The following is a 56,469-nucleotide window of genomic DNA, read 5'->3' on the forward strand; positions in this document are numbered from 1 at the left end:
GCCCCGCCCTGAACGCTGCCGACGCCTATGGCGTACCAGTAGTCGTCAGTTGTCGTCCTCGTCGATGAGGAACCCGCGCATCGGCGAGGGAGCCTGTCCCATCGGAGAGGGACCCTGCGGCCGGACCGGAGCCATCGGCTGGGTCATGGCGGGCGACATCTGCTGCTGACCGCCGTAGGAGGGGGCGGCCGGAGCGGGAGCGCCGCCCATGCCTCCACCCATGCCTCCGCCCATACCGCCCGGGTTTCCGCCGTACGACGGGGCGCTCGCGCCTGCCGGAGCCATGGAGGGCGCCGGGGACGGCGGCAGCGACGCGGCCGCCGGGGTGCGCGGCGGGGCCAGCGAGTCGTCCGCCTGGGTCTCCAGCTGACGCAGCTGCGACTCCAGGTACGACTTCAGACGCGTGCGGTACTCGCGCTCGAAGCCGCGCAGGTCCTCGACCTTGCGCTCCAGCGTGGCGCGGGCGGACTCCAGGGAGCCCATCGCGACGCGGTGCTTCTCCTGCGCGTCCCGCTCCAGCGCGTCGGCCTTGGCACGAGCGTCCCGCTCCAGACCCTCGGCGCGGCTACGGGCCTCGCCGACGATCTTGTTGGCCTCGGAACGGGCCTCGGCGATCGCCTGGTCGGCGGTCTGCTGGGCCAGCGAGAGCACGCGCGCGGCGCTGTCGCCGCCGGGACCCTGACCGGGGCCGCCCATCGGGCCACCCATGGGACCGCCCATCGGGCCGCCCATCTGCTGCATGGGAGGCTGGCCGCCCATGGGACCCTGACCCATCTGGCCCTGGCCCATCTGCGGCTGCATCTGGCCCTGACCCATCGGGCCCTGGCCCATCGGTCCCTGACCCATCTGGCCGGGACCCTGCTGCCCACCCTGGCCACCGGGGCCGGCGGGCAGCTGCGGAGCACCGCTCGGCAGCTGGGGCGGGCCACCCATGGGGCCCCCCATCTGCTGCGGCGGGCCCGATATGCCAGCGGGTACGGGTCCACCGGGACCGCGCATACCCTGCTGCTGCATACCGCCTTGTTGCATACCGCCCTGCTGCATGCCACCTTGCTGCATACCGCCCTGCTGCATGCCACCCTGCTGCATGCCGCCCTGCTGCTGGTCCTGAGGCTCCGGGGGCTTGCGCATGTTCTGCTGGTTCTGGGCAGCAGCACGCGTGGCCGCGGCCAGTTTGGCGCGCAGGTCCTCGTTCTCGCGCAGCAGGCGCGTCAGTTCGGCTTCGACCTCATCGAGGAAGGCATCGACCTCGTCCTCGTCATAGCCTTCTCGGAGGCGGACGGTCGTGAACTGCTTGTTCCGCACGTCCTCGGGGGTCAACGGCATCTCTTCACCTCAACGTAGTCATCGGCAGTCGGCAAGACCGGATCGTCCACAGTCACCTCGCGAGTCCACCCACGATGTTGATCAGGATGTAGACGATGATCATCAGTACGAAGAAGGACAGGTCGAGCGCCACGCCCCCGAGACGCAGCGGCGGGATGAACCGCCGCAGAAGCTTGAGCGGTGGATCAGTGACAGTGTAGGTGGCCTCCAGAACGACCACCATCGCCTTGCCGGGTTGCCACGAGCGGGCGAACTGGAACACGTAGTCCATGACCAACCGGAAGATCAGCACGATGAGGAAACACATCAGAGCGACCCAGAGCACTTGCCAAACCACGCTCATGATCCGTGCTTCCCTCTCCCCTGTTCCATGCCTTGTTCCGGTCGTGCGTCTCAGCTCTGGTTGAAGAACCCGCCCTCTGCGATGCGGGCCTTGTCCTCCGCCGTGACATCGACGTTAGCAGGCGACAACAGGAACACCTTCTGCGTCACCCGCTCGATGCTGCCGTGAAGACCAAACACCAAACCGGCCGCAAAGTCGACAAGTCGCTTCGCGTCTGTGTCATCCATCTCAGTCAGATTCATGATCACCGGGGTGCCCTCACGGAAGTGTTCCCCGATGGTACGGGCCTCGTTGTAGGTCCGGGGGTGCAACGTGGTGATCCGGTAAGGCTCTCGCTCGGACACGACCTTGGGCATGATCACCGGTGCGTTCTTCTCCAGACTCGAACGTTCTTGTGTGATGGACGCCACGGGCGCGATCCGGGCGGGTCGCGCCGATTCCGCGGGAAGCGAAGTGGCGTGCGCCACCGGCTCGCGCTGGACGGGCGGCTGCACCACTCGCACCGATTCATCCCTTTGGGACTGGTGTGACTGGTGTGCCTGATGCACCGGCTCGTGCCGGCGGTGATCCCGCTCGGGCTCCGGGTCGAGCTCGGGCTCGAAGTCGTCATCGGGGTCGAATCCCCTGCCGTCGTACCCATCGTCCTCCACGAGGCCGAGGTAGACCGCCATCTTGCGCATCGCGCCGGCCATGCTCTGAGTCCTCCGCTCTGTGGTGGATCCACCGACGACTTCCAAGTGCCCGCGATCCACGAGGTCGTTGCGCCCGCCTCTCGGCGGAATGACCATATTTTCTGCTGTGGTCCGACTTCTTGGCGACGTTACCCGAGCCCGGGACGGACTCCGAGTACCGCGGTGCCGACGCGCACATGTGTCGCTCCGGCCGCCACGGCCTCCTCGAGGTCCGCACTCATCCCGGCGGAGACCATGTTCGCAGCCGGATGGGCTCGGCGCAGGTCGGTCGACAAATCCATCAACCGCTCAAAAGCGGCCCGTTGCCGTCCGGCGTACTCCCCGGTGAGCGGCGCGACGGTCATCAGACCATCGACCCGCAGCCCCGGCGCCCCCGCGAGGAGGTCGGCCAACTCTTCGATCCCGTCCGGCCCGACACCTCCTCGCTCCCCCCGGCCGCTCGCGTCGGCGTCGAGCGCGACCTGGATGAGACAGCCCACCTCGCGTCCGGCCCGGACGGCCTCCTTCGACAGAGCCGTGACGAGCCGGGAACGATCGACCGACTGCACGAGATCCGCATAACGCACCACAGAGCGGACTTTGTTGGTCTGCAGCTGCCCCACGAAATGCCACACAAGGGGCAGATCCGAACATTCAGCAGCCTTGGGAGCCGCGTCCTGGTCCTTGTTCTCGGCGACGTGACGCACACCGAGTTCCGACAGGATCCGCACATCGTCCGCCGGGTAGGTCTTGGTCACCACGACCAGCGTGACCTCGTCCCGGCCACGCCCCGCGGCCGCGCACGCGGCCGCGATACGACTCTCCACCTTCGCCAGGTTTCCGGCGAGTTGCGCCTTACGGTCCGTCATGCCCATCAGTCCAGCCAGACATATCCCGCGAGTCGCCCTGTGGCGCCGTCGCGACGGTACGAGAAGTGGTCGCGCGACTCCAGCGTGCACACCGGCGACTGCTCCCGGTCGTGCACCCCGAGGCGCTCCAGCTGTGCGTGCACTCCGGCGCACACGTCGACCGAGGGCGTGCCCCAACTGGTGTCGGCGTACGCGGCCGGCTCGACGGAGGCCACCTCGGCGCGCATCGCCTCGGGCACTTCGTAACACCGGCCGCAGACGGCGGGTCCGGTGCGGGCGACGATCCGGGCGGGATCGGCGCCGCGTTCGGTCATGGCCCGTACGGCGGCGGGGACGACCCCGGCGACCATGCCGGGCCGGCCCGCGTGGGCGGCGGCCACGACCCCGGCGACGGGATCGGCCAGCAGGACGGGTACGCAGTCGGCGGTGAGGACGGCGAGCGCGAGACCGCGCCGGGTGGTGACGACCGCGTCGACGGAGGGCAGGTCGCCGATGCCCCACGGCCCGTCGACGACGGCCACGTCCGCGCCGTGCACCTGGTTCATCCAGACGACCCGGTCCGGCTCCAGGCCCAGCGACTTGGCCGCCAGCTCCCGGTTCGTCGTCACGGCGCCCGCGTCGTCCCCGACCGCCCCGCCGAGATTGAGCTGGTCATACGGAGCGGCGCTCACCCCGCCCCACCTGTCGGTGAAGGCGAAGTGCGCGCCGCTCACGGCTCCGCGCCGTCCTATCACTTGAGGAAGTCCGGCACGTCCAGCTCCTCCGCCGCACTGTCCGAGTAGGACCGGGACGGCGGGACGGGCGGGGCGACAGCCACGTCGTTCACCGGCTCCGGAGCGGGCGCCGGCTCCTCCTTCGGCTTGACGCTGCCGAGCGAGCCGAAGGACGGCCGGTTCTCCGCGGGCCGGACCGGGGCCGGCTCCTCGCGCTTGGCCGCGGCCGAGCCGAGGATGTTGTCCCGCTTGGCCGGGGGCTGGCCGCCGTCGAAGCCGGCCGCGATGACCGTGACCCGGACCTCGTCGCCGAGGGCGTCGTCGATGACCGCGCCGAAGATGATGTTGGCCTCGGGGTGGGCGGCCTCGCTGACCAGCTGCGCGGCCTCGTTGATCTCGAAGAGGCCGAGGTCGGAGCCACCGGAGATGGAGAGGAGCACGCCCCGTGCGCCGTCGATGGACGCCTCCAGGAGCGGCGAGGAGATCGCCATCTCGGCGGCGGCCACCGCGCGGTCGTCGCCGCGGGCCGAGCCGATGCCCATGAGGGCCGAACCGGCCTCGGACATCACGGACTTGACGTCGGCGAAGTCGAGGTTGATCAGACCGGGGGTGGTGATGAGGTCGGTGATGCCCTGGACACCGGAGAGCAGGACCTGGTCGGCCGACTTGAACGCGTCCAGCACCGAGACCTGGCGGTCCGAGATGGACAGCAGCCGGTCGTTCGGGATGACGATGAGGGTGTCGACCTCTTCGCGGAGCTCCGCGATGCCGTCCTCGGCCTGGTTGGCGCGGCGGCGGCCCTCGAAGGTGAAGGGGCGGGTGACCACGCCGATGGTGAGGGCGCCCAGGGAGCGGGCGATGTTGGCCACGACGGGTGCGCCGCCGGTGCCGGTGCCGCCGCCCTCGCCGGCCGTCACGAAGACCATGTCGGCCCCCTTGAGGACCTCCTCGATCTCCTCGCGGTGGTCCTCGGCCGCCTTGCGGCCGACGGCCGGGTTGGCGCCGGCGCCGAGTCCGCGGGTGAGTTCGCGGCCGACGTCGAGCTTGACGTCGGCGTCGCTCATCAACAGAGCTTGCGCGTCGGTGTTGATGGCGATGAACTCGACGCCCTTGAGACCGACCTCGATCATCCGGTTGATGGCATTGACACCACCGCCGCCGACACCGATGACTTTGATGACTGCGAGGTAGTTCTGCGGTGCTGCCACGTCGAAGGCCTCTCGCCTCGAGTTACGTGTCGCCGCTTCCCGGGGTACCCGTGATGCGACGACTGATGCCGAAGTGGGACGGTCCGAACGCCGACCCGAACCCTAACGCTGAAGTTTAGGGTTACCAGTGTGACTGTTCCTTGGACTCTTCCGAACAGGACACTAAGTCGACAAGTGGCGCACGTTCAACGAACACGCCGAACCTCCCGTTTTTCTTTTCACCCTATGTGATCAGGCATAGCGATGCCCAACCAGGGTGCTGGCCTGCGCGGATGCGCGTCAACTCCCCGATGACGCGGGCGCGGTGGGAACGCTCACGTCGAAGTGCCCCGCGTCCGGGGCGGCTTTGATCAGGGCGGTGAGCGCGCGGCCCTTCGCGCGCCCCTTCTCGGCGCTTCCCCACGCGACCGTCCGGTCCCCGGTCAACACCAGCGAGATGGCGTCGTAGGAACGGACCTTGACGACGCGGGTGTCGTGCGCGATCACGGCAGGAATGGCACCGGCGACCCGCACGGCCTCCCGTACGAGCCGGTCCTCCCCGAATCGCGGCGGACCGGCGGCCGACGAACCGGACCGGGATACCGCCATTTCCAGTACGGGCACCCCTTCCGGAGCACGCGAAACCGTGGCAAAACGCACCCCTTTCGCATCCACTTCGACGTACTTGCCCGCATTTCCGGGCGCTTCGACAATGAGGACCGGAGTACGTTCGCGCACTTTCAGCCCGATTCCGTGCGGCCAGGAACGGGTGACCTCGACCGAGTCGATTCGGCGCAATCTCGCGAGCAGACGTGACTCGATCCCGTCGAGGTCGACGGAGATCAGCGGGTCGCCGAGGGGGACGTCGGCGGCCTCGCGCACCTCCGCCTCGGTGAGCACGCGGGTGCCCGACACGGACACCCGCTCGGCCCGCAGCCACGAGGACCCGTACAGGACCCAGAGCGAGGCGCCGCCGAGAAGCACCAGCGCGACCGCTGCGGCGATCAGCGCCCGGGGGCCGGGGAGCCTCCGCCGGGGCGGCGGGCCGGAGTCCAGATCCTCGTCTGCGCCACGTTCGGCGGTGGTCGGTCCGGCCACGCTCCCCTGCCTCCTGCCGCGCCCTTAACGGCGCGACGCGATCGCCTCGTACACCATCCCGACGAGCAGGTCGTCGGCGTCCCTGCGGCCGAACTCGCTGGCCGCGCGGGACATCTCGTAGAGCCGGTGCGGGTCGGCGAGGACGGGCAGCACGTTCTGCTGCACCCACTGGGGTGTCAGCTCCGCGTCGTCGACCAGCAGCCCGCCGCCGGCCTTGACCACCGGCTGGGCGTTCAGCCGCTGTTCGCCGTTGCCGATGGGCAGCGGGACGTAGGCGGCCGGGAGTCCGACGGCGGAGAGTTCGGCGACGGTCATCGCGCCCGCGCGGCAGAGCATCATGTCGGCCGCGGCGTACGCGAGGTCCATCCGGTCCACGTACGGTACCGGGATGTACGGGGGCATCCCCGGCATCTGGTGCACCTGTGGCAGTTCGTTCTTCGGGCCGACCGCGTGCAGGATCTGGATCCCTGCCTGCTGGAGGTAGGGCGCGACCTGCTGGACGACCTCGTTGAGGCGGCGGGCGCCCTGGGAGCCGCCGGAGACCAGCAGGGTCGGCAGGTTCGGGTCGAGGCCGAACATCGCGCGGGCCTCGGGACGGGCGGCGGCCCGGTCGAGGGTGGCGATGGCGCGGCGCAGCGGGATGCCGATGTAGCGGGCGTCACGGAGCTTGCTGTCCGGGGTGGAGACGGCGACCTGGGCGGCGTACCGGGAGCCGATCTTGTTGGCGAGGCCGGGGCGGGCGTTGGCCTCGTGGACCACGATCGGCACGCCGAGGCGCTTGGCGGCGAGATAGCCGGGCAGGGCCACGTAGCCGCCGAAGCCGACCACGGCGTCCGCCTTGGTGCGCTCCAGGATCTGCTCGGTCGCCTTGATCGTGCCGCGCAGCCGGCCGGGCACGGTGATCAGCTCGGGGGTGGGCTTGCGCGGCAGGGGCACGGCGGGGATCAGCGCGAGTTCGTAGCCGCGCTCGGGGACGAGGCGGGTCTCGAGGCCGCGCTCCGTGCCCAGGGCCGTGATGCCCATGGTCGGGTCCTGCCTGCGCAGGGCGTCCGCGAGGGCGAGCGCGGGCTCGATGTGACCGGCGGTTCCGCCACCGGCGAGTACGACATGCACCGAAATTCACCGCTCTCCGGACGAACGTGCCGAGACACGCCGTCGCATCGTGTTCCATCTCCCTGGCCCCGAGGGGCCGCCGCCACGCTTTCTACCAAAGCGGGGTTGCCGCATGGCCAGCGCCGCCCGCGCAGCGGGCTCGTCGCGCGCGAAGGCGATCAGCAACCCGATGGCGAACATGGTCGGCAGCAGGGCGGATCCCCCGTAGGAGAACAGCGGGAGCGGGACTCCGGCGATCGGCAGCAGACCGAGCACCGCACCGATGTTGATCACTGCCTGAGCGGTGATCCAGGTGGTCACGCCTCCCGCGGCATACCTGACGAAGGGGTCCTCCGTGCGTCCGGCCACGCGGATACCCGCATAGCCTAGAGCCGCGAAGAGGGCGAGCACCGACAGCGTCCCCGCGAGGCCCAGTTCCTCGCCGGTGACGGCGAAGATGAAGTCGGTGTGCGCTTCCGGGAGTTGGCCCCATTTTTCCACACTGGCGCCCAGTCCCGAGCCGAAGATCCCGCCCGAGGCGAGCGCATAGATGCCGTGCACGGCCTGCCAGCAGTCGGCGCCGTCCGTACGGGGTTCGGTGGCTCCGATGCAGGCCAGGCGGGCCATACGGTTCTCGCTGGTCCTGATCAGGACGAACCCGATGAGCCCGGCCACGGACAGCACGCCCACGAACAGCCGCGTCGGCGCCCCGGCCAGCCACAGCAGGCCGAACAGGATCGCCGTGAGAATGATCGCGGTTCCCATGTCGCCGCCGAGCATGATCAGCCCGAGGAGCATGAACGCCACCGGAACGAGCGGCACCAGCATGTGCTTCCACTGTGTCAGCAGCCGCTTGTCCTCCTTGCGGGCCATCAGGTCGGCCCCCCAGAGCACGAGCGCCAGCTTGCCGAACTCGCTGGGCTGGATCTGGAACGAGCCGCCGACGGCGATCCAGTTCTGGTTGCCGTTGATCGACTGCCCTATTCCGGGCACCTGAACCAGGGCCATGAGGAAGACGCAGCCGGCCAGCAGCGGGTAGGCCAGCGCCCGGTGCAGTTTGACCGGCATCCGGGAGGCCGCGAGCAGCAGCGCGGTGCCGATCGCGGCCGCGAGGAACTGCTTGCGGAAGAAGAAGGTGCCCGGCAGCGACTTCTGCAGCGCCGTGATCTGCGAGGCGGAGTAGACCATCACCAGCCCCAGCACGGTGATCAGCAGGCTGCCGCCGAGGATCAGGTAGTACGCCGTCAGCGGGCGGTCCCAGGCCTTGCGCGCCCGGGTGAGGAAGCGCCGCACGGGGTTCTCGCGCGGCGGCCGGGAGACGGGCGGCCGCCGGGTGACCCGCTGGAGGGGCGCACGGCTCGTACGGCTACCGGGCATCGGGGGCGCCCTCGCCGCCGACCGAACGGATCCGTCTCACGCGTCCCTCCCAGGGTCACCCGGCGCCGCCAGGCAGGGCCGGGCCGGGTCAGCCGTCCGCGGAGGAGAGTTCGCGCACAGCCTGCGCGAACGCGTCCCCACGCTTGTTGTAGTTGACGAACATGTCCATCGACGCACAGGCCGGCGCCAGGAGCACGGTGTCGCCCGCCCGCGCCAGCGTCCGCGCCTCGCGGACCGCGGCGAGCATCGCCCCAGTGTCGGTCCGGTCGAGGTCGACGACCGGCACTTCGGGCGCGTGTCGCGCGAGCGCTTCCCGGATCAGCGCGCGGTCCGCGCCGATCAGTACGGCGCCCCGCAGCCGCCCGGCGGCACCGGCGACGAGCTCGTCGAAGGTCGCGCCCTTGGCGAGGCCGCCCGCGATCCACACGATCGACGCGTAGGCCGCCAACGAGGCCTGCGCCGCGTGCGTGTTGGTGGCCTTGGAGTCGTCGATGTAGGCGACGCCGTCCACGTCGGCCACGTGGGCGATGCGGTGGGCGTCCGGGGTGAAGGCCCGCAGCCCGTCCCGTACGGCCTTGGCGGGCACCCCGTAGGCCCGCGCGAGTGCGGCCGCGGCGAGGGCGTTGGCGATGTTGTGGGGGGCCGGCGGGTTCACGTCCGCGACCTCGGCGAGCTCCTGGGCGTTCTTCTGCCGGTTCTCGACGAAGGCGCGGTCGACCAGGATGCCGTCCACGACGCCGAGTTGGGACGGGCCCGGGGTGCCGAGGGTGAACCCGACGGCCCGGCAGCCCTCTTCGACGTCCGCCTCGCGCACCAGGTCCTCGGTGGACGGTTTGTCGGTGGCATCCACGTTGTAGACGCAGGCGACCCGGTTGCCCTCGTACACACGGCCCTTGTCGGCGGCGTAGGCCTCCATGGAGCCGTGCCAGTCGAGGTGGTCGGGGGCGAGGTTCAGGACGGCGGCGGAGTGGGCGCGCAGGGAGGGCGCCCAGTGCAGCTGGTAGCTGGACAGCTCCACGGCCAGCACGTCGTAGGGCTCGTCACCGAGGACGACGTCCAGCAGCGAGACGCCGATGTTGCCGACGGCGGCCGTGCGCAGGCCCGCCGCCGTCAGGATCGAGGCGAGCATCTGGACGGTCGTGGTCTTGCCGTTGGTGCCCGTGACGGCCAGCCAGGGGGCGGCATCGGGTCCCCGCAGCCGCCAGGCCAGCTCGATGTCGCCCCAGATCTCCAGGCCGGCCGCACGTGCCGCGTCGAACAGCGGCTTGTCGGGCTTCCAGCCGGGGGCCGTGACGACGAGTTCGGTGCCCTCGGGCAGGGTGGCGCCGTCGCCGAGGCGCACGGTGATGCCGAGCGCCTCCAGGTCGGCGGCCTGCGCGCGGGCGCGTTCGTCGTCGCCGTCGTTGACGACCGTGACGACGGCGCCGAGGCCGTGCAGGACCTTGGCCGCCGGGATGCCCGAGACGCCGAGCCCGGCGACGGTGACGCGCTTGCCCTGCCAGTCGGTCACTTGTCGGCCGCCCATCCCGCGTAGAAGAGGCCCAGTCCGACGATCACACAGATGCCCTGGATGATCCAGAAGCGGACCACGACGAGAACCTCGGACCAGCCCTTGAGTTCGAAGTGGTGCTGGAGCGGGGCCATCCGGAAGACCCGCTTGCCGGTCAGCTTGAACGAGCCGACCTGGATGACGACCGACATGGTGATGAGGACGAACAGACCGCCGAGGAGCGCGAGCAGCAGCTCGGTGCGGGAGCAGATCGCGAGACCCGCGAGCGCGCCGCCGAGGGCCAGGGAGCCGGTGTCGCCCATGAAGATCTTGGCCGGCGAGGTGTTCCACCACAGGAAGCCCAGGCAGGCGCCCATCAGCGCGGAGGCCACGATCGCGAGGTCCAGTGGATCGCGTACCTCGTAACAGGCGGACGGGTTGGTCAGCGTCTGCGTGTTGGCGCAGGACTCCTGGAACTGCCAGACGCCGATGAAGGTGTACGCGCCGAAGACGAGGACGGAGGCGCCGGTGGCGAGGCCGTCGAGGCCGTCGGTGAGGTTCACGCCGTTCGACATGGCGAGGATCATGAACAGCGCCCAGATGACGAACAGCACCGGGCCGATGGTCCAGCCGAAGTCCTGGACGAAGGAGATCTTGGTGGAGGCGGGCGTCTGGTCGCGGGCGTCCGGGAACTGCAGCGCGAGGACGGCGAAGCCGATGCCGACGATCAGCTGGCCGGCCATCTTCGCCTTGGCCCGCAGACCGAGCGAACGGCGCTTGACGATCTTGATGTAGTCGTCGAGGAAGCCGACGAGGCCCATGCCGGCCATCAGGCCGAGCACCAGCAGACCCGAGAAGGTGGGCGGCTGGCCCGAGATCACCTTGGCGAGGAAGTACGCGACGATCGTCGCCAGGATGAAGGCGATACCACCCATCGTCGGCGTACCGCGCTTGCTGGCGTGCTCGCGCGGGCCGTCGTCGCGGATGTACTGACCGTAGCCCTTGCGGGCCAGCAGCTTGATCAGCAGCGGGGTGCCGACCAGGGTCAGGAAGAGACCGATGACCCCTGCGAACAGGATCTGATTCATCATCGCGCGGCAACCTCACCCTCGTTGCCGCTGTCGAGCAGCGCCTGCGCCACGCTCTCGAGCCCGACCGACCGGGACGCCTTCACGAGCACGACGTCCCCCGGGCGCAGCTGACTGCGCAACAGGTCGATCGCCGCCTGTGCGTCGGACACGTGCACCGACTCCTCACCCCACGAACCCTCGTTATATGCGCCCAGTTGCAGCCAGGACGCTTCCCTGCCCCCGACCGCGACGAGCTTGCCGACATTGAGCCGGACGGCGAGCCGTCCGACCGCGTCGTGCTCGGCGAGCGATTCGTCCCCGAGCTCGGCCATCTTGCCGAGCACCGCCCAGGTCCGCCGCCCCTTGCCCATGGCCGCGAGCGCGCGCAGAGCGGCTCGCATGGACTCGGGGTTCGCGTTGTAGGCGTCGTTGACGACCGTCACGCCGTCCGGGCGCTCGGTGACCTCCATGCGCCAGCGGGAGAGGGAGCCCGCCTCGGAGAGCGCGGTGGCGATCTCGTCTGCGGACATGCCCAGCTCATGGGCGACGGCGGCCGCGGCGAGCGCGTTCGACACGTGGTGCTCACCGTACAGGCGCATGGTCACATCACTTGCACCGGAGGGTGTGTGAAGCCTGAAGGCGGGCTGTCCGGCGTCCGTGAGCGTCACGTTCTCGGCCCGTACGTCCGCTTCGCCGGACTCTCCGAAGAGGATCACCCGGGCCTTCGTACGGGACGCCATGGCCCGTACGAGGGGGTCGTCGGCGTTGAGGATCGCGGCGCCGCCCTCCTCCGCGGACGGCAGGGCCTCCACCAGTTCGCCCTTGGCCTGCGCGATCTGCTCGCGGCCGCCGAACTCGCCGATGTGGGCGGTGCCGACGTTGAGCACGAGGCCGATCCTCGGCGGCGTCAGCTCCGTGAGGTACCGGATGTGACCGATGCCCCGGGCGCCCATCTCCAGCACCAGGAAGCGGGTGTCCTCGGTGGCGCTGAGCGCGGTGAGCGGCAGCCCGATCTCGTTGTTGAGGGAGCCGGGCGTGAACACGGTCGGCGCCTTGCGCCGGAGCACCTGGGCGACGAGGTCCTTGGTGCTGGTCTTGCCCGCGGAGCCGGTGAGGGCCACGAGGGTGGTTCCGAGCTTGCGCACGACGTGCCGGGCGAGGGCGCCGAGCGCCGCCTGGACGTCGGGCACGACGATCGCGGGCACGCCGACGGGGCGGGACGCCAGCACGGCCGCCGCACCCGCCTCGACGACCGCGGCCGCGAAGTCGTGTCCGTCCACACGCTCGCCCGCGAAGGCGACGAAGAGGCTGCCGGGCTCCACCTCACGGGAGTCCCGGACGACCGGTCCGGTGACCTGCGCCGACGGATCCGGTATGTCGTGCGTCTGCCCGCCGACGACTTCTGCGATCTCGGCGAGGGAGAGGGCGATCACAAGTTCATCCCTGGGTCTGCTGGATAGCTTCGCGAAGCACCTGGCGGTCGTCGAAGGGACGGACCACGCCGGCGATGTCCTGGCCCTGCTCGTGGCCCTTGCCCGCGACCAGCACGGTGTCGCCGGGCTGCGCGCGCGCCACCGCCGCGGCGATCGCGGCGGCCCGGTCCTCGAAGAGGAGGACCTCGCCGCGCTCGTGCACCGGCACGGACGCCGCGCCTTCGAGCATCGTCGCGAGGATCGCGAGGGGGTCCTCGGAGCGGGGGTTGTCGGAGGTCAGTACGGCCGTGTCGGAGAGGCGGGCCATGGCGGCGCCCATCGGCGCGCGCTTGGTGGTGTCCCGGTCGCCGCCGCAGCCGAGCACGATGTGCAGACGGCCCTCGGTGACCTTGCGCAGCGCCTTGAGGACCGACTCGACGGCGTCCGTCTTGTGGGCGTAGTCGACGACCGCGAGGTAGGGCTGCCCGGCGTCCACGCGCTCCAGCCGGCCCGGCACGCCCGGTACGGCGGCGATGCCGTCCGCGGCGGTCTGCGGGTCGATCCCGGCGACGGCCAGCGCGGCGACGGCCGCCAGGGTGTTGGCGACGTTGAAGGAGCCCGGCAGCGGCGACCTGGCGGTGATCCGCTCACCCTTGGGCCCGACCACCGTGAACGTCGAGTCCATCGGGCCGACCCGGACGTCCTCGGCGCGCCAGTCGGCGTCCGGGTGCCCCTCGGCGGAGAAGGTCACGACCGGGACGGTGGCCTCGTCGAGAAGCCGACGGCCGTACGCGTCGTCGAGGTTCACGACACCGAGCCTGCTGCGTTCCGGGGTGAACAGCTGCGCCTTGGCCTGGAAGTAGTCCTCCATGCCGGAGTGGAACTCCATGTGTTCCGGGCTGAGGTTGTTGAAGACGGCCACGTCGAAGACGCAGCCGTCGACCCGGCCGAGGACCAGCGCGTGGCTGGACACCTCCATGACGACCGAGTCGACACCGCGTTCACGCATGACCGCGAACAGGGCCTGCAGGTCGGTGGCCTCGGGGGTGGTCCGCTCGGACTTGATGCGCTCGTCGCCGACGCGCATCTCGACCGTGCCGATGAGCCCCGTGGAGCGCACGGTCCGCAGGCCCCCCTCGACGAGGTAGGCGGTGGTGGTCTTGCCGGAGGTGCCGGTGATGCCGATCTGGAGCAGGTCGCGGCCCGGGTGGCCGTAGATCGTGGCCGCCAGCTCGCCCATCCGCGCGCGCGGGTTCTCCACCACGAGCGCGGGGAGTCCGGCCGCGGCGGCGCGCTCGGCGCCGCTCGGGTCGGTGAGCACGGCGACGGCGCCGAGGCCGGCCGCCTGGTCCGCGAAGTCGGCGCCGTGCAGACGGGCACCGGGCAGGGCGGCGTACAGGTCGCCGGGGCGGACGGCGCGCGAGTCATGGGTGATGCCCGTGACCTCCGCGGCGCTCCCCGACTGCTCGGCACCCACCTGGCCGGCGAGGTCCGCGAGGGGTGTGGCGGAGACCTGGAGCGGCCTGGGCGGTCCCGGGTAGGTCACGGGAACGTCCTTCTGGGTGGTTTGGGACTGATCAGCGTGTGGCACGGCGGTGAGCGTACCGGGCGCACCCCCGGCGGGGCGAAGCGAGGGTTTGTGCGAGCGGGGCCGCGGTGGGTGGTCCCCCGGGCCGGGAGTGATCATGGTCACGATGCGGTTCCTGGCTGGTGCGCTGATCGGCGGGCGGGTCAGGTGGGGGCGGGAGGCGGGTCAGGGGGTGAAGGCGACCGGCAGGTTCGCCGGCCTCGCCCCGGTGGGCGGGACCTGGAGGGTCTTCAGGGCGAACTCCATGACCTCCTTGTAGATGGGTCCGCAGATCTGGCCGCCGAAGTAGTTGCCCTTGGTGGCGTTCTGGATGGCGCAGTAGACGGTGATCCTCGGCTTGTCGGCGGGCGCGAACCCGGCGAAGGACGAGGTGTAGCCGCGGTAGCGGCCGGTGGCCGGATCCACACGGTTGGCCGTACCCGTCTTGCCCGCGACCCGGTAGCCGGGGATGCGTGCCTTGGTGCCGGTGCCCTCCTCGTCGTCCACGACGGACTCCAGCATCCGGGCGAGGGTCTTCGCCGTCTTCTCGCTCACGACCCGGCTCCTGTCGGGTTTCGGAGTGGGGGTGAAGCGGCCGTCCGGCCCCTTGATGCCCCGGACGAGGGTCGGTTCGACGCGTACGCCACCGTTGGCGATCGTGGAGTAGACGGAGGCCGCCTGCATGGCGTTCATCGACACGCCCTGGCCGAAAGGGATCGTGTACTGCTGCGAGGTCGACCAGTCGCCGGGCGCGGCCAGGATGCCCTTGGTCTCGCCGGGGAAGCCGAGGCCGGTGTAGCTGCCGATGCCGAACTTGCGCAGGTACGAGTAGAGGATCCTGTTGGACTCGCGCTGGTTCCTGCCGAGTTCGCCGGTGGCGAGGATGGTGCCGATGTTGCTGGACTTGGCGAGGACGCCGTTGAGGGTCAGGTACCAGGTCGGGTGGTCGATGTCGTCCTTGAACAGCCGGTCGCCGCGGTGCAGCCGGTTGGGCACGGTGACGTGGGTGCCCGGGGTCGCGACGTTCTCCTCCAGCACGGCGGCCATCGACATGACCTTGGCGGTGGAGCCGGGCTCGTAGGCGTCCTGGAGGGCCGCGTTGCCGAGTGCGTCCGGGTTCGCCTTCGTGAGGTCGTTGGGGTCGAAGCCGGGCGAGTTGGCCATGGCGAGGACCTCGCCGGTGCGGGTGTCCTGCACGATCACGTACCCGCGGTCGGCCTTGGACTTCTTCACCTGCTCGGTGATGGCGTTCTGCGCGGCCCACTGGATGTCGCGGTCGATGGTCAGCTCCACGTCGGAGCCGGCCACGGCCGGGGTCTCGGCGGAGCCCGCGGTGGGCACGAGACGGCCGCCGGACTGGGCGTAGCGGATCTTGCCGTCCTTGCCCGACAGGCGGCTGTTCATCTGCTGCTCGATGCCGCCGCCGCCCTTGCCCTCGGCATTGACCCAGCCCAGTATCCCGGAGGCGAGGCCCCCGTTGGGGTACACGCGCTGGCTGCTGGGCTCCTGGAAGACGCCGGCCAGGACGTTGACCGTGCCCTTCTCCTTGCCGGACCGCTGCACGAGTGCGGACCGCAGGTCTCTGATCTGGTTCCAGACCTGGGGGGTCTGGCGGCGGGCGAGGACGACGTAGCGCGTGTTCCGGGTGCTCAGTTTCTCGGTGAGCTCCTCCTGGTCCGCGCCGAGGATCGGCGCGAGGAGAGCGGCCGCCTGCTCGGGCCCGTCGTCGATCTTCAGCTGTTCGCGCGTGAACATCGTCGGGTCGGCCGTGATGTCGTTGGCGTCGGTGCTGATCGCCAGGTCGACGCCGTTGCGGTCGGTGATCCCGCCCCGCTCGGCGGCCAGCACCCGGCCGACGTACCGGTTCCGGTCGGCCTTCGAGGCGTACTCGCTCGCGTCGACGGCCTGCACCTGCAGGAGCCGTACGACGAAGGCGAACATCACCAGGGTCAGCGCGAGGCTCACCATGCGCAGCCGGGGGCGTGGGCTGCCCAGCCGGATGGTGCGCGCGGCCGGCGGCCGGGCCGGGGCCGGGCGGCGCTGCGCGGCGGGACGGGCACCGGGGCCCGGCCGGCGCTGCCGGTCCCCCGGGCGCGCGGGCCGGGCGGGTCCGGGGACGCGGCGGCGGGGGGGCTGCCTGCCTGAATCGGCCACTTCCGTCACCTGCCGGGGGTCGTCGGGAACTGGGTGGACTGTACGGACGGACTGGTGGGCGTGGAGGGCGGGGCGGGGGCGTCCCCGGCGGCCGGGGTCCGCGCGGGCGGCTGCGACGGCGTCGCGGAGGCCGGGGGCGGGGGCTGGGACGGGGGGCTCGCGGTGAGGGCCGGACTCGGGGGCCGGCTCGGGGGCCGGCTCGGGCTCGGGGGCGGGCCGGGGTCCAGGACCTCGGGCGCGAGGACGAGCGGCATACGGGCCACGGTCGGCCGGGCGGCGCTCGGGACGCCTTCGACCGTGCCGTCGGGGTTCAGGAAGGCCGGGTCCCCGCCGGGGACCATGCCGAGTTCGCGGGCGCGGCGCTGCAGGGCGTCGGGCGCGGAGTAGGCGTCCACGTCGCGCTGGAGCGCCTGTTCCTCGTCGGTGTAGCTCTTGACGTCCTCCTGGAGGTCGTCGAGCTTGAACGACCCTTCACTGAGCGCGGAGTTCAGTACGAGGAGACCGATGAGGCCGCCGCCCAGCAGCAGGACGACGAGGAGGACGAACGGGGTGCGCGCGGCCCCTTTGGGCCGCACGGGCAGGAGCCGCGCGAGACGGGCGGCCCTGCCTCGTAGTTCGGGTTTCCTGCTCACGCGTCCTCCCAGTGAGTTCGGTTCCCGGACTCACTCACCGTCCCCGCGAGTTCGCTTGTCGGACTCACTCACCGTCACCCTTCACGCACCGTGTACGGCCGCCTCGTGGGCCTCGTGCGGCTCATCAGCCCCACGCGCACCTCATTCAAGGTTCTCCCGCACGCGTTCCGCACCCCGCAGACGCGCGGGGGCGGCGCGCCGGTTCTCGGCGACCTCTTCCTCGGTGGGAAGTTCGGCACCACGGGTGAGGAGCTTGAGTCTCGGCTGGTAGCGCTCGGGGACCACGGGCAGTCCGGGGGGCGCGGTGACGGCGGCGCCGGCGGCGAACACCTGCTTGACGAGGCGGTCCTCCAGCGAGTGGTAGGACAGCACGGCGATCCGGCCGCCGACCGCGAGGGCCTTCACGGCGGCGGGGATCGCCCGCTCCAGGACGGTGAGTTCGCCGTTGACCTCGATGCGCAGTGCCTGGAACGTGCGCTTGGCGGGGTTGCCGCCGGTGCGCTTGGCGGCCTGCGGCAGAGAGTCGCGGATCAGTTCGACGAGGCGGGCGCTGTGGGTGAAGGGCTCCTTGTCACGCTCGCGCACGATCGCGGAGACGATCCGCTTGGCCTGCTTCTCCTCGCCGTACGCCCGCAGGATCCGCACGAGTTCGCCCGCCGGGTAGGTGTTCAGGACCTCGGCCGCGCCGATGCCGGTCGTCTGGTCCATCCGCATGTCGAGGGGGGCGTCCTGGGCGTACGCGAAGCCCCGGTCGGCCTCGTCGAGCTGCATGGAGGAGACGCCGAGGTCGAACAGCACGCCCTGGACGCGCGGGAGGCCCAGGCGGTCCAGCACGTCGGGGAGTTCGTCGTAGACCGCGTGCACGAGGGTGGCGCGCTCGCCGAAGGGGGCGAGCCGTTCGCCGGAGAGGCGCAGGGCCTCCTTGTCGCGGTCGAGGGCGACGAGCCGTGCCTCGGGGAACCGGGTGAGGAGCGCCTCGCTGTGGCCGCCGAGGCCGAGCGTGCAGTCGACCACCACCGCGCCGGGCTCCGTGAGGGCCGGGGCCAGCATGTCCAGACAGCGCCGGAGCATGACGGGGACGTGGCGGCTGTTGCTCAAGGGGCCCTCTCAGGTCCGGCGCGAGCCGCACGTACGCGCCGCGCACGCGGGGAGACGCCGGGGTGTCGCCGGTTCTCCTGGGGATGCAGGTCGGGGATGCGAGTCCAGCGAGGGGCCTCGCCCCCGCTCCGCGTCACTCTAGTCCACGGCCTGTCGCGGTCAATCAACCGGCCTGCGCGTCGCGGCGCCTCCTCCGGGTGAACCCGCAATGCCGGAGATATCACCCGTACGGCGGTGATCCGGCCACTCCTGTGGGTTACCTCACAACAAGCCCCGATGACGTTCTTTGTCCTGCCTCACAGAGCGCCCCCGGCGGGCGTGACCAGTACCGTCATGGTTATGACGACCTCCGCAGCAATTCCCACCGGCCCCGAAGGCGCCATATCCGACGGCACCGTCACCGACCGTCTCGTCGAGGCGAACCAGCGGTACGCGGCCGCGTTCACCGACCCCGGCATGGACGCCCGTCCCGTCCTGCGCGTCGCGGTGGTGGCCTGCATGGACGCCCGCCTCGACCTCCACGACGCGCTCGGCCTGGAGCTGGGCGACTGTCACACCATCCGCAACGCGGGCGGCGTGGTCACCGACGACGTGATCCGCTCCCTCACCATCAGCCAGCGCAAGCTCGGCACCCGCAGCGTGGTCCTCATCCACCACACCGGCTGCGGTCTGGAGGCCCTCACCGAGGACTTCCGCACCGAGCTGGAGACGGAGGTCGGCCAGCGCCCGGCCTGGGCGGTGGAGTCCTTCCGGGACGTGGACCAGGACGTACGGCAGTCCATGCAGCGGGTGCGCACCAACCCGTTCCTGCTCCACTCCGACGACGTGCGCGGCTTCGTCTTCGACGTGAAGACGGGCCTGCTGCGGGAGATCGACCCGGCCTGAGCGCCGTCGGACCGGACCGTGCGGGACCCCTCTCCTACCGCCGCGGAGCGGTCCCGCGCAGCCCCGGTTTCCTGTCAATCTGCTGGCATCTCGAAGGACAAAAGGCCACAGATCCGACATATCGCGGACCGTTGTCCACAGGCGAGTGACACGGATTGGTAACGGCAGCAAGAATGCGGATGTGACGTCACGCTGAGCAGTTCGCGCGTGGTGTCCGTGTTTCGGGGTGGGCCGGTCCGCATCGCAGAGCGACGGCCCAGAGAAAGAACGGGCCGAGGAGGGCCGGGTGACGACCTATGACGATCGAGCGAGCCTCACTGATCTGACCAGCACTGTGGAGCGAGTCCGCAGTTCGGTCGAAGGAGTGATCGAGGGCAAGCCTGAGGTCGTACGGCTTTCGCTGACAGTGCTGCTCGCCGAGGGACATCTTCTGATCGAGGATGTGCCCGGCGTCGGCAAGACCATGCTGGCCAAGGCACTGGCGCGGTCCATCGACTGCTCGGTGCGGCGTATCCAGTTCACGCCGGACCTGCTGCCGTCGGACATCACGGGCGTGTCCATCTGGGATCAGCAGCGCAAGGAGTTCGAGTTCAAGCCGGGCGCGATCTTCTCTCAGATCGTGATCGGCGACGAGATCAACCGCGCCTCGCCGAAGACGCAGTCCGCGCTGCTGGAGTCCCTGGAGGAACGCCAGGTCACCATCGACGGCACGACCTACGAGCTGCCCAGCCCCTTCATGGTGGTGGCCACGCAGAACCCCGTGGAGATGGAGGGCACCTACCCGCTGCCGGAGGCCCAGCGCGACCGCTTCATGGCCCGCGTCTCCGTCGGCTACCCCAGCCCGGAGGCCGAGCTGCAGATGCTCGACGTCCACGGCGGGGTCTCGCCGCTGGAGGACATGCAGCCGGTGGCGCACGCGCACGAGATCGTGAAGCTGATCGAGGCCGTCCGGGGCGTGCACGTCGCCGAAACGGTCCGGCGGTACGCGGTGGACCTGGTCGGCGCCACCCGCAGCCACCCGGACCTCAGACTCGGCGCCTCGCCGCGCGCCACGCTGCATCTGCTGCGTGCGGCGAGGGCGACCGCCGCCCTGAACGGCCGGGAGTACGCCCTGCCGGACGACATCCAGTCGCTGGCCGTGGCCATCCTCGCCCACCGGCTGCTGCCCACCGCCCAGGCCCAGCTCAACCGCCGTACGCCGGAGCAGGTCGTGCAGGAGATCCTGCAGCGCACGCCCGTACCGCAGGCGCCCCAGGCGCAGAGCGGCTTCGGCTCGGTGCACAGCACGCCCGCGTATCCGCAGCAGCCGCCGCGGAGGCTTGGATGACCACCCCCGGGCCGGCGCCCACCCCGGAGCAGGACAAGGGCGGGCTGCGTACGGCCCTCGCCGGCCTCACCACCCGCGGGCGCTCCTTCCTGGCCGCCGGCGTGGCGGCGGCCATCTGCGCGTACGTCCTCGGGCAGAGCGACCTGCTGAGGGTGGGCCTGTTGCTGGCCGTGCTGCCGCTGGTCTGCACGACCGTGCTGTACCGCACCCGCTACCGGGTCGCGGGCAGCCGCCGCCTGTCCCCCGCGCGGGTGCCGGCGGGCAGCGAGGCCCGCGTGCACCTGCGGATGGACAACGTCTCGCGGCTGCCCACCGGGCTGCTGATGCTCCAGGACCGGGTGCCCTACGTGCTCGGTCCGCGTCCGCGGTTCGTGCTGGACCGGGTGGAGGCGGGCGGCCGCCGGGAGGTGTCCTACCGCGTCCGTTCCGATCTGCGCGGCCGGTATCCGCTCGGCCCCCTCCAGTTGCGCCTGACCGACCCGTTCGGCATGTGCGAGCTGACCCGCTCCTTCTCCACGTACGACACGCTGACCGTCATCCCGCGGGTGGAGGCGCTGCCACCGGTGCGCCTCGGTGGGGAGGCGAAGGGGTACGGCGACGGCCGGCAGCGCTCGCTGGCGCTGGCCGGCGAGGACGACGTGATCCCCCGCGGCTACCGGCACGGCGACGACCTGCGCCGGGTGCACTGGCGTTCGACCGCGCGCTACGGCGAGCTGATGGTGCGCCGCGAGGAGCAGCCGCAGCGCGCCCGCTGCACGGTGCTGCTGGACACCCGGGCCGAGGCGTTCCTCGGCGCGGGCCCGGACTCGGCCTTCGAGTGGGCCGTCTCGGGCGCCGCCTCCACACTGGTCCACATGCTCGAACGGGGCTTCTCCGTACGGCTGCTGACGGACACCGGCAGTTCGGTGCCCGGCGAGGGCGCGGACGGGTTCGCGGGCGCCGGCCAGGAAACCGCCGACGCGGCGGGGCTGCTGATGGACACCCTCGCGGTGATCGACCACTCCGACGGCTCGGGCCTCTCACCCGCCTACGACGCGCTGCGCGGCGGCAACGAGGGGCTGCTGATCGCCTTCCTCGGCGACCTCGACGAGGAGCAGGCGACGATGATCGGCAAGATGCGGCGGCGCGGCGGCGGGGCGGTCGCGTTCCTGCTGGACAGCGAGACGTGGACGACCGAGACGGGCGAGGTGCCCGGTGCCGGGAGCGCGAGCGAGGAGTCGCTGCGGCTGCTGCACGAGGCGGGCTGGACGGCGCTGACCGTCCCGCGCGGCGCCTCGCCGGCGGACCTGTGGCGGCAGGCGGACCGACAGCGTCTCGGTGTGCTGTCCACAAGCGGCACGGAGGGACGGTCATGAGCGGGCGGGCGAGACTGGCGCTGTGCGCCTGGGCCGCGACGGTCATGGCGGCGTGCGCGATGCTGCCGCTGGTCGACCCGGCGACCTGGATCTTCCAGGCCGCCCTGATGCTGGGTGTGCTGACCGTCGTGGGAGCGCTCACCCGCCGGGTCCCGCTGGCGCGGCCGCTGACCGTGGCCGCCCAGGCGCTGGCCGCGCTGATGATGCTGACGCTGATCTTCGCCCGGGAGCAGGCGGTGGCCGGGATCGTCCCCGGCCCGAAGGCGTTCCAGCACTTCGCGGAGCTGTTGCGGTCGGGCGCCGACGACATCGGGCGGTACGCCATCCCGGCGCCGCTGAGCGACGGCATCCAGCTGATGATCATCGGCGGCGTGTTGGTGATAGGTCTCATGGTCGACGCGCTCGCGGTGACGTTCCGCAGCGCGGCCCCGGCCGGCCTGCCGCTGCTCGCGCTGTACTCGGTCGCGGCGGGCCTGTCCGACGGCGCCGCGTGGCTGTGGTTCCTGATGGCCTCCGCCGGCTATCTGCTGCTGCTCCTGACCGAGAGCCGCGACCGGCTCTCGCAGTGGGGCCGGGTCTTCGGCGGCTCGCCGCAGGGCTCGCGCGCGGAGTCCGCGGGCGGCCCGGTGGCCCCGGTCCGCACCGGGCGGCGCATCGGCGCGGTCGCGCTGGGCATCGCCCTGGTGGTGCCGCTCGGGCTGCCCTCCCTCGACGGAGGACTGCTGAGCGGCGCGGGCACCGGCATCGGCGGGGGGTCCGGCGGCGGCACGATCTCCGCGGTGAACCCCGTGGTGGCGCTGAGCGGCAGCCTGAACGTGGACGAGGACCGCCAGGTGCTGTCCTACCGCACCAACACGGACAACGTGCAGGAGATGTATCTGCGGATCGTCTCCCTGGACAGGTTCGACGGCACCGCCTGGACGCCGACCGAGCGCTCCATCACCGAAGTGCCGGGGGAGTTCGGCGCGCCCATCGGGCTCGCCGCCGACGTGAAGCGGACCTCGATCGAGACCCGGATCGTCGCGGCGGAGGACTACGAGCAGAACTGGCTGCCGATGCCGTACCCGGTCTCCCGTGTCGACATCGACGGCGACTGGCGGTACGAGCCCGTGGGGCGCACCCTGGTCGGTGACCACGGCCAGGACACCAAGGGCGCCCAGTACAAGGTCGAGAGCCTGATCGTGCGGCCCACGGCGGAGCAGCTGGCCTCGGCGCCGGAGCCGCCGCCGGCCCTGCGGCGGGAGTTCACCAAGGTGCCGGCCTCGCTGCCGTCGGTGGTGGCGCAGACCGCGCTGAAGGTCACCGAGGGCGCGACGAACGACTACGAGCGGGCGGTGAAGCTGCAGGACTGGTTCGCGTTCAGCGGCGAGTTCACGTACGACACCGAGGTGCGTTCCGGGACGGGCGCGCGGGCGATAGCCCGGTTCCTCCAGGACAAGGAGGGCTTCTGCGTCCACTTCTCGTTCGCGATGGCGTCGATGGCCCGCACCCTGGGCATACCGGCCCGGGTGGCCGTGGGCTTCACGCCCGGCACCCCGCAGACGAACGGCACGATGTCGGTGGGCCTGCGCGACGCGCACGCCTGGCCGGAGCTGTACTTCGAGGGTGTGGGCTGGACCCGCTTCGAGCCCACCCCCAACCGGGGCTCGACTCCCTCGTACACGGTGGCGGAGGACACCGGCCCGGGTGGTGTGCCCGATGTGCCCCGGCCCTCTCAGTCGGCGTCCACGGCCCCCTCCACCGCGCCGTCGGCGAGCGAGAGCTGCACCCCGCAGGAGGTGAAGCTGGAGGCCTGCGCGAGCGAGTCCGCGGTGGCCGTGGCGGGCCCGGACGACGAGGAGCGTTCGTTCTGGGCGCTGCTGTTCTTCTCCCCCTGGGCCCTGTTGATCCTTCCGGGAGCACTCCTGCTGCTGGCGATCCCGCTGCTGCCCATGCTGTGGCGGCTCCGGGTCCGCTCCCTGCGGCTGGGCGCCCATGACGGTGCGGTGCCGAAGGGGGCCCGTGCGCCCGTCGGCGCGCGGGAGGTGACCGAGGAGGCGGGCGGACCGCCGGGCTCTCCCGCGCATCCGGGCAGAGCCGACGGGTTCGGCCGTACGGAGGCCGCGGCGGCGCACGCGCTGGCCGCCTGGCAGGAGGTGACCGACACGGCCTGGGACTTCGGGATCGCGCCGGACGAGTCGCAGACGCCCCGCAAGGCCGCCGCGCGGATCGTGCGGCTCGGGGAGCTCGAACCGTCGGCCGCGGACGCCGTGCACCGGGTGGCGGCGGCGGTGGAGCAGGTCCTCTTCGCTCCGCGTCCGCAGGTACCGGCCGGTCTGGCCCGGGACGCGCACCGGGTCGGAGTCGGTCTCCGGGCCCACGCCGACCGCCGGACGAAGCTGCGGGCGCTGCTGCTGCCGCGTTCGACCGTTCGGGTGGTTTGGGCTCTCTCGGCCCGCTGGGGGCAGGCCCTGGACGAGCTGCTGGCCCGCGCCCAGACGCTACGGCTGCCCCGGCGACGCCCCTCGCCGGGCCGGCCAGGCTAGCGGCGGCCGGCCAGCCGGCGCCCCGCACGTACGTATGCCCCCGCCGGGTTCGCCCGGTGGGGGCATACGTACGTGCGGGGGCAGGCGAGGGTGGAGGTGAGGAAGGTGTCGTACGGGCGGTGCCCGGCCGTCCGGCTCCGCCGCGGCCCGGCCCGGCGGGAGCAGCCGTCGCCCTGGAGTGGCGCCGGCTGTTCGAATGTCGGGCACGCGCTTCGGGCGTGTGTTTCGGGCATGCGCGAAGGGTGACCGCCCTCTGAGGTGGTCACCCTTCGCCCGTGTTCAGTTCAGCTGTGGCTGTCGGATCGGCGATCCGGCGGACTCAGTGGCCGCCCTGCTCGTCACGACGACGCTGCCAGCGCTGTTCGATTCGGTCCATCATGGAGCGGCGCTGTCGGGCCTGACGACGCCCACCGGCGGAGCCTGCGGTGCCCGTGGGCTGTTCACCCGGCTTGGGGGCCTTGCGCCAACCGGTGACGGCGAGCACGGCGCAGCCCAGCATGACGAGGAATCCCACCACGCTGACCCAGATCTGCTGTGCGACCATTCCGGCCATGAGGAGCGCGATACCCACCAGAAAGCCCGCGACCGCCTGGTAGACCCGCCGCCGGGTGTACGTACGCAGCCCGCTTCCCTCGAGCGCTGACGCGAACTTGGGATCTTCGGCGTACAGCGCTCGCTCCATCTGCTCGAGCATGCGCTGCTCGTGCTCTGAGAGCGGCACGGAGTCCTCCTCATCGTGCGGTCGCCGGGGCGACCCGGGGGGTCCTCTTCAGGATAGGCAGGGAATCGCCCCCTTGAAACCCGCCCCTCTACGCCAATTCGCCAACCGGAACCCGCCATGGCACCCCGACCCGCTGAGGTGTGAATTCCCCAGCGGACGGCCCGTCATGCCGGAACGGCCTCCCTCGATCATACGGCTCCCGGCGCCCGATCGGGGGGCCTGTGGCGTACTCCATCCGCCGCCGAGCCCCTGATCAGGGGGTCACCCCCTTCGTCCCGGGGGACGGATCAGGACCCGGCGGCCCCTCGCGTCTCGCCCAGCACATGGAGTTGCGTGGCCACGGAGTGGAAGGCGGGCAGCTCGGCGACCGCGGCCTCCAGCTTGAGCAGGGCCTCCATGGCGCCGGGCTCGGTGTCCACGAGGACGCCCGGAACCAGGTCGGCGAAGACCCGCACGCCGTGCACGGCGGCGACCTCCAGGCCCGCGCCCTCGACGAGCGCGGTGAGCTGCTCGGCGGTGAAGCGGTGGGGAACCGGATCGCCCTCGCCCCAGCGTCCGTGCGGGTCGTCGAGGGCCTGCCGGGCCTCCTTGAAGTGCCCGGCGAGGGCCCGCGCGAGCACCGCGCCGCCCAGGCCGGCGGCGAGCAGGCTGAGCACGCCCTCGGGCCGCAGCGCGGCGACCGCGTTGCCGATGCCCTCGGCGGGGTCGTCCACGTACTCCAGGACGCCGTGGCAGAGCACGGCGTCGTACCCGCCGCGCTCGGCGACGTCGAAGAGGCCGTGCGCGTCGCCCTGGACGCCCCGCACCCGGTCGGCGACACCGGCCTCGGCGGCCCGGCGCTCCAGCGCGAACAGCGCGTTCGGGCTGGGGTCGACGACGGTGACGCGGTGACCGAGGCGGGCCACGGGCACCGCGAAGTTGCCGCTGCCGCCCCCGGTGTCCAGGACGTCCAGCGACTCGCGTGCCGCGGCCTTGACCCGGCGGTCGAGAGCGTCCCGCAGGACCTCCCAGACCACGGCGGTACGGAGAGAGGCGCGGGGGCGCATCGGGTCCGACACGGCAGTTGACTCCTCGGCGCGGCACCGCCTGCTGTGCGGCGGAGCGATGGGCTTGCGTCTCCGCCGGGCCGGGGGCGCGGCGGAGGGGTAGGTCTGCCCCAACCCTAATGGGCGGCGCCGGAACGGTCGGTCAGCCCGCGTCCGGGACCCCCGCATCACCGTCCCGCCGGGGCTGGGGGAGCACCGGCTGGAGCACCAGCATGCGTTCGACCAGGCGCAGGAACATCGCCACGTCGCGTATGAGGTCGTCGGCGTCCCGTGCGCTCGCCGCGCCCTGGATGCCCGCTTCGGCCCGCGCCCTGCGGGCGGCGCCGGAGGCGAACAGCGCGCTCCACTCGGCGAGTTCCGGCGCTATCTCGGGGAGCACTTCCCAGGCGCTGCGGATCTTGGCGCGGCGCTTCGGGGTGAGTTCCGGGCGGCCGCGGGCGGCGAGCACGGCGGCTGCGGTGCGCAGCGCGGCCAGGTGGGCGGTGGCGTACCGCTCGTTGGGGGTCGGGTGGGCGGACGCCTCGTCGAGTCCGGAGCGGGCCTGGGCGAGCAGGTCGAGGGCGGCGGGCGGGGCCGTCGCCCGGCGCAGCACGGGGTGCACGTCGCTCGCCGGGCCGGTCAGTGAGGGGGCAGGGCCGGTGGCGCGGCGCCGGTTGGCGGCTGCCGCGTGGTGGCTGGCCATGACGAACCTCCTGTCGTCTTCGGACGGCACACTCCGACACGAGGTGCCGTATGTGCTCATCGTGCGGTATGCCACTGACAATCCGTTCTGACCTGCTCTTTTGCTTCGAGCGGAAGTTCGGAGTAATTTTTGCACTGACCAGTCAGTTCAAAGAAAAGCAGAGGGGCTTGAGGGCATGGGAGAGCCGCGGGAGGCGGACGCCCGGCAGGGGACGGCCGGGGGTGTCGCCGTCGGCGCCGAGGGATTCGGGCTGAGGGGGCCGCGCGGGTGGGCGTTCCGGGGTGTCGGGTTCGACGCCGCGGCCGGTTCGCTGATCGCGGTCGAAGGGCCCTCCGGGTCGGGCCGCACCTGTCTGCTGCTCGCGCTCACCGGCCGTATGAAGCCGAGCGAGGGCCACGCCACGGTCGGCTCCCTGATGCTGCCCAAGCGGATGGCGACCGTACGCCGGGTCAGCGCCCTCGCCCATGTCCCCGGCGTGACCGACCTGGACCCGGCCCTGACCGTGGGCGAGCACCTGCGTGAACGGGCCCTGCTGCAGCGGCGGTTCGACGGCTCCCTGCGCGGGCTGCTGCGGCCCCGCGCCGAGCGCGCCGCCGAGGCCGAGGGCCGGATCGAGGCCGCCCTGACCGCGGCCGGGCTCGACCGCGAGACCCTGCCCAAGGGCTCCCGGACCGCGGTGCGCGACCTGGACCGGATGGAGGCCCTGCGGCTGTCCGTCGCCCTCGCCCTCGTCGGCCGACCCCGGCTGCTCGGTGTCGACGACACCGACCTGAAGCTCTCCGACGCCGAACGGGCCGCGATGTGGGCCCTGTTGCGGTCCCTCACCGAGTCCGGCATCACGGTGGTGGCGGTGTGCAGCGAAGCACCCCAGGGGGCGGTCGTGGTGTCCACGGCGGCGGAGAGGCGGGCACGCACGCGTACGGACGCGGAAGCGGACACCGAGGCGGCCGCGGACGCGGAGGCCGAGGACGGCGGCGACAGCGCCGGCCGCAGCGCCACCGCCGACACCGAGGCCGACGACGCCCCGGACGACACCGACGCCCCCGAATCCCCCGAACGCGACTCCCATACCGACGACACCGACGACACCGACGACACCGACAAGGAGACGACCGATGCGCTCGCCGAAACTCGCCGCGCTTGAGCTGAGGCGCTTCGGCCGCGGGAAGCTGCCGCGCGCCGCGCTGGTCTCGCTCCTGCTGCTGCCGCTGCTGTACGGCGCCCTGTACCTGTGGTCCTTCTGGGACCCGTACGGACGGCTCGACCGCATCCCCGTGGCCCTGGTGAACGACGACAGGGGGGCGTCGGTCGGAAAGGAGAGGCTGACGGCGGGCGACGACATCGCCGAGGGGCTGCGCGAGAGCGACACCTTCGAGTGGCACCGGGTGAGCGCCGCCGAGGCCCGGACCGGTGTCGAGGACGGCACGTACTACCTGTCGCTCACCATGCCGAAGGACTTCAGCGAGCGGATCGCGTCGAGTTCCGGGGACGTGCCGGAGACGGGCGCACTCCAGGTACGGACGAACGACGCGAACAACTACATCGTCGGACAGATCTCGCGGACCGTGTTCTCGGAGGTGCGGACGGCGGCGTCGACGAAGGCGTCACGGTCGTTCCTGGACCGGATCTTCATCTCGTTCTCGGACCTCCACGGGAAGACCGAGGAGGCGGCCGACGGCGCCGACGACCTCAAGGGCGGTATCGACAAGGCGGAGAAGGGGTCCAAGGACCTCGCGGACGGCCTGCGGACGGCCAAGGAGGGCAGCGGCAAGCTGTCCGGCGGTCTGAGCGACCTGGACAAGGGCGCCGGGGACCTGGAGGACGGCGCCCAGCAGGTCGCGGACGGCACCGGGAAGCTCGCCGACAAGGTCGGCGCCGCGGCGGACCGGGTGCGGCCCTTCCTCGACGAGAACGGGGACACGATCGCCGACACCGCCACCCTGGTCGCCGACTCGACGGCCACGATCCGGGAGCACCTCGACGCGTTCGTGACGACGGCACCGGCCGCCGCGACCGGCACCCGTACCGCATCCGACACCCTCGACGACGTCTATCAGCGCCGGTGCGAGGAGCCCGTCCTGCCCGACGCTGCCTGCGCTGACCTGAAGAAGGCCAAGGACGCGGCGGCGAAGGCGGCCACGCTCGCCGAGGACGTCGACACCGTGGTGAAGAACTACGGCGGAGACATCAAGGCCTTCGACAAGGACCTGCAGACCCTGGAGAAGCAGGCCCGCGCCCTCGCGAAGGCCGCGCCCACCCTGTCCGCGGACCTCGACAATGCCGTCGCCAAGGTGAACGCCCTCGACACGGGCGCCACGAAGGTCGCCAAGGGGGCCAAGACCCTGCACACCGGCCTCGGTACCGCCAAGACGGGCGCTGAGGACCTGGACACGGGCGTCGGCGCGCTGAAGACGGGCGCCGCCGACCTCAAGGGCGGGATGTACAAGCTGGCCGACGGTTCGGGGAAGCTGGCGGGCGGTCTGCACGACGGGGCCGAGAAGATCCCCGACTACGACGAGCAGGACCGCGACAAGCGCACCGAAGTGATGGCCGACCCCGTGCAGTTGGCCACCAAGGACCTGCACAAGGCACCCAACTACGGCACCGGGTTCGCCCCGTACTTCATCCCGCTGTCCCTGTGGGTGGGCGCCATGGTGGCGTACATGCTGATCCAGCCGCTCAATCGGCGGGCCCTCGCGGCGGGCGCCTCGCCCTGGCGGATCGCGCTGGCGGGCTGGCTGCCGGTGGCCGCGCTGGGCGTGCTGCAGACGGTCGCTCTGATGGCGGTGCTGGACTGGGCGGTCGGCCTGCAGATGGCGCGGGCGGCCGGCACGGTGGGCTTCCTGTTCCTGGTGACGGCGTGCTTCGCGGCGATCGTGCAGTGGCTCAACGCCCGGTTCGGGGCGGCGGGCCGGATCCTCGTCCTCGCCTTCCTGATGCTCCAGTTGACGTCCGCGGGCGGTACGTACCCCGTGCAGACCAGCCCCGGATTCTTCAACGCGGTCCACCCCTTCCTGCCGATGAGCCATGTCGTCGACGCGCTCAGGAGGCTCATCACCGGCGGCGGCCTCGGCCCGGTCTGGCAGGCGTGCGCGGTGCTGGTGGCCTTCACCGTCGGCGCCCTCGCCCTGACCGCCGTGTCCGCCCGCCGCAAGCAGGTGTGGACCCTGGACCGGCTGCACCCGGAGTTGAGCCTGTGACCGCGCACGGCACGGTTCCTGTGACAATCAGGGCCATGGAAAGCAGCAACTCCCCCGGCGGCGCGGGCGGGGGCCGTCGCGAGGCGACCCGGCAGAAACTCTACGAAGCGGCCGTCACCCTCATCGCGGAGCAGGGGTTCTCCGCGACCACGGTGGACGAGATCGCCGAACGCGCCGGTGTCGCCAAGGGCACGGTCTACTACAACTTCGCGAGCAAGTCGGTCCTCTTCGAGGAGCTGCTGCGGCACGGCGTGGGACTCCTCACCGCCTCCCTCCGCGAGGCCGCCGAGCGCACCGCGCAGGAGGGCGGCAGCAGGGTCGACTCGCTGGACGCGATGATCCGGGCCGGACTCCTCTTCATCGACCGCTACCCCTCCTTCACCCAGCTCTACGTGGCGGAGCTGTGGCGGACCAACCGTGCCTGGCAGTCCACGCTGATGGTCGTCCGGCAGGAGGCCGTCGCGGTCGTCGAGGGGGTGCTGCGCGAGGGCGTCGAGGGCGGCGAGCTTAGCGACGAGATCGACATCGGCCTGACGGCGTCGGCCCTGGTCGGCATGGTCCTGGTGGCCGCGCTGGACTGGAAGGCGTTCCAGCCGGACCGTTCCCTGGACGACGTCCACGCGGCCCTGTCCCGGCTGCTCCAGGGCCGGGTGAGCGGAACCCGCTGACCGGGCCGGGACGGAGGAGCGGAACCCGCGGCCCGAACAGGACGGACAGCGGAAGCGTGGGCGCACGGACAGAAGCGCCGGCCCGAACTGGCAGCGTCCCCCGCGTGCCACCTCGGACCGGCGCCCTCCCCGTTCCCCCGTGCTCCCCCGTGCCTCGCTCCCGTCGACTGGCGTCGGCGGAAGGAGCGGTGGGGGCGCGAGTGCCGTTCCGCCGCCCCGTGTCGGCGGTACCGCGGCCGCGCCCCTTCCCGTGCCTCCACCTTCTCCTTCGCGCAGGTGGGAGCCCATCCGCGCGCGTACTCATCTCACCGGCTGAGTACGTGTACTCAGCCCTGTGTACTCAGCCCCGGCCCCGGCTGTTGCCGACCGGTGACGATCACGCCCGCGAGGCACCGGGGAAGCGGCGCCCGATAAGGTCGCCGGCATGGCAAGAATCGCGGTGATCGGCGCAGGTCTCGGCGCCATGGCGGCCGCCGCCCGGCTGGCCGTCGCCGGCCACGGTGTGGTGGTGCACGAGAGCACGCGGACCTACGGCGGAGCCGTGGGCCGCTTCGAGCGCGACGGCTTCGCGTTCGACACGGGCCCCGGACTGCTGCCCCTGCCCGCCGTGTACCGCGATCTGTTCCTCAAGACGGGCAAGGAGTCGCTGGAGAGCCGCGTCGAGCTGGTCCAGGTGGACCCGGCGGCGCGGCACGTCTTCGCGGACGGCACCGACCTGCTGCTCCCCAACGTCTCGCGCGCGGGCGTGGTCACCGCACTGAACGCCGCGCTCGGCCCGGGCGCCGGTGACCGCTGGGGCGACTTCCTGGTGCGGGCCCGCGAGGCCTGGGACCGCACCCGCAGGCCTCTCCTGGAGGAGCCGCTGTGGACCGACTGGAAGGTGCTCGCCGAGCGCGAGCCGTACCCGTCGGTGCCCCACAGGCGTCTCCTGCGCACCCGCCGCGCCACCACCCTCGCCGAGGTCGGCGCGTGGGAGCTGCGCGACCCCCGGCTGGCGGCCCTGCTGGAGAGCCACGCCCTCGCGTACGGCCTGGATCCCCGGACCGTCCCGGCGAGCGCGGCGGTCCTGCCGTACATGGAGCACGCCTTCGGGACCTGGTACGTCCGGGGCGGAATGCGGGAGTTGGCGCGGGCGCTGTACGAGCGGTGCGTGGCCCGGCGGGTCGAGTTCGTCTTCGGCTCCGAGGTCACCGGGATCGTCGAGAAGGACGGCCGGGCGGCCGGGGTGGAACTGGCCGACGGCACGGTCGCGGAGGCCGACTTCGTGGTCGCCGGCGTCGCGCCCGAGGTACTGGGCCGATGGCTGCGGCAGCCGGCCGTGCGGAGCGAGGGCGAGGTACCGGCGCAGCGGGGGACGACGAGCCGCCTGACCGTGCTGCTGGCGCTGCGCGGCCCCCGGCCGGACGGCACGCCGCACCGGACGGTGGTCCACGCGCAGGACCGCGACGCCGAGCTGGACCTGGTGTTCGGCCCTGCCCCCGGGACGGTCGCACGGCCCACGGTGACGGTGCTGCGCCCCGACGACCCGGCCCTGGTGCCGGACTCCGGCCACGAGGCGGTCACGGTCACCTGCACGGTCCCGGCCGGGCACGACGGGAGCGGGGCGGACAGGGCGGAGGAGTACGCGGACCGGCTGATCACCGCGGCCGAGCGGGCCGTCCCCGGTCTGCGGGAGCGCCTCGTCTGGCACGAGGTCCGCACACCGGCCGACATCGCGCGGACGACGGGTGCGCACGGGGGCGCGGTACCGGCGCCGACGCTCGCCGCGGGCGACGGACGGCTGCTGCATCCGTCCAACAGCACCGCCACACCGGGCCTGTTCACCGTCGGCGGCTGGTCCCACCCGGGCGGCGGACTGCCGCACGCCGGGATGTCGGGGGCGCTGGTGGCCGGGCTGATCGTGGAGGGTCCCGGTTTCCGCGGCTCACAGTGAGACGCCGGGCCTCAGCAGAGGCCCGGCCGCCCTACGACAACGCCTGCGGAAACGCCGTCAGAAACGGTACTGCTGCTCGTCGTAGCCGTTCTGGCCATTGCCGTGCCCGTTCCCGTTCCCGTTGCCCTGGTACGGGTACTGCTGGTCCGCCGGGAGGTCGGAGCCGAAGGGGTCGTCGGTGTTGCGCTGCTGCGGGACCCACACACCACCGGGCGGGGTCTCGCCGCCGTAGCCGCCGTTGCCGTACTGGTCCTGGCCGTAGCCCTGCTGCCCGTACCCCTGCTGACCGTAGGACTGGTCGTAGGAGGCGGTGGCGTCGTACGTCTGCGTGCCGATGTACGGGTCGGAGTAGGCGGCGTACTGCTGCTGGTTCGGGTCGTAGCCGTACCCCTGCTGGTCGTAGCCGTAGTAGGCGAAGGCCTCGTCCTGCGCGGACCGGTCGGCCGTCGCGTGGGACTGGTCGCTCGCGCCCGCGTAGGTGTTCTCGTCGCGGTAGACGCCGTACGTGCTGGTGTCGTCCGGCATGGGCTCCGGCGAGTACACGGTGGCCGCGGCGGGGGTGGACTGCGGGCGGACGAACACGTCGTCGTCACGGTCGTCGTCGAGCGCGTCGTCACCGCGGAGGTACGTTCCGGCAGCCGTGGATTCCAGGTCCGTGGCCTCCAGGGCCGGGTCCTGGCGGTCCGGCTCGCCGCGCCGCCGCTTCTTGCCGGCCTTGGGGAAGCCGGCCCGGGACAGCTTGCCGCCCTCCTCGCCCTCGCCCTCGTCGGAGCGCGGGCGGACGGCCCAGCCGGCCTCGAAGCCGCGGCGGAACGACAGGGTCACGTACGTCTGGCCGACCGCGAAGGCGATGGCGCCCAGCGCGATGACGATCACGTTCGGGATGAGCACACCGAGGACGACGCAGAGGAAACCGGCGAAGGCGAGCAGCCGCCAGCGCAGCCGCGCCTTGTACTGCAGCAGCACCTCACCCAGCAGCCACAACGCGACGACACCGAACGCGATGTAGAGGACCGTCCAGCCCATGTACGCCCCTCTCCCTGTGGCCGCAACGCAGTGTGTCGTACGCGAGTGCGACCGGTCTAGGCCCGTGATGGGTGGTGCGGGCCCAGGTTCTCGTAGATTTCCAGAGTCGCGGTGGAGTTGTTCAGGGTGATGAAGTGGAGCCCGGGGACTCCCTCGTCCAACAGCCTCGCGCAGAACTCCGTGGCGAACTCGATGCCAATGGAGCGTACAGCGGCCGGATCGTCTTTGGCTGTGACGATCCGCTCTTTCAGGGCGTTCGGGATGGCGGCGTTACTGAGTTGCGGCAACCGTTCCAGCATCTTCACGCTGGTGACGGGCATGACCTCGGGAATGACGGGCGTCTCGCAGCCGGCTTTGGCCACCGCGTCCCTCAGACGCAGGTACGACTCCGGCTGGAAGAACATCTGCGTGATCGCGTAGTCGGCGCCGGCACGGCACTTGTCGACGAAGCGCGCCACGTCGCTGTCCCAGTCCGGGGAGCGCGGGTGCATCTCCGGGAAGGCCGCGACGCCCACGCAGAAGTCCCCCGACTCCTTGATGAGCTGGACGAGTTCGGCGGCGTACGTCAGGCCCTGCGGATGCGCGACCCACTCGCCCATGGGGTCACCGGGCGGGTCGCCGCGGACCGCGAGCATGTTGCGGATCCCGGCGTCCGCGTACTGGCCGATGATGTTGCGCAGCTCGGCGACGGAGTGGCTGACCGCCGTGAGGTGGGCGACCGGGGTGAGGGTGGTGTCGGCGGCGATCTGCTCGGTGGCCTTCACCGTCCCCGCGCGGGTGGAACCGCCTGCGCCGTACGTCACGGAGACGAAGCTGGGGGCGACCGCCTCGATCCTGCGGAGGGCGTTCCACAGGTTCCGCTCGCCCTTCTCCGTCTTGGGCGCCCAGAACTCGAAGGAGTACGTGGTCCTGCCCGTGGCGAGCATCTCCCGCACGGTGCGTGCGTGATCAGTCCTGGTCGAAGCGGTTCCTAGGGCCATACCGGCAGGTTAGTCAGGTCGGGGCCGTCACCCAACCAGAGCGGGGGACTTTGTCCGTTTTGCCGCTCCGGTGTCCACGCCTTGGACAGCGGTGGGCAGGGCGGGGCCGGTCAGAGGGCGCGCAGGCGCTTGCTGAACTCCGCCGCGGCGGCCCCGGGGTCGTCGGCCTCGGTGAGGGCCCGGACGACGACGGCCCGGCGGGCGCCCGCCTCGACGACCTCGTCGAGATTGCCGAGGTCGATGCCGCCGATGGCGAACCAGGGGCGGTCGGTGCCGAGGGCGGCGGTGTACCGCACGAGGTCCAGGCCGGGGGCGTGGCGGCCGGGCTTGGTGGGGGTGGGCCAGCAGGGGCCGGTGCAGAAGTAGTCCACGCCCTCCTGGACGGCCGCCGCGGCGGCCTCCTCCTCGGCGTGCGTGGAGCGGCCGACGAGGACACGGTCACCGAGGACGGCGCGGGCGGCGGGGACCGGAAGGTCGCCCTGGCCCAGGTGCAGCACGTCCGCGCCGCTCGCGTGGGCGACGTCCGCGCGGTCGTTGACGGCGAGCAGCCTGCCGTGCCTGCGGCAGGCGTCCGCGAGGACCTGGAGGTGCTCCAGCTCCTCGGCGGCCTCCATGCCCTTGTCGCGCAGCTGCACGATGTCCACACCGCCGCCCAGGACCGCGTCCAGGAACTCCGGCAGGTCGCCCTGGCGCTTGCGGGCGTCCGTGCAGAGGTAGAGCCGGGCGTCGGCGAGCCGGGCGGCTGCGTCGGTCATGCGTGGGTCCCCCGTCGAACGGTGCGTGGCCGGCACGGCGTGACGGGGCCGCGCCCCTCGCGGGCCACGGCTCCCGTACGCCGTCCGGGCGGCGGCTTGGGTGCTTGTCCAAGTGGTACGCGCTTGCGGTGCCGCGCGTTTCAGGTGGTGCGCATGTCAGGTGGTGCGTGTTTCAGGTGGTGCCGGTGTTCCCGATGGTGCGAGTGTTGCGGGTCAGACGGCGAGCGCCTGGGCGCGGCGCTTCACCTCCGTGCCACGATTCTCGCTCAGGGCCTGGGCCGGCGTGCCGGGCAGGCTCGGGTCCGGAGTGAACAGCCACTCCAGCATCTCCTCGTCGGTGAAGCCGTCGTCCCTCAGCAGGGTCAGGGTGCCGGTCAGGCCCTTGACCACCTTGTCCTCGTCGATGAAGGCGGCGGGGACGTGCAGTGCGCGGTTCTCGCCCCGGCGTACGGCGATGAGCTGGCCTTCCTTCACCAGCTGCCGCACCCGGGTCACCTCGACGTCCAGCATCTCTGCGATGTCGGGGAGGGTCAGCCACGCGGGGACGAGAGCATCGATCTTTGCGTCAATCTCGGTCACGTCTCCAAGACTGCCATCTGGGACTGACAGTGGGTAGCCGGGGCGCCCGGGGCCGGCTCTAGAGCGCCGCCGCCTTCAAGGGCCGGGCCGGGTCCCTGAGCAGCTCCGGGTCCACCGGCGTGCCCGCCTCGATCAGGCGGCGGCCCTGGGCCAGGTCCCGGGGCCGGCCCACGGCCAGCAGGGCGACCAGGCGGCCTTCGCGGAGCCAGCAGACCGACCAGGCGGCGCCGGTGGGGTCGCCGCGCCGGACCATGGTGTCGGCCGAGGCGTGGTCCCCGGCGTACTGGACGAAACGGCCGAACTGCTCGGACCAGAAGTAGGGGACGGGGTCGTAGGGCGCGGGGGTCTCGCCGACGATGTTCGCCGCGACCGTGCGGGGGCCTTGGAGGGCGTTGTCCCAGTGGTGGACGAGGAGGCGCCGGCCGTACCTGCCCGAGGGGAAGGAGGCGCAGTCGCCGACCGCGTAGACGTCGGGCGCGGAGGCGCGCAGGTGGTCGTCGGCCACCACCTCGCCGTACGTGCCCAGCTCGATGCCGGAGTCCTTCAGCCAGGCCGTGGCGGGGCGCGCGCCGATACCGACGACGACCGCGCCCGCCGGCACGCGGGTGCCGTCGTCCAGGACCACCGTCCCGGGCTCGACGCGCTCCACGCGCGCGTGGGTGCGCAGGGTGGCCCCGCTGTCGGCGTACCAGGCGGCCATCGGCGCGGCCACCTCCGCCGGCAGCGCGCCCGCGAGCGGGCGGTCGGCCGCCTCGACGACCGTCACCGCGCAGCCCGCCTCGCGCGCGGCCGTGGCGAACTCGGCGCCGATCCAGCCCGCGCCGACGACCACGATGTCGTGCTGGCGGGCCAGGACGGGCCGCAGCCGCTCGGCGTCGTCCAGGGTCCGCAGCAGATGCACCCCGGGCACGCCCTCGGCACCGGGCAGCATGATCGGTTCCGCGCCGGTCGCGAGGACGAGGAGGTCGTACGGGACGGGCCCGGCAGCCGTGTCGAGCGCGTGGTCGGCGGGGCGCAGGCCCAGCACCTCGCGGCCCAGCAGGAGTTCGATGCCGAGCGCCTCGAAGTCGACGTCGAAGGCGGAGCCCTCGGCCTTGCCGAGCAGCACGGCCTTCGACAACGGCGGGCGGTCGTAGGGCTGATGGGGCTCGGCCCCGATCAGTGTCACGTCGCCGCTGAAGCCCTGTTCGCGCAGCGCGACCGCGGTCTGCACGCCCGCCATGCCCGCGCCCACGACGACCACGCGCCGCGCCGGCGTCCCGCCCCTGTGCCGCATCTGCTCGCTCACCCGGTCACCATAGACAACCGGCATCCGGTCGGTCAGCCGGTGGGGCGGCGGTCACTCCCCCGCGACCTGCCCCACGACCTCCTCCACCACGCTCGTCCCGCTGCCCGGCCCCGACTCCCACTCCCAGGTCTCCTCCAGCCGGACGCGCCCGTCGGCCAGTTCGACGACCAGTGAGGCGCAGTGCCCGGACGCGGTGGTCCCGTCGGTCTTCAGCTGCACGTACCGGAAGTCCAGCCGGTCCCCCGCGCGCGTGCCCACGAGACGGCCGCGCACGACGTCGCCGCCCGTGTACTCGGCCCAGATCTCGCCGTCCCTCTCGTGGTAGACGAACCGGGTCCGGGTGCCCACCTGGCCCGGGGCCTGGTCGGCGACGGGGGCGAGGACGAGACCGTCGAGCGAGCGGGCCATGGGCGGAGGCTCCCTTTCTGAGGCGAACGGTGAGGGCTAGGGTGGGCCACCGTAGAGCACTCGCGGGAGCCCGGACGCACCGGGCTGAGAGGGAGGCTGGCGGCCTCCGACCGTACGAACCTGATCCGGGTCATGCCGGCGAAGGGAGGGGCTGGACGCCCATGTCGCGTACGCACACGTCAGACGTCCTCGTCGTGGGGGGCGGAATCATCGGGCTCGTGACGGCGTGGCGGGCCGCGCTGCGCGGGTTCGCCACGGCCGTGGTCGATCCCGAGCCGGGCGGCGGGGCCGCGCAGGTGGCGGCCGGGATGCTCGCCGCCGTCACCGAACTGCACTACGGCGAGCAGACGCTGCTGGGGCTCAACGTGGAGTCCGCACGCCGCTATCCGGGATTCGTGGCCGAGCTGACGGAGGCGACCGGCCTCGGTCTCGGCTACCGCCGCTGCGGCACGCTCGCCGTCGCGCTGGACGCCGACGACCGCGCCCATCTGCGTGAACTGCACGCCCTGCAACGCCGGTCGGGGCTGGACCCGGAGTGGCTGAGCGGCCGCGACTGCCGCCGGCTGGAGCCGATGCTCGCACCCGGGGTGCGGGGCGGGCTGCGGGCCGACGGGGACCACCAGATCGACCCGAGGCGGCTCTCCAGGGCCCTCGTCGCGGCCTGCGGGCGGGCCGGGGTGGTGTTCCACCGGACCCGGGCCGAGGAGCTGACGGTGGACCGGGAGCGGGCCACCGGGGTCCGCACCCGAGAGGACGACCGGCTGTCCGCCGGGCGGGTCGTCCTCGCGGCCGGCAGCCTCAGCGGGCGGCTCGCCGGGGTCCCGGACGACGTGGTGCCGCCGGTGCGGCCGGTGAAGGGACAGGTGCTGCGGCTGACCGTGCCGGAGCCGTACGCGCCCTTCCTGAGCCGTACCGTGCGGGCCGTGGTGCGCGGCAGCCATGTCTACCTGGTGCCGCGCGAGAACGGCGAACTCGTCGTCGGCGCGACCAGCGAGGAGCAGGGCTGGGACACCACGGTGACCGCGGGCGGGGTGTACGAACTGCTGCGGGACGCCCATGAACTCGTCCCCGGGATCACCGAACTCCCGCTCACCGAGATGCGCGCGGGCCTGCGGCCCGCCTCCCCCGACAACGCGCCGCTCCTCGGGCCCACCGGGCTCGACGGCCTGATCCTCGCGACCGGGCACCACCGCAACGGGGTGCTTCTCACCCCGGTCACCGGCGATGTCCTGGCCCATGTGCTGACCACGGGCGAACTGCCGGAGGAGGCCCGCGACTTCACACCGCTGCGGTTCCGCGCCGGCGCGGCCCGCCGACTCATGGAGCAGCCCGTATGAACACCTCCGGGACCCTGACCGTGCTCGTGAACGGGGAACGGCGGCTGATCGCGCCCGGCACGGCGCTGGACGCCCTGGTGCGCACGCTCACCCCGTCGCCCTCCGGTGTCGCCGCCGCGCTCAACGAAACCGTCGTCCCGCGCGCGCGGTGGACCACCACCGCCCTCGCCGAGGGGGACCGCGTCGAGGTCCTCACCGCCGTCCAAGGAGGCTGACCGCATGGCAGACGACCCCTTCGTCCTCGGCGGCACGACCTACTCGTCCCGCCTGATCATGGGCACCGGCGGGGCGGCCGGCCTGGACGTCCTGGAGCGTGCGCTGGTGGCCTCCGGCACGGAGCTGACGACCGTGGCGATGCGCCGCGTGAAGGCGTCCGTGCACGGCTCCGTCCTGTCCGTGCTCGACCGGCTCGGCATCCGGGTGCTGCCCAACACGGCCGGCTGCTTCACGGCGGGCGAGGCCGTGCTGACGGCCCGCCTCGCGCGGGAGGCGCTCGGGACGTCCCTGGTCAAGCTGGAGGTCATCGCCGACGAGCGCACGCTGCTGCCCGACCCCATCGAGCTGCTCGACGCCGCCGAGACGCTCGTCGACGACGGTTTCACCGTGCTGCCGTACACGAACGACGATCCCGTGCTCGCGCGGAAGCTGGAGGACGTGGGCTGTGCCGCGATCATGCCGCTCGGTTCGCCGATCGGGTCGGGGCTCGGCATCCGCAACCCGCACAACTTCCAGCTGATCGTGGAGCACGCGGGCGTGCCCGTGATCCTCGACGCGGGCGCGGGAACGGCGTCGGACGTCGCACTCGCGATGGAGCTGGGGTGCGCCGGGGTCATGCTCGCCTCCGCCGTGACCCGGGCCCAGGAACCGGTCCTCATGGCGGAGGGCATGCGGCACGCGGTGGAGGCGGGCCGGCTGGCGTACCGGGCGGGCCGCATCCCCCGCCGGCACTTCGCCGAGGCGTCCTCGCCGGGCGAGGGGCTGGCACGGCTCGATCCGGAGCGCCCCGCGTTCTGATCCGGCTCTCGCGCCACCCGCCGTCACTCGAACGGCCGAACGAATACGGCCGTACGTCCGCCCGTCACAGCCCTCCGGCCCGGGTCACAGCTCTGCTGCAGTACGGCCCCGGTGCCGTGCGGCCCGTGGGCCGCTCGGCGGCGGCTCGTACACTCGCCTGCGTGGACACGACCCTTCAGGACCCGCTTGTCGGCCAGGTGCTCGACGGCCGGTATCGAGTCGAGGCGCGGATCGCGGTCGGCGGGATGGCCACGGTCTACCGGACCGTGGACACCCGCCTCGACCGCGTGCTCGCGCTCAAGGTGATGCACCCGACGCTGGCCGCGGACCGGACGTTCGTCGAGCGTTTCATCCGCGAGGCCAAGTCGGTGGCCCGGCTGTCCCACCCGAACGTGGTGGGGGTCTACGACCAGGGCACGGACGGCTCGTACGTCTACCTGGCGATGGAGTACGTGGCCGGCTGCACCCTTCGTGACGTGCTGCGCGACCGCGGGGCACTGCAGCCCCGGGCGGCGCTGGACATCCTGGAGCCGGTGCTCGCCGCGCTCGGCGCCGCGCACCGCGCCGGGTTCGTGCACCGGGACATGAAGCCCGAGAACGTGCTGATAGGGGACGACGGCCGGGTCAAGGTCGCCGACTTCGGGCTCGTACGGGCCGTGGACACCGTCACCAGCACCACCGGCAGCGTCCTCGGCACCGTCTCCTACCTCGCCCCCGAGCAGCTGGAGCACGGCACGACCGACGCCCGTGTCGACGTGTACGCGTGCGGGGTGACGCTCTACGAGATGCTCACCGGCGGCAAACCGCACGCCGGGGAGTCGCCCGCCCAGGTGCTCTACCACGCGCTGCACGACGACGTGCCGCCGCCGTCGGCCGCCGTGCCGGGGCTGCCGTACGAGCTGGACGCGCTGGTCGCCTCCGCGACCGCGCGCAATCCGGACCTGCGGCCCTACGACGCCGTCGCGCTGCTCGCGCAGACGTTGGAGGCACGGGCCGCGCTGAGCGAGGAGCAGCTGGACGCGGTGCCGCCGCAGGCGATAGCCGGCGGCCACGACACCGCGGAGGACCGGACGAGCGTGATCCCGCGCTCGCTGGCCGTGTCGCGGTCCGTGGGGCTGGGCCCCGACCCGATCGACCGTACGAGCCGCTTCCAGTCGCCCTCACCGCCGCCGCCCCGGCGCACGCGCGGCGTCTCGGCACCCCGGCGCGGGGTGCTGGCGGCTCTTGTGGCGGTGCTGCTCGTCCTCGGTGTGGGCGGGGGCGTCTGGTACATCACCTCGGGCCAGTTCACGCAGGTCCCGGCGGTGTTGCAGCAGAGCGAGGCGGACGCCAGGAAGCGGCTGGAGGGCGCGGGGCTGGACGTCGACGTGAAGAAGGCGTACAGCGACACCGTCAAGCGCGGCAAGGTGATCAGCACCGACCCGGCCCCCGGGGAGCGGATCCGGGACAACGACTCCGTGACGGTGACAATCTCCAGGGGCCCGGAGACCGTGAAGGTGCCCGATCTGAAGGGCCTCAGGCTGGACCTCGCGAAGAACCAGCTGAAGGGCGACGGGCTCGAACCGGGCCTGGTGACCAGGGAGTTCAGCGATGAGGTCATCCGGGGCCAGGTGATCAGCACGCGTCCGGGCATCGGCACCGAGGTCTCCGCGGGCACGGTCGTCCGGATCGTGGTCAGCCGGGGCGCCCCGGTGGAGGTGCCCGACCTCTCCGGAGCCTCGGTCGAGGACGCCACCGCCCAGCTGGAGCAGGCGGGCCTCAAGGTGAAGATCGCTTCGGGGCGGGTCAACTCCGAGTTCGACAAGGGCTCGGTGGCGGAGCAGTCGCCGGGTGCGGGCAAGCAGCTCGGCACGGGCGACACGGTCACCCTGACGATCTCCAAGGGCCCCGTGCTGGTCGAGGTCCCCGACGTCGTGGGCGACAGCGTCGACGAGGCCACGAGCCGGCTGAAGGCCGCCGGCTTCGAGGTCGAGGAGGACCGGGGCATCCTCGGCTTCTTCGCCGACGAGGTGAAGGGCCAGTCGGTCGCCGGCGGCGACACGGCCCCCAAGGGCTCGAAGATCACGATCGAGATCGGCTGACGGGCCCGACCGAACCCGGCCTTCCGAAGTTTCCCCGCCACCCCGCCGTCGCCCAGGGCAGACCCGAGGTCGACGGCGGGGTGACGGGACGACCGGTCGGGAGCAGCCGGAAGCACCGCACGACCGCTCCGGAACGACCGGAAGTGCTCACGACCGGCCGACAGGGGCGACCGGGCCGGGTCGAGGGGCGCAGGGCTCCGGGCGACGAGCGCAAGGAGCCGGTCGACCCGCGTCAACGGGCTTCGGTCGACGGACGCCGATCGACGCGCTTCGGCCGACCGGTCCCGATGGGCAGACCCCGGTCAGCGCACCCCGGTCCATCGGCTTCGGCCGGCGGACCTCGGCCGACGAGCCCCGGCCCGAGCGGCCTCACTCGGCAGAGCCCGCCCGGCGACCCCCGGTCGACCGGCCTTCGGCCGACAGACCCCGGTCGGCAGACCCCGGCCGAGAGACGTCGATCGGCGAGCCCCGGCCGGACCGGCACGGCCAGGTCGAGCCGGCGGAGGCCCCCGGTCAGCCGGCCCGGAGTCCATCGGTTCCCTGTCGGCGAACCCGGATCGACGAGCCCGTGTCCGAGCGGCCCGGTCGGCAGACCCCGGCGTCGGCATACGTGCCGGTCGGGTGCCGGCGGGCGCATGACACCCTGGGTGCCGTGAGCACCCAGCAGTCCTCCAGCCCTGCCGCCCTTCCCGGGCCGTCGCCCAGGCCCTCCGGCTCCCCCGCCCCCGGCGGCTCCCGCGCGGCGCGGAACCCCGTCGGTGGGCATGTCCCCGTCGCCGGGGGGCTGAACTCCGTGGGGCTGACGTACGCGCGTGAGCTCCGGGCGGAGACGGTCCAGGTCTTCGTGGCCAATCCGCGTGGCTGGGCCACCCCGGTGGGGAACCCCCGGCAGGACGAGGAGTTCCGGGCGGTCTGCGCCGAGGAGTCGATCCCCGCGTACGTGCACGCGCCGTACCTGATCAACTTCGGGTCGCACACCGAGGCGACGGCGGAGAGGTCCGTGGAGTCGATGCGGCACTCGCTGCGCCGGGGCCGGGAGATCGGCGCGCTCGGGGTGGTCGTGCACACGGGGAGCGCGACCGGAGGGCGGGACCGTTCGGTGGCTTTGAAGCAGGTGCGGGAGTACCTGCTGCCGCTGCTGGACGAGCTGACCCACGACGACGACCCGTTCCTGCTGCTGGAGTCCACGGCGGGCCAGGGGTCCTCGCTGTGCTCGCGCACCTGGGACTTCGGGCCGTACTTCGAGGCGCTGGACGCCCATCCGAAGCTGGGCGTCTGCCTGGACACCTGTCACATCTTCGCGGCGGGTCACGACCTGACCGGCCCCGACGGCATGCACCGGACCCTGGACCTGCTCGTGGACACGGTCGGCGAGGGCCGGCTGAAGCTGATCCACGCCAACGACTCCAAGGACGTGGTCGGCGCCCACAAGGACCGCCACGAGAACATCGGCTCCGGTCACATCGGCGAGGACCCGTTCCGCGCCCTGATGACCCACCCCGCCACCGAGGGCGTACCCCTGATCATCGAGACGCCCGGCGGCAAGGAGGGGCACGCGGCGGACGTCGAGCGCCTGAAGAAGCTCAGGGACGGCTGAGGGGCCGAGGAGACGGCCGGTCAGAGCTCGGGGCCGTCCCCCGGCTCCTCCTGGTACGAGTAGCGCTGCTCCCGCCAGGGATCGCCGATGTTGTGGTAGCCGCGCTCCTCCCAGAAGCCACGACGGTCGGCGGTCATGTACTCGATGCCGCGGACCCACTTGGGGCCCTTCCAGGCGTACAGGTGGGGGACGACGAGGCGGAGGGGGAAGCCGTGCTCGGCGGTGAGGAGTTCGCCGTCCTTGTGGGTGGCGAAGATCGTGCGGTCGTCGGCGAAGTCGGCGAGGCGGAGGTTGGAGCTGAAGCCGTACTCGGCCCACACCATCACATGGGTGACCTCGGGGGCGGGCGGCGCGGTCCGCAGGATCGTGCGGGCCGGGATGCCGCCCCATTCGGCGCCGACCATGCTGAACTTCGTCACGCAGTGCAGATCGGCGACGACCGAGGCGTACGGCAGGGCGGTGAACTCGTCGTGGTTCCAGGCGTGCTTCTCGCCGTCGGCGGTGGCGCCGAAGACCCGGAAGTCCCAGCGCTCGGGACGGAACTTGGGAACGGGCCCGTAGTGGGTGACCGGCCAGCCGCGCTGGAGCCGCTGTCCCGGCGGAAGCTGCGAGGACGCCGCGTTCTCAGCTGCGCGATCTCCTGATGCGCGTTCCACCGGCTGACCCATGACTCCATCCTGACAGACCTCGGCCGGTGCACATGACCAGGGTCCACCCGACTCGGACATTTCGAACTAAGGATGCACTTACTTACTAAGCCCGCACTTACTGGACGATCTTCGACGGCGGTGCAATCATCGCGGCGCAACCTCCCAGTTCCCCCGCTTGGAAGGAGCTTCTGCGATGCAGGGCGACCCCGAGGTCATCGAATTCCTCAACGAGCAGCTGACCGCGGAGCTCACCGCGATCAACCAGTACTTCCTGCACGCGAAGATGCAGGAGAACTTCGGCTGGACGAAGCTCGCGAAGTACACGCGTCACGAGTCGTTCGACGAGATGAAGCACGCGGAGATCCTCACCGACCGGATCCTGTTCCTGGACGGGCTGCCGAACTACCAGCGGCTGTTCCACGTCCGGGTGGGGCAGACGGTCAAGGAGATGTTCGAGGCCGACCGGCAGGTCGAGGTCGAGGCCATCGACCGCCTCAAGCGCGGCATCGAGGTGATGCGCAACAAGGGCGACATCACCTCGGCGAACATCTTCGAGTCGATCCTCGCGGACGAGGAGCACCACATCGACTACCTCGACACCCAGCTGGAACTCCTGGAGAAGCTGGGCGAGGCGCTCTACATCGCACAGCTGATCGAGCAGCCGGAGGGCTGAGCCAGACCGGCCCCCGGGCCAGACCGCGCCCTCGTGCCGGGCCGCTGGGCTAGGCCGCTTCCCCGAGTTCGGCCGTCTTCCCGAGATCGGCGTAGACCGCCACCCCCTGGCCGGCCGGCTCCGGGCGCGGGCACGCGCCCCTGCCGAGGATCGCCTGGATCCGGCGCACGCACGAGCCGCAGTCCGTGCCCGCCTTGCAGGCCGACGCGATCTGGCGAGGAGTGCAGGCGCCGTCCGCCGCATGTTTCTTGACCTGCTGCTCGGTGACACCGAAGCAACTGCAGACGAACACGCGGTCCACCTCCCGCCGGGATCGAGTACGAGGCCCCGTCCCGATGATCGGTGAGGCTAACCTAACCTTACCCGGCGGGCAGGAACCGCAAAAGTGGAGTGGGGCGCGGATCGTATGTGATCCGCGCCCCACCTCGCGCTCCTGTAACGGGCGCATCCCCTGCTGATCAGCTACTAGTCCCGGTACAGCTCCGCGACGAGGAACGCCAGGTCCAGGGACTGGCTGCGGTTGAGCCGGGGGTCGCAGGCGGTCTCGTAGCGCTGGTGCAGGTCGTCGACGAAGATCTCGTCGCCGCCGCCCACGCACTCCGTGACGTCGTCGCCGGTCAGCTCCACGTGGATGCCGCCCGGGTGGGTGCCGAGGCCCTTGTGGACCTCGAAGAAGCCCTTGACCTCGTCGAGCACGTCGTCGAAGCGGCGGGTCTTGTGGCCGGAGGCCGCCTCGAAGGTGTTGCCGTGCATCGGGTCGGTGACCCAGGCCACCGTCGCGCCGGAGGCGGTGACCTTCTCGACCAGCTCGGGCAGCTTGTCGCGGACCTTGTCCGCGCCCATGCGCACGATGAAGGTGAGCCGGCCCGGCTCGCGGTCCGGGTCGAGGCGCTCGATGTACCGCAGCGCGTCCTCGGCCGTCGTCGTCGGGCCGAGCTTGATCCCGATCGGGTTGCGGATCTGCGAGGCGAACTCGATGTGCGCGTGGTCCAGCTGCCGGGTGCGCTCACCGATCCACACCATGTGCGCCGACACGTCGTACAGGCGGCCCGTGCGCGAGTCCACGCGGGTCAGCGCCGACTCGTAGTCGAGCAGCAGCGCCTCGTGCGAGGAGAAGAACTCGACGGTGCGGAACTCCTCCGGGTCGGTCCCGCAGGCGTGCATGAAGTTCAGCGCGTTGTCGATCTCGCGGGCGAGCTGCTCGTAGCGCTGGCCGGACGGGGACGACTTCACGAAGTCCTGGTTCCAGGCGTGCACCTGGCGCAGGTCGGCGTAACCGCCGGTGGTGAAGGCGCGCACCAGGTTGAGCGTGGAGGCGGAGGCGTGGTACATCCGCTTCAGGCGCTCGGGGTCCGGGATGCGCGCGGCCTCGTTGAAGTCGAAGCCGTTGACCGAGTCGCCGCGGTAGGTCGGCAGGGTCACGCCGTCGCGGGTCTCGGTGCCCTTGGAGCGCGGCTTGGAGTACTGGCCGGCGATCCGGCCGACCTTCACGACCGGCACGGAGGCCGCGTACGTGAGGACCGCGCCCATCTGGAGCAGGGTCTTCAGCTTGTTGCGGATGTGGTCGGCCGACACGGCGTCGAAGGCCTCGGCACAGTCGCCGCCCTGGAGGAGGAACGCCTCTCCCTTGGCGACGGACGCCATCCGGGCGCGCAGCTGGTCGCACTCGCCCGCGAAGACGAGCGGCGGATACGACTCGAGCTCCGCAACGACTGCGCGCAGAGCCTCGGTGTCGGGGTACTCGGGCTGCTGCGCCGCGGGCAGGTCTCGCCAGGTGTTGCCAGCGCTCGCGCTGGACTTAGCGTTCACGGTCACGACCTCCACATTACGGGGTCGTGTCGGGCGTCCATCCCCATGCTCATCAAGTGAGACGAACCCCGCTCGATCGGGGAGCGGGGTTCGTCGGACCGGTGACGGCGGGGCGGCCGGTGTCAGTGCAGGTTCATGACCGCGCTGTCGTCGAAGCCGACGGCGAAGACCGTACGCAGTGACAGGTTGGCGGCGGCGTTGTAGCCGTCACAGGCGTTCTTCTTCTCGTCCGGCTCCTGCACGGCCTGGAACTCGTGGGGGAAGCTGCCGCGCAGCGTCGTACCGGCGCAGATGTGCTCGGTGAGCCCCCACAGCTCCTCCACCTGGTCCGCGCCGAGCCTCGGCCAGTAGCTCAGGGCCTGGGGCGTGCCGACCGCCCAGTTCCCGTTCGCGTACACCGTCGTCCCGACCGTGCGGTTGCAGGCGGTGGTGGCCCGGGTGTCGCCCACCCAGGTGTGCGAGAAGACGGCGGGCTGCAGGGCGCAGCCCTTGTGGAAGGCGAAGTTCAGCAGTCCGGTGCTGTCGGTCCAGGTCATGCCGCCCTGCAGGCCGACGTAGCGGGACGCGGCGTAGGCGTCCTGGACCACGGTCTTGCCGCCGGACATGTTGAGCAGGCCCGGGTAGGTCGAGGCGCTGGTCGGATTGAGCTGGTAGCGGACCACCCGGCCGCCCGCCGCGGTGCCGAACCACTCACCGGTGACCAGCTTGTACGGGCTGCCGCCGGACTTGTCGAGGGAGAGCCAGGAGTAGCACAGGGAGTCGGCGTCGGGCGTGCCGTTGACGGCGTCCGAGTCGCACGCACCGGAGGGCGGCGGGGAGGTCTGCTTGTAGTAGTGGACCTGCGGCAGCACGTACGGGTAGCCACAGGCGCTGGACTTTCCGGAGCCGTCGATGCCGTAGGAGTTGATGCCGGAGCCGTAGGTGTCGACCTTGCCGAGCTTGTTGATGTCGAACACGCGGATGCCGTTGGAGGTGTCCGTGACGTAGAGGTAGTTGCCGTACCAGACGATGCCGCCGCCGTGGCCGGTGACGAACTTGAAGTCCGCGCCGCCCTCCGTGGGCTCGGCGAGGAGGACGTGGCGGTACTTCCTGGTGTCACGGTCGATGAGGCTGAGCTTGAGCAGGTTGTTCGTCCTGCACTTGTCGTTGGCCTCGTAGTCGCCGGCCGCGTTGGTCTTGAACGTCTTGTAGTGCCAGGCGACCGCGGTGACGCGCTTGTCCTGGATGGCGCCGTCGGCCCCGTCGGCGGTGCCGGTGCTGCTCATGCCCTGCGGCCACCAGCGCGGGGTGGTGTCGTCGCCGTGCGCCGAGGACCAGCACCAGGAGACCTTCCGGCTCACCGGCGGCAGCGCCTTCGTCTCGTCGCCGGCGCACGCGCGCATGGTGCGCAGGTTCATCCACGGGTCACTCGCCCCGGCGGAGTTCTTCGTGTACTCGGTGGTGACGACGTCGGCGAGGTCGGCGTCCGCCAGCTTGCCGTCGAGGGTGGTGGCCGCCGACACGGTGCTGGTGTCGGTCATCTTGAACCTGTCGCCGCTCAGCGTCAGCTTCGTCATCACCGGCTCGTCCACGGCCGCCGCCGGCTGCCCGGTGAGCCCGGTGAGCAGAACGGCCGCCGCCGCGACGAAGACCAGGGGCCTCATTCTCCCTATGAGTGACACACGCGCCCTTCCGTATCCACAAATCGACTCGAACATGTCAAGACTGAACAGTAGGGGATCTTAGGAGGAACCCCCGCGCGGATCACATGAGTTCTCGCGAGATGTCGGGTAGGGTGCGGCGCATGTTCGCGCACTCGATCCAGAACTGGTGGTGGACCGCTCATCCGGCGGCCCACTGACTGCGCGTACGCAAGACTTCGCGAAGGCCGCCCGAGGGGCGGCCTTCGGCGTTTCCAGGGCCCGGCCGCTCCTCCCCGATCACCGCGACGACCGTGATCCTTAAGGGAAGAGGAACCCATGGACCTGACCCGGCTGTTGTCCGACGACCGCCCGTTCGCCCTGCTGCGCCGCCGCACGCCGGGCCGCGACGACCAGGACACGGTGGAGCTGCTGATCGGTCCGGTGACCACCTGCCAGCGGCTCGCCGACCTCCCCGACGAGGGGCTGGCGCTCGTGCCCTTCCGGCAGATCCGCGAACGCGGCTTCGACGTCCGCGACGACGGGACGCCCCTGGCGGTGCTGGTCCCGGAGGAGACCTGCGAGCTGCCTCTCGACCGGGTCCTCGCGGAGCTGCCCGCCCATGACGTCCGGGTCGAGGACGGGGGCTTCGACGTGGACGACGAGGCGTACGCGCGGATCGTGGACCGGGTGCTGCGCGAGGAGATCGGGCGGGGCGAGGGCGCCAACTTCGTGATCCGGCGGACGTACGAGGGCGTGATCCCGGGCTTCGGCCGCGCCGACGCGCTCGCGCTGTTCCGGCGGCTGCTGGAGGGCGAGCGGGGCGCGTACTGGACGTTCGTGGTGCACACCGGTGAGCGCACGCTGGTCGGCGCCAGCCCGGAGGTGCACGTGCGGATGTCGAGCAGGAGGGGCGAGCGCGAAGCGCTCTCGGTTGAGGGCGGTGGTGGGAGACGGGCGGGCGGGACGGTCGTGATGAACCCGATCAGCGGGACCTATCGCTATCCCGCCGGGGGGCCGACACCGGAGGGTCTGCTGGCCTTCCTCGCCGACGGCAAGGAGATCGAGGAGCTGTCGATGGTCGTCGACGAGGAGCTCAAGATGATGTGCACGGTCGGCGACATGGGCGGGGTCGTGGTGGGGCCCCGGCTGAAGGAGATGGCCCACCTCGCGCACACCGAGTACGAGCTGCGCGGGCGGTCCTCGCTGGACGTGCGGGAGGTGCTGCGGGAGACGATGTTCGCCGCCACGGTCACCGGTTCGCCGGTGCAGAACGCCTGCCGGGTGATCGAGCGGTACGAGCCCCTCGGGCGGGACGGTGTCGGGCGCGGGTACTACGCGGGGGCGCTGGCACTGCTGGGGCGGGACTCGGGAGGGGCGCAGACCCTGGACTCTCCGATCCTGATCCGTACGGCCGACATCGCGGCGGACGGGCGGCTGAAGGTGTCGGTGGGGGCCACGCTCGTGCGGGGGTCCGATCCGGCGGGCGAGGTCGCCGAGACGCACGCGAAGGTGGCGGGGGTGCTGGCCGCGCTGGGGGTACGGCCGGGGCGGCCCGGCCCCGAACGGGTGGGGCCGGCCCTGGCGGACGACCCCCGGGTGCGGGCCGCGCTGGACGGGCGACGGGCGGCGCTGGCGCCGTTCTGGCTGCGGATGCGGGAGCGGACGGCCGAGCTGACCGGGCACGCGCTGGTCGTGGACGCCGAGGACACCTTCACCGCGATGCTCGCGCATCTGCTCAGGTCGTCGGGGCTGGAGGTCACCGTACGGCGGTACGACGAGCCGGGGCTGCGGGCCGATGTGCTCGCGCACGAGGGAGTGGTGGTGCTGGGGCCCGGGCCCGGGAACCCGCAGGACGTGAGCGACCCCAAGATGCGCTTTCTGCGGTCGCTGACCGCAGAGGTGCTGCGGGGGCATCGGCACGGGGTGCTCGGGGTGTGCCTGGGGCACGAACTCATCGCCTTGGAGCTGGGGTTGGAGATCGTGCGCAAGGAGGTGCCCTACCAGGGCGCGCAGACCGGGATCGATCTGTTCGGGCGCGCCGAGACCGTCGGGTTCTACAACAGCTTCGTGGCCCGCTGCGACGACGGGGCGGCCGGGGAGCTGGCGGCCCACGGGGTGGAGGTCAGCCGGAGCGGGAGCGGTGAGGTGCACGCGCTGCGGGGGCCCGGGTTCGCGGGGGTGCAGTTCCATCCGGAGTCGGTGCTGACGCTGGACGGGGTGAATGTGGTGCGTCAGCTGGTGGCGGGGGTTGGGTCGCTGAGCGCGCGTTAGGGGCGCCCAGTGGCTCGGGGGCGCGGGATGCGTCGGCGGGTGCGGGTGGGTGGGGGCTGGTCGCGCAGTTCCCCGCGCCCCGGAAGAGCAGGGGCTGCGCCCGTGCTTCTCGGGCCCGCCGCCGGTCATCTTTCAGGCCGCTCGGGGCCGGTCTCCAGGCCCGCAGGAGCCTGGTCTTTCAGGGGTGCGGGGAACTGGCGCGACAAGCCCCACCGGGCCCGCGGTCGCCGACGAACCCGCACCCCCGACCCATGACGCGTCCGCCTCAGCCGAAGAAGACCCCGACCTCCTCGTACAGCTTCGGGTCGACGGTCTTCAGCTTCGCCGTCGCGTCGGCGATCGGGACGCGGACGATGTCCGTGCCCCGGAGGGCGACCATCTTGCCGAAGTCGCGGTCACGCACCGCGTCGATCGCGTGCAGCCCGAAGCGCGTGGCGAGCCAGCGGTCGAACGCGGACGGGGTGCCGCCGCGCTGGACGTGGCCGAGGACGGTCGTCCTGGCCTCCTTGCCCGTCCGCCTCTCGATCTCCTTGGCCAGCCATTCGCCGACCCCGGAGAGCCGGACATGGCCGAAGGAGTCGAGCGAGCCGTCCTTGAGGACCATCTCCCCGTCCTTCGGCATGGCCCCCTCGGCGACGACCACGATCGGCGCGTAGGAGGCCTTGAAGCGGGAGGTCACCCAGGCGCACACCTTGTCGACGTCGAAGCGCTGTTCGGGGATGAGGATGGCGTTGGCGCCGCCGGCCAGGCCGGAGTGGATGGCGATCCAGCCGGCGTGCCGGCCCATCACCTCCACCACCAGCACACGCATGTGCGACTCGGCGGTGGTGTGGAGCCGGTCGATGGCCTCGGTCGCGATGCCGACGGCCGTGTCGAAGCCGAAGGTGTAGTCCGTGGCGGAGAGGTCGTTGTCGATCGTCTTCGGGACGCCCACGCACGGCACCCCGTACTCGTCCGACAGGCGCGCCGCCACCCCGAGCGTGTCCTCGCCGCCGATGGCGATGAGCGCCTCGACCTCCTGCTTGGCGAGGTTGTCCTTGATGCGGCGGATGCCGTTCTCCTCCTTGAGCGGGTTGGTGCGCGAGGAGCCGAGAATGGTGCCGCCGCGGGGCAGGATGCCGCGGACGGCGGGGATGTCGAGGCGGACGGTGTCGTTCTCCAGCGGACCCCGCCAACCGTCCCGGAAGCCCACGAAGTCGTAGCCGTACTCCTGCACGCCCTTGCGGACGGCGCCCCGGATGACGGCGTTGAGCCCGGGGCAGTCGCCGCCTCCGGTGAGTACTCCGACGCGCATGGAAAAGTCCCTTCGCCGCGGTTGCCTGGTGAGGGTCACGCTAATAGTGATCCAGGTCACTTCGACATGTGCGGGAAGGTCAATTCCGGCGAATTACTGTCTATAGAGGGTGAGTTGATCGTAGTTGATCAAATCGCCTTCACTCTATGGGGTGATTCGCGGCGTTTACTCGTCGTCGAGACCGCGCTCTATGGCATAGCGGACCAGTTCCACCCGGTTGTGGAGCTGGAGCTTGCCGAGGGTGTTCTGCACATGGTTCTGGACCGTGCGGTGCGAGATGACGAGGCGTTCGGCGATCTGCTTGTAGCTCAGGCCCTTGGCGACGAGCCGGAGCACCTCGGTCTCACGGTCGGTGAGCTGCGGGGCCTTGGGCTCGTCGGCACCCGGCGCCGGGGCGGGCTCGGAGGCGAGGCGGCGGTACTCGCCGAGCACCAGGCCCGCGAGACCGGGGGTGAACACGGGATCGCCGACCGCGGTGCGGCGTACGGCGTCGATCAGCTCCTCCGTCGAGGCGGACTTCAGCAGGTAGCCCGTCGCGCCGGACTTCACCGCCTCCAGGACGTCCGCGTGCTCCCCGCTCGCCGACAGGACGAGCACCCGCAGCGCCGGGTTCGCGCCGACCAGTTCCTTGCAGACCTGCACGCCGGGCTTCGCGGGCAGGTTCAGGTCCAGGACGAGGACGTCCGGTGCGGCGGCGTGGGCGCGCCGCACCGCCTGCTCGCCGTCGCCCGCCGTGGCGACCACCTCGAAACCCGACTCGGCCAGGTCGCGGGCGACGGCGTCGCGCCACATGGGGTGGTCGTCGACCACCATGACCCTGAGCGGGCCGCCCCCGCCGGGCTGTGCGCCCGCGTCCGCCGGCCCGGCGCTCCCCACGTTCTGCTCGCTCCGCACGTGCTCCGTCACCGCTTCTCCGCCTTCCCCCGTACGCCCTTGGGCCGTTCCGCGGCCCTGGGCACCTTCAGTTCGACCTCGGTGCCCTGGCCGGGCACCGAGATCAGTTCGGCCGTACCTCCGATGTCGCGCAGCCGTCCCCGGATGGAGAGGGCCACGCCGAGCCGCCCCTCGCCCTCGGCCTGGACGAGCCGGCCCTCGGGGATGCCGGGGCCGTCGTCCCGTACGGTCACGACGATCTCGTCCGGCCAGTCCTCGACGAGGATCCAGGCCCGCGCCCCCTCGCCCGCGTGCTCGCGCACATTGTCCAGGGCCGCGCCGACGGCCGCCGCCAGCTCCCGCGCGGCTCCCGGGGCCAGCGGCACCGGGCCGCCGGGCTCCGAGAAGGTGACCGTCCCGCTCGCGTACGGGGCGAGGAGGGCCCGCAGGTCCACGGGGTCCCGGCCGTCGCCGCCGGGCCCGTCCGGTTCGTCCACCGCCCGGACGAGCGCCCCCTCGGCCGCGTCCTCCGACACCCGGGAGACGGGGACCAGGCCGCCGGAGACCAGGGTGCGCAGCGCGACCTCCTGCTCGCCCGCCATCCGGCCCAGTTCGGCCGCCTCGCCGCCGAGGGCGGTGCCGCGCCGCTGGACCATGGCGAGGACCTGGAGGACGCCGTCGTGGATGTCCCGGGCCAGGCGTTCGCGTTCGCGGGTGGCGGCCTCGATCTCCAGGGCGCGGGCGAGGGTGCGCTCGGAGGCGCGGGCCACCTCCACGACGTACCCGATGGCGATGGAGGCGACCCAGACCAGGAGCACGTTGTGGACGGTGTCGCGGGTGGGGGCGCCGCGGTGGATCAGGTTGGCGACGGCGACGAGCGTGGAGGCGAAGGCGGCCCAACGCCAGCCGCCCTTGATGGCGAAGGCCAGCACGGCGCCGGCGGTCCATATCGACGGCAGGGTGGGACCGCCGGCCTCGACCCGGGCGGCCGAGTCGGCGAGCCGGGTGAGCAGGATGCCGGTGATCGCGACGGTGAGGTCGGCCGCGAGGAACCGCTTGGTGCAGCCGGCCGCGCTCGCCACCCTCGGCAGGGTCAGCAGCGTCCAGGCGGCCAGCACCGCCAGGTAGGCGATGGCCAGCCACGGGCGCTCGAACTTGTCGTACGCGCTGACGAAGAGGCCGATGGCGTAGATCGCCGTCAGGACCCGGTAGCCGGTGAGGGCACGCCACAGCGGCTGCTCGACCGACATGCGCATGACTCGTTCACGCTCAGGCATATCCCCCACCCCACCCCACGACGATCGCGTCCGGGAACGCGACCGTACCCGGGAAAGCGGCCGTTACGAAGCCGGCCGGTCCCGGTCCGCCCGGGTGTTCTCCGCCTGTTCCCGCTCTTCCCCGGCCGGCCGGTCCCCGCCCGGCTGCTCCTTCTCGGTCTTCCCGGCCTTCTCGGCCTTGGCGAGGGCGGCCCTGGCGGCCCTGTCGGCTTCCTTGCCCGCCTTCGCCGCCTCCGCGATCTGCCGTTTGGCGGCGGTCGCGTAGATGTCGACGTACTCCTGGCCGGAGAGCTTCATGATCTCGTACATGACCTCGTCGGTCAGCGCCCGCAGGACGAAGCGGTCGTGCTCCATGCCCTGGTAGCGGCTGAAGTCGAGGGGCCTGCCGATCCGGATTCCGGGGCGCATCACCTTCGGCAGGACCTTGCCGGGGGGCTGGATCTTCTCCGTGTCGATCATGGCGACGGGGATCACGGGCGCGCCGGTGGCGAGGGCCACGCGGGCCAGTCCGCCGGGCTTGCCCCGGTAGAGGCGGCCGTCGGGCGAACGGGTGCCCTCGGGGTAGATGCCGAACAGCTCGCCGCTCTCGATGACCTGTATGCCGCTGTTGATGGCGGCCTCACCCGCGCCCCGCGCACCGGAGCGGTCCACCGGGAGCTGGCCGACGCCCTTGAAGAAGGCGGCCGTCAGCTTGCCCTTGAGGCCCGGGGTGGTGAAGTACTCCGCCTTCGCGATGAACGTGACCTTGCGGTCGAGGACGGCGGGGAGGAAGAACGAGTCCGAGAAGGACAGGTGGTTGCTCGCGAGGATCGCGGCGCCCTCGGGCGGAATGTTCTCCAGGCCCTCCACCCAGGGCCGGAAAGTGACCTTGAGCGGTCCCCCGATAGCGACCTTCATCGCGCCGTACAACACCCGAGTGCCTCTCTTCGTTCTGTGGATCAGACCTTAACCCGGACGCCCGGGGAAGAGTCCCGCACCCCTGGCCGGTGTCGGCCCCCGCCGCGCGAAGCCCCTGGTCGGTGTCGGAGCGGTCGCGTACGGTGAACCACATCCGGACTGCATTCACACCCTTCTCACGAACAGGAGACCGAACCGTGCCGGTCCTTCCTGGAGCCGAGCCGTACCACCACCAGGGCGGGGAGGTCGGAGTCCTCCTCTGCCACGGATTCACCGGGTCCCCGCAGTCGCTGCGCCCCTGGGCGGAGTATCTCGCCGCACAGGGCCTGACCGTCGCGCTACCCCTGCTGCCGGGGCACGGCACCCGCTGGGAGGACCTGCGTCCGACCGGCTGGCAGGACTGGTACGCGGAGGTGGACCGCGAGCTGCGGGCCCTGCGCGAGCGCTGTGCGCACGTCTTCGTCGCGGGGCTGTCCATGGGCGGCGCGCTGGCGCTGCGGCTGGCCGCGAAGCACGGGGACGCGGTCGACGGCGTGGTGGTCGTCAACCCGGCGAACAAGGTGCACGGCCCGGCCGCGCACGCCCTCCCGCTGCTCCGGCACTTCGTCCCCACCACCAAGGGGATCACCAGCGACATCGCGAAGGAGGGCGTCGAGGAGGTGGGGTACGGCCATGTGCCGCTGCACGCGGCGCACTCGCTGCGCAACTTCCTCCGTCTCGTCGACGGCGATCTGCCCCAGGTGACCCAGCCGTTGCTGCTCCTGCACAGCCCGCGGGACCATGTGGTGCCGCCCGTCGACTCCGAGCGGGTCCTCGGCCGGGTGTCGTCCACGGACGTCACGGAGATCCTGCTGGAACAGAGCCACCATGTCGCGACGTTGGACCACGACGCGGACCGGATCTTCGAGGAGAGCCTCGCGTTCGTCACCCGGCTCGTGACGCGGCCCGGGGCGGCGGACGTGAAGGACTCCGACGCGGAATCCGTACAGCGGTCCGACGCGGGACCCGCGTCCCGGACCGGTCCGGGATCCTTTGAGCAGAGGGAAGGGACGGCCACTGGTGGCTGAGCACGACTCCGAGCGTGAGCCGGAGGAGAAGGGAGCGCCCCTCGGCGCCTCGCCCGGCGACTCCGCGGGCGGCTCCTCGGGCGGCTCCGCGGGCGCCGCGTCCGGCGAGTCGCCGGGTGGCAGCGCCGATGAGGAGCAGCACGGCATGGGCGAGGAGCAGCACGTGCCGTTCGACGAGGACGCCGCGTGGCGGGCCATCGTGGCCGGGTTCGGCACCGAGCCGCCGGACCCGCCGGGCTCCAAGCCGTTCCGGTCGGTGGAGGATCTCGCGCTGCTGGAGGCCGAGCCGGAGGACGCCGAGGACAAGTCCCCGGGTGCCGCCGGCCCCGCGTCCCCGAGGCCGCTGGGCAGCTCGGTCGCGTTCGCACCCGGCGTCGGCGCGGGTCCGCGCGACTACAGCGTGCCCGACCCGGTCGGCGAGGACCCGGACCAGGACGACCCGGACGCCGACGACGAGGACGGGGAGGGCCACTTCGTGCCGCCCGAGCCGCCCCCGCTGCCGGAGGCCGACACGACCGCCAAGTTCGCCTG

Annotated in this window: 51 protein-coding genes and 1 riboswitch (1 of these 52 only partly in view); of the genes, 18 read left to right on the forward strand and 33 right to left on the reverse strand. The window is 71.8% G+C overall.

Annotated elements, in window-relative coordinates; genetic code table 11:
- Positions 1-45: 45 nt before the first annotated feature.
- The 16 genes from ACFU5F_RS21435 to rsmH form a co-directional block, all read right to left on the reverse strand.
- Positions 46-1,326 (reverse strand): DivIVA domain-containing protein, encoded by a 1,281-nt coding sequence (locus tag ACFU5F_RS21435; RefSeq protein ID WP_383889523.1) that lies wholly within the window; start codon positions 1,324-1,326, stop codon positions 46-48.
- Positions 1,327-1,378: 52 nt separating this feature from the next.
- The gene (locus ACFU5F_RS21440; protein WP_059080677.1) at positions 1,379-1,669 is read right to left on the reverse strand and encodes a YggT family protein; all 291 of its coding nucleotides are present in this window, start codon (positions 1,667-1,669) and stop codon (positions 1,379-1,381) included.
- Between the two features lie 50 nt (positions 1,670-1,719).
- On the reverse strand, positions 1,720-2,361 hold the full coding sequence (locus tag ACFU5F_RS21445) for a cell division protein SepF (protein ID WP_383889526.1): 642 nt from the start codon (positions 2,359-2,361) through the stop codon (positions 1,720-1,722).
- Between the two features lie 128 nt (positions 2,362-2,489).
- Positions 2,490-3,209 (reverse strand): YggS family pyridoxal phosphate-dependent enzyme, encoded by a 720-nt coding sequence (locus ACFU5F_RS21450; protein WP_383889664.1) that lies wholly within the window; start codon positions 3,207-3,209, stop codon positions 2,490-2,492.
- Positions 3,210-3,214: 5 nt separating this feature from the next.
- Positions 3,215-3,943 carry a peptidoglycan editing factor PgeF gene (pgeF, locus tag ACFU5F_RS21455; protein ID WP_383889529.1) on the reverse strand — a complete coding sequence of 243 codons (729 nt, stop codon included), beginning with the start codon at positions 3,941-3,943 and terminating at the stop codon, positions 3,215-3,217.
- Complete coding sequence (ftsZ, locus tag ACFU5F_RS21460; protein WP_383889532.1) at positions 3,940-5,130, reverse strand: cell division protein FtsZ; 1,191 nt, start codon at positions 5,128-5,130, stop codon at positions 3,940-3,942. The genes pgeF and ftsZ overlap by 4 nt, the downstream gene beginning before the upstream one ends.
- A gap of 279 nt (positions 5,131-5,409) precedes the next feature.
- On the reverse strand, positions 5,410-6,207 hold the full coding sequence (locus ACFU5F_RS21465) for a cell division protein FtsQ/DivIB (RefSeq protein WP_383889535.1): 798 nt from the start codon (positions 6,205-6,207) through the stop codon (positions 5,410-5,412).
- A gap of 24 nt (positions 6,208-6,231) precedes the next feature.
- Positions 6,232-7,320 (reverse strand): undecaprenyldiphospho-muramoylpentapeptide beta-N-acetylglucosaminyltransferase, encoded by a 1,089-nt coding sequence (murG, locus tag ACFU5F_RS21470; protein ID WP_383889538.1) that lies wholly within the window; start codon positions 7,318-7,320, stop codon positions 6,232-6,234.
- 6 nt (positions 7,321-7,326) lie between these two features.
- A complete protein-coding gene (gene ftsW, locus ACFU5F_RS21475; protein ID WP_383889541.1) occupies positions 7,327-8,676 on the reverse strand; it encodes a putative lipid II flippase FtsW in 1,350 nt (449 codons plus the stop codon).
- 88 nt (positions 8,677-8,764) lie between these two features.
- Positions 8,765-10,201 (reverse strand): UDP-N-acetylmuramoyl-L-alanine--D-glutamate ligase, encoded by a 1,437-nt coding sequence (murD, locus tag ACFU5F_RS21480; protein ID WP_383889543.1) that lies wholly within the window; start codon positions 10,199-10,201, stop codon positions 8,765-8,767.
- Complete coding sequence (gene mraY, locus ACFU5F_RS21485; protein WP_381200234.1) at positions 10,183-11,256, reverse strand: phospho-N-acetylmuramoyl-pentapeptide-transferase; 1,074 nt, start codon at positions 11,254-11,256, stop codon at positions 10,183-10,185. The genes murD and mraY overlap by 19 nt, the downstream gene beginning before the upstream one ends.
- Positions 11,253-12,668, reverse strand: coding sequence for a UDP-N-acetylmuramoyl-tripeptide--D-alanyl-D-alanine ligase (murF, locus tag ACFU5F_RS21490; protein ID WP_383889546.1), 1,416 nt, complete (start codon positions 12,666-12,668; stop codon positions 11,253-11,255). Before murF ends, mraY begins: the two co-directional genes overlap by 4 nt.
- Before the next feature lie 4 nt (positions 12,669-12,672).
- Positions 12,673-14,340 (reverse strand): UDP-N-acetylmuramoyl-L-alanyl-D-glutamate--2,6-diaminopimelate ligase, encoded by a 1,668-nt coding sequence (locus tag ACFU5F_RS21495; protein WP_383889549.1) that lies wholly within the window; start codon positions 14,338-14,340, stop codon positions 12,673-12,675.
- Between the two features lie 60 nt (positions 14,341-14,400).
- Entirely contained in the window at positions 14,401-16,182 is a 1,782-nt protein-coding gene (locus ACFU5F_RS21500; protein WP_383889666.1) for a peptidoglycan D,D-transpeptidase FtsI family protein, read from the reverse strand.
- A gap of 191 nt (positions 16,183-16,373) precedes the next feature.
- On the reverse strand, positions 16,374-17,000 hold the full coding sequence (locus ACFU5F_RS21505; RefSeq protein WP_383889551.1) for a hypothetical protein: 627 nt from the start codon (positions 16,998-17,000) through the stop codon (positions 16,374-16,376).
- Between the two features lie 141 nt (positions 17,001-17,141).
- The gene (gene rsmH / locus ACFU5F_RS21510; RefSeq protein WP_383889554.1) at positions 17,142-18,098 is read right to left on the reverse strand and encodes a 16S rRNA (cytosine(1402)-N(4))-methyltransferase RsmH; all 957 of its coding nucleotides are present in this window, start codon (positions 18,096-18,098) and stop codon (positions 17,142-17,144) included.
- Positions 18,099-18,437: 339 nt separating this feature from the next.
- On the opposite strand from rsmH, the gene ACFU5F_RS21515 reads away from it, so the two are divergent.
- From ACFU5F_RS21515 to ACFU5F_RS21530, 4 genes are all read left to right on the forward strand, one after another.
- Entirely contained in the window at positions 18,438-18,983 is a 546-nt protein-coding gene (locus tag ACFU5F_RS21515; protein ID WP_037727961.1) for a carbonic anhydrase, read from the forward strand.
- Positions 18,984-19,269: 286 nt separating this feature from the next.
- Positions 19,270-20,310, forward strand: coding sequence for an AAA family ATPase (locus ACFU5F_RS21520; protein ID WP_383889557.1), 1,041 nt, complete (start codon positions 19,270-19,272; stop codon positions 20,308-20,310).
- The gene (locus ACFU5F_RS21525; protein ID WP_383889560.1) at positions 20,307-21,665 is read left to right on the forward strand and encodes a DUF58 domain-containing protein; all 1,359 of its coding nucleotides are present in this window, start codon (positions 20,307-20,309) and stop codon (positions 21,663-21,665) included. Before ACFU5F_RS21520 ends, ACFU5F_RS21525 begins: the two co-directional genes overlap by 4 nt.
- Complete coding sequence (locus ACFU5F_RS21530; protein ID WP_383889563.1) at positions 21,662-24,190, forward strand: DUF3488 and DUF4129 domain-containing transglutaminase family protein; 2,529 nt, start codon at positions 21,662-21,664, stop codon at positions 24,188-24,190. The genes ACFU5F_RS21525 and ACFU5F_RS21530 overlap by 4 nt, the downstream gene beginning before the upstream one ends.
- Before the next feature lie 319 nt (positions 24,191-24,509).
- On the opposite strand, the gene ACFU5F_RS21535 is transcribed toward ACFU5F_RS21530, so the two are convergent.
- The 3 genes from ACFU5F_RS21535 to ACFU5F_RS21545 all read right to left on the reverse strand — a co-directional run bounded on the left by ACFU5F_RS21535 (position 24,510) and on the right by ACFU5F_RS21545 (position 26,639).
- Entirely contained in the window at positions 24,510-24,911 is a 402-nt protein-coding gene (locus tag ACFU5F_RS21535; protein WP_383889566.1) for a DUF3040 domain-containing protein, read from the reverse strand.
- Positions 24,912-25,198: 287 nt separating this feature from the next.
- Complete coding sequence (locus ACFU5F_RS21540) at positions 25,199-25,969, reverse strand: methyltransferase (protein ID WP_383889569.1); 771 nt, start codon at positions 25,967-25,969, stop codon at positions 25,199-25,201.
- Between the two features lie 130 nt (positions 25,970-26,099).
- Entirely contained in the window at positions 26,100-26,639 is a 540-nt protein-coding gene (locus ACFU5F_RS21545) for an SAV_6107 family HEPN domain-containing protein (RefSeq protein WP_383889572.1), read from the reverse strand.
- Positions 26,640-26,814: 175 nt separating this feature from the next.
- Between ACFU5F_RS21545 and ACFU5F_RS21550 the strand changes: the two genes are divergently transcribed.
- From ACFU5F_RS21550 to ACFU5F_RS21565, 4 genes are all read left to right on the forward strand, one after another.
- Positions 26,815-27,783 (forward strand): ATP-binding cassette domain-containing protein, encoded by a 969-nt coding sequence (locus tag ACFU5F_RS21550; protein WP_383889574.1) that lies wholly within the window; start codon positions 26,815-26,817, stop codon positions 27,781-27,783.
- A complete protein-coding gene (locus tag ACFU5F_RS21555; RefSeq protein WP_383889577.1) occupies positions 27,755-29,839 on the forward strand; it encodes a YhgE/Pip family protein in 2,085 nt (694 codons plus the stop codon). Before ACFU5F_RS21550 ends, ACFU5F_RS21555 begins: the two co-directional genes overlap by 29 nt.
- Positions 29,840-29,874: 35 nt before the next feature.
- The gene (locus ACFU5F_RS21560; RefSeq protein ID WP_383889580.1) at positions 29,875-30,507 is read left to right on the forward strand and encodes a TetR/AcrR family transcriptional regulator; all 633 of its coding nucleotides are present in this window, start codon (positions 29,875-29,877) and stop codon (positions 30,505-30,507) included.
- Positions 30,508-30,931: 424 nt separating this feature from the next.
- Complete coding sequence (locus ACFU5F_RS21565; protein ID WP_383889581.1) at positions 30,932-32,440, forward strand: phytoene desaturase family protein; 1,509 nt, start codon at positions 30,932-30,934, stop codon at positions 32,438-32,440.
- Between the two features lie 57 nt (positions 32,441-32,497).
- Here the strand turns inward: ACFU5F_RS21565 and ACFU5F_RS21570 are convergent, their stop codons facing one another.
- From ACFU5F_RS21570 to ACFU5F_RS21595, 6 genes are all read right to left on the reverse strand, one after another.
- Complete coding sequence (locus ACFU5F_RS21570; RefSeq protein WP_383889584.1) at positions 32,498-33,466, reverse strand: hypothetical protein; 969 nt, start codon at positions 33,464-33,466, stop codon at positions 32,498-32,500.
- A 56-nt stretch (positions 33,467-33,522) separates the two neighbouring features.
- Positions 33,523-34,446 carry a methylenetetrahydrofolate reductase [NAD(P)H] gene (gene metF, locus ACFU5F_RS21575; RefSeq protein WP_383889586.1) on the reverse strand — a complete coding sequence of 308 codons (924 nt, stop codon included), beginning with the start codon at positions 34,444-34,446 and terminating at the stop codon, positions 33,523-33,525.
- 110 nt (positions 34,447-34,556) lie between these two features.
- Complete coding sequence (gene thiE / locus ACFU5F_RS21580) at positions 34,557-35,201, reverse strand: thiamine phosphate synthase (protein WP_383889589.1); 645 nt, start codon at positions 35,199-35,201, stop codon at positions 34,557-34,559.
- A 213-nt stretch (positions 35,202-35,414) separates the two neighbouring features.
- A complete protein-coding gene (locus ACFU5F_RS21585) occupies positions 35,415-35,780 on the reverse strand; it encodes an Rv2175c family DNA-binding protein (RefSeq protein WP_013004329.1) in 366 nt (121 codons plus the stop codon).
- Positions 35,781-35,838: 58 nt separating this feature from the next.
- Positions 35,839-37,056 carry an NAD(P)/FAD-dependent oxidoreductase gene (locus ACFU5F_RS21590; RefSeq protein ID WP_383889669.1) on the reverse strand — a complete coding sequence of 406 codons (1,218 nt, stop codon included), beginning with the start codon at positions 37,054-37,056 and terminating at the stop codon, positions 35,839-35,841.
- A gap of 63 nt (positions 37,057-37,119) precedes the next feature.
- Entirely contained in the window at positions 37,120-37,476 is a 357-nt protein-coding gene (locus tag ACFU5F_RS21595; RefSeq protein ID WP_383889592.1) for a hypothetical protein, read from the reverse strand.
- A gap of 52 nt (positions 37,477-37,528) precedes the next feature.
- Positions 37,529-37,640, forward strand: a riboswitch (TPP riboswitch).
- Here ACFU5F_RS21595 and thiO point away from each other — a divergent pair.
- The 5 genes from thiO (at position 37,638) to ACFU5F_RS21620 (ending at position 43,505) form a co-directional block, all read left to right on the forward strand.
- Positions 37,638-38,813, forward strand: coding sequence for a glycine oxidase ThiO (gene thiO / locus ACFU5F_RS21600; protein ID WP_383889595.1), 1,176 nt, complete (start codon positions 37,638-37,640; stop codon positions 38,811-38,813). Its footprint overlaps the riboswitch before it by 3 nt.
- Before the next feature lie 14 nt (positions 38,814-38,827).
- Positions 38,828-39,028: a sulfur carrier protein ThiS gene (gene thiS, locus ACFU5F_RS21605; protein WP_383889672.1), complete on the forward strand. Its 201-nt coding sequence runs from the start codon at positions 38,828-38,830 to the stop codon at positions 39,026-39,028.
- 4 nt (positions 39,029-39,032) lie between these two features.
- Positions 39,033-39,827: a thiazole synthase gene (locus ACFU5F_RS21610; protein WP_383889598.1), complete on the forward strand. Its 795-nt coding sequence runs from the start codon at positions 39,033-39,035 to the stop codon at positions 39,825-39,827.
- A 161-nt stretch (positions 39,828-39,988) separates the two neighbouring features.
- Positions 39,989-41,908 carry a Stk1 family PASTA domain-containing Ser/Thr kinase gene (gene pknB, locus ACFU5F_RS21615; protein WP_383889601.1) on the forward strand — a complete coding sequence of 640 codons (1,920 nt, stop codon included), beginning with the start codon at positions 39,989-39,991 and terminating at the stop codon, positions 41,906-41,908.
- Positions 41,909-42,560: 652 nt separating this feature from the next.
- Positions 42,561-43,505 carry a deoxyribonuclease IV gene (locus tag ACFU5F_RS21620; RefSeq protein ID WP_383889604.1) on the forward strand — a complete coding sequence of 315 codons (945 nt, stop codon included), beginning with the start codon at positions 42,561-42,563 and terminating at the stop codon, positions 43,503-43,505.
- 20 nt (positions 43,506-43,525) lie between these two features.
- Here ACFU5F_RS21620 and ACFU5F_RS21625 read toward each other — a convergent pair whose 3' ends face one another.
- Positions 43,526-44,173 (reverse strand): sulfite oxidase-like oxidoreductase, encoded by a 648-nt coding sequence (locus tag ACFU5F_RS21625; protein ID WP_383889607.1) that lies wholly within the window; start codon positions 44,171-44,173, stop codon positions 43,526-43,528.
- A 175-nt stretch (positions 44,174-44,348) separates the two neighbouring features.
- On the opposite strand from ACFU5F_RS21625, the gene bfr reads away from it, so the two are divergent.
- A complete protein-coding gene (gene bfr / locus ACFU5F_RS21630) occupies positions 44,349-44,828 on the forward strand; it encodes a bacterioferritin (RefSeq protein WP_383889609.1) in 480 nt (159 codons plus the stop codon).
- Positions 44,829-44,877: 49 nt separating this feature from the next.
- Here bfr and ACFU5F_RS21635 read toward each other — a convergent pair whose 3' ends face one another.
- The 3 genes from ACFU5F_RS21635 to ACFU5F_RS21645 all read right to left on the reverse strand — a co-directional run bounded on the left by ACFU5F_RS21635 (position 44,878) and on the right by ACFU5F_RS21645 (position 48,280).
- On the reverse strand, positions 44,878-45,129 hold the full coding sequence (locus tag ACFU5F_RS21635) for a bacterioferritin-associated ferredoxin (RefSeq protein WP_383889611.1): 252 nt from the start codon (positions 45,127-45,129) through the stop codon (positions 44,878-44,880).
- Positions 45,130-45,293: 164 nt separating this feature from the next.
- Entirely contained in the window at positions 45,294-46,643 is a 1,350-nt protein-coding gene (locus ACFU5F_RS21640; RefSeq protein WP_383889613.1) for a class II 3-deoxy-7-phosphoheptulonate synthase, read from the reverse strand.
- A gap of 116 nt (positions 46,644-46,759) precedes the next feature.
- Entirely contained in the window at positions 46,760-48,280 is a 1,521-nt protein-coding gene (locus ACFU5F_RS21645; protein ID WP_383889616.1) for a hypothetical protein, read from the reverse strand.
- 140 nt (positions 48,281-48,420) lie between these two features.
- Here ACFU5F_RS21645 and ACFU5F_RS21650 point away from each other — a divergent pair, with 140 nt between their 5' ends.
- A complete protein-coding gene (locus ACFU5F_RS21650) occupies positions 48,421-48,477 on the forward strand; it encodes a trp operon leader peptide (protein ID WP_076973970.1) in 57 nt (18 codons plus the stop codon).
- A gap of 118 nt (positions 48,478-48,595) precedes the next feature.
- The gene (locus ACFU5F_RS21655; RefSeq protein ID WP_383889619.1) at positions 48,596-50,530 is read left to right on the forward strand and encodes an anthranilate synthase family protein; all 1,935 of its coding nucleotides are present in this window, start codon (positions 48,596-48,598) and stop codon (positions 50,528-50,530) included.
- A 265-nt stretch (positions 50,531-50,795) separates the two neighbouring features.
- On the opposite strand, the gene ACFU5F_RS21660 is transcribed toward ACFU5F_RS21655, so the two are convergent.
- From ACFU5F_RS21660 to ACFU5F_RS21675, 4 genes are all read right to left on the reverse strand, one after another.
- Entirely contained in the window at positions 50,796-51,824 is a 1,029-nt protein-coding gene (locus tag ACFU5F_RS21660; RefSeq protein WP_059080709.1) for a 6-phosphofructokinase, read from the reverse strand.
- 165 nt (positions 51,825-51,989) lie between these two features.
- Positions 51,990-52,637 carry a response regulator gene (locus ACFU5F_RS21665; RefSeq protein ID WP_383889675.1) on the reverse strand — a complete coding sequence of 216 codons (648 nt, stop codon included), beginning with the start codon at positions 52,635-52,637 and terminating at the stop codon, positions 51,990-51,992.
- Between the two features lie 89 nt (positions 52,638-52,726).
- A complete protein-coding gene (macS, locus tag ACFU5F_RS21670; RefSeq protein ID WP_383889623.1) occupies positions 52,727-53,974 on the reverse strand; it encodes a MacS family sensor histidine kinase in 1,248 nt (415 codons plus the stop codon).
- 63 nt (positions 53,975-54,037) lie between these two features.
- Entirely contained in the window at positions 54,038-54,871 is an 834-nt protein-coding gene (locus ACFU5F_RS21675) for a lysophospholipid acyltransferase family protein (RefSeq protein ID WP_383889625.1), read from the reverse strand.
- A gap of 197 nt (positions 54,872-55,068) precedes the next feature.
- On the opposite strand from ACFU5F_RS21675, the gene ACFU5F_RS21680 reads away from it, so the two are divergent.
- Both ACFU5F_RS21680 and ACFU5F_RS21685 read left to right on the forward strand, forming a co-directional pair.
- Complete coding sequence (locus ACFU5F_RS21680; protein WP_383889628.1) at positions 55,069-55,938, forward strand: alpha/beta hydrolase; 870 nt, start codon at positions 55,069-55,071, stop codon at positions 55,936-55,938.
- Positions 55,931-56,469, forward strand: partial view of a hypothetical protein gene (locus tag ACFU5F_RS21685; RefSeq protein ID WP_383889631.1) — the 5' portion only. It continues 181 nt past the right edge of the window; the window shows 539 of its 720 coding nt (coding positions 1-539); it begins with the start codon at positions 55,931-55,933; the stop codon falls past the right edge of the window. The genes ACFU5F_RS21680 and ACFU5F_RS21685 overlap by 8 nt, the downstream gene beginning before the upstream one ends.

Origin of the sequence: Streptomyces sp. NPDC057438, assembly GCF_042802995.1 — a bacterium.
Lineage (GTDB): Bacteria > Actinomycetota > Actinomycetes > Streptomycetales > Streptomycetaceae > Streptomyces.

What these genes read in the sequence shown, in the direction of transcription:
- ACFU5F_RS21435 (WP_383889523.1), bottom strand. Translation starts at nt 1,326, where the DNA reads ATGCCGTTGACCCCCGAGGACGTGCGGAACAAGCAGTTCACGACCGTC.
- ACFU5F_RS21440 (WP_059080677.1), bottom strand. Translation starts at nt 1,669, where the DNA reads ATGAGCGTGGTTTGGCAAGTGCTCTGGGTCGCTCTGATGTGTTTCCTC.
- ACFU5F_RS21445 (WP_383889526.1), bottom strand. Translation starts at nt 2,361, where the DNA reads ATGGCCGGCGCGATGCGCAAGATGGCGGTCTACCTCGGCCTCGTGGAG.
- ACFU5F_RS21450 (WP_383889664.1), bottom strand. Translation starts at nt 3,209, where the DNA reads ATGACGGACCGTAAGGCGCAACTCGCCGGAAACCTGGCGAAGGTGGAG.
- ftsW (WP_383889541.1), bottom strand. Translation starts at nt 8,676, where the DNA reads ATGCCCGGTAGCCGTACGAGCCGTGCGCCCCTCCAGCGGGTCACCCGG.
- murD (WP_383889543.1), bottom strand. Translation starts at nt 10,201, where the DNA reads ATGGGCGGCCGACAAGTGACCGACTGGCAGGGCAAGCGCGTCACCGTC.
- mraY (WP_381200234.1), bottom strand. Translation starts at nt 11,256, where the DNA reads ATGATGAATCAGATCCTGTTCGCAGGGGTCATCGGTCTCTTCCTGACC.
- ACFU5F_RS21500 (WP_383889666.1), bottom strand. Translation starts at nt 16,182, where the DNA reads ATGGTGAGCCTCGCGCTGACCCTGGTGATGTTCGCCTTCGTCGTACGG.
- ACFU5F_RS21515 (WP_037727961.1), top strand. Translation starts at nt 18,438, where the DNA reads ATGACGACCTCCGCAGCAATTCCCACCGGCCCCGAAGGCGCCATATCC.
- ACFU5F_RS21525 (WP_383889560.1), top strand. Translation starts at nt 20,307, where the DNA reads ATGACCACCCCCGGGCCGGCGCCCACCCCGGAGCAGGACAAGGGCGGG.
- ACFU5F_RS21530 (WP_383889563.1), top strand. Translation starts at nt 21,662, where the DNA reads ATGAGCGGGCGGGCGAGACTGGCGCTGTGCGCCTGGGCCGCGACGGTC.
- ACFU5F_RS21545 (WP_383889572.1), bottom strand. Translation starts at nt 26,639, where the DNA reads ATGGCCAGCCACCACGCGGCAGCCGCCAACCGGCGCCGCGCCACCGGC.
- ACFU5F_RS21550 (WP_383889574.1), top strand. Translation starts at nt 26,815, where the DNA reads ATGGGAGAGCCGCGGGAGGCGGACGCCCGGCAGGGGACGGCCGGGGGT.
- ACFU5F_RS21555 (WP_383889577.1), top strand. Translation starts at nt 27,755, where the DNA reads ATGCGCTCGCCGAAACTCGCCGCGCTTGAGCTGAGGCGCTTCGGCCGC.
- ACFU5F_RS21560 (WP_383889580.1), top strand. Translation starts at nt 29,875, where the DNA reads ATGGAAAGCAGCAACTCCCCCGGCGGCGCGGGCGGGGGCCGTCGCGAG.
- ACFU5F_RS21565 (WP_383889581.1), top strand. Translation starts at nt 30,932, where the DNA reads ATGGCAAGAATCGCGGTGATCGGCGCAGGTCTCGGCGCCATGGCGGCC.
- ACFU5F_RS21570 (WP_383889584.1), bottom strand. Translation starts at nt 33,466, where the DNA reads ATGGGCTGGACGGTCCTCTACATCGCGTTCGGTGTCGTCGCGTTGTGG.
- metF (WP_383889586.1), bottom strand. Translation starts at nt 34,446, where the DNA reads ATGGCCCTAGGAACCGCTTCGACCAGGACTGATCACGCACGCACCGTG.
- thiE (WP_383889589.1), bottom strand. Translation starts at nt 35,201, where the DNA reads ATGACCGACGCAGCCGCCCGGCTCGCCGACGCCCGGCTCTACCTCTGC.
- ACFU5F_RS21590 (WP_383889669.1), bottom strand. Translation starts at nt 37,056, where the DNA reads ATGCGGCACAGGGGCGGGACGCCGGCGCGGCGCGTGGTCGTCGTGGGC.
- ACFU5F_RS21595 (WP_383889592.1), bottom strand. Translation starts at nt 37,476, where the DNA reads ATGGCCCGCTCGCTCGACGGTCTCGTCCTCGCCCCCGTCGCCGACCAG.
- thiO (WP_383889595.1), top strand. Translation starts at nt 37,638, where the DNA reads ATGTCGCGTACGCACACGTCAGACGTCCTCGTCGTGGGGGGCGGAATC.
- ACFU5F_RS21610 (WP_383889598.1), top strand. Translation starts at nt 39,033, where the DNA reads ATGGCAGACGACCCCTTCGTCCTCGGCGGCACGACCTACTCGTCCCGC.
- ACFU5F_RS21625 (WP_383889607.1), bottom strand. Translation starts at nt 44,173, where the DNA reads ATGGGTCAGCCGGTGGAACGCGCATCAGGAGATCGCGCAGCTGAGAAC.
- bfr (WP_383889609.1), top strand. Translation starts at nt 44,349, where the DNA reads ATGCAGGGCGACCCCGAGGTCATCGAATTCCTCAACGAGCAGCTGACC.
- ACFU5F_RS21645 (WP_383889616.1), bottom strand. Translation starts at nt 48,280, where the DNA reads ATGAGGCCCCTGGTCTTCGTCGCGGCGGCGGCCGTTCTGCTCACCGGG.
- ACFU5F_RS21655 (WP_383889619.1), top strand. Translation starts at nt 48,596, where the DNA reads ATGGACCTGACCCGGCTGTTGTCCGACGACCGCCCGTTCGCCCTGCTG.
- ACFU5F_RS21660 (WP_059080709.1), bottom strand. Translation starts at nt 51,824, where the DNA reads ATGCGCGTCGGAGTACTCACCGGAGGCGGCGACTGCCCCGGGCTCAAC.
- ACFU5F_RS21665 (WP_383889675.1), bottom strand. Translation starts at nt 52,637, where the DNA reads ATGGTGGTCGACGACCACCCCATGTGGCGCGACGCCGTCGCCCGCGAC.
- macS (WP_383889623.1), bottom strand. Translation starts at nt 53,974, where the DNA reads ATGCCTGAGCGTGAACGAGTCATGCGCATGTCGGTCGAGCAGCCGCTG.
- ACFU5F_RS21675 (WP_383889625.1), bottom strand. Translation starts at nt 54,871, where the DNA reads ATGAAGGTCGCTATCGGGGGACCGCTCAAGGTCACTTTCCGGCCCTGG.